At 42.2% G+C, this 57,671-nt stretch carries 48 protein-coding genes (1 of these 48 running past the window's edge); 24 read left to right on the top strand and 24 right to left on the bottom strand.

From position 1 onward, the window contains the following. Window positions 1-76 carry the 3' end of a M16 family metallopeptidase gene (locus ABZD21_RS06575; protein WP_372773826.1) on the top strand. 1,160 nt of this gene lie to the left of the window's left edge, so 76 of the gene's 1,236 nt are visible here — the last part of the coding sequence; its start codon lies beyond the left edge, outside the window; it ends in the stop codon at window positions 74-76. Further along, window positions 73-1,350 carry a M16 family metallopeptidase gene (locus tag ABZD21_RS06570; protein ID WP_372773824.1) on the top strand — a complete coding sequence of 426 codons (1,278 nt, stop codon included), beginning with the start codon at window positions 73-75 and terminating at the stop codon, window positions 1,348-1,350. Before ABZD21_RS06575 ends, ABZD21_RS06570 begins: the two co-directional genes overlap by 4 nt. Before the next feature lie 76 nt (window positions 1,351-1,426). On the opposite strand, the gene ABZD21_RS06565 is transcribed toward ABZD21_RS06570, so the two are convergent. After that, entirely contained in the window at window positions 1,427-2,608 is a 1,182-nt protein-coding gene (locus tag ABZD21_RS06565) for an OmpA family protein (protein ID WP_372773823.1), read from the bottom strand. A gap of 653 nt (window positions 2,609-3,261) precedes the next feature. On the opposite strand from ABZD21_RS06565, the gene ABZD21_RS06560 reads away from it, so the two are divergent. Further along, window positions 3,262-4,722 (top strand): SDR family oxidoreductase, encoded by a 1,461-nt coding sequence (locus tag ABZD21_RS06560; protein WP_372773822.1) that lies wholly within the window; start codon window positions 3,262-3,264, stop codon window positions 4,720-4,722. Window positions 4,723-4,729: 7 nt separating this feature from the next. Here the strand turns inward: ABZD21_RS06560 and ccsA are convergent, their stop codons facing one another. The 12 genes from ccsA to ABZD21_RS06500 all read right to left on the bottom strand — a co-directional run bounded on the left by ccsA (window position 4,730) and on the right by ABZD21_RS06500 (window position 17,696). Beyond that, the gene (gene ccsA / locus ABZD21_RS06555; protein ID WP_372773820.1) at window positions 4,730-7,846 is read right to left on the bottom strand and encodes a cytochrome c biogenesis protein CcsA; all 3,117 of its coding nucleotides are present in this window, start codon (window positions 7,844-7,846) and stop codon (window positions 4,730-4,732) included. A gap of 123 nt (window positions 7,847-7,969) precedes the next feature. Continuing rightward, window positions 7,970-8,461 carry a multiheme c-type cytochrome gene (locus tag ABZD21_RS06550; protein ID WP_372773818.1) on the bottom strand — a complete coding sequence of 164 codons (492 nt, stop codon included), beginning with the start codon at window positions 8,459-8,461 and terminating at the stop codon, window positions 7,970-7,972. 151 nt (window positions 8,462-8,612) lie between these two features. Next, a complete protein-coding gene (locus ABZD21_RS06545) occupies window positions 8,613-10,115 on the bottom strand; it encodes a cytochrome c3 family protein (RefSeq protein ID WP_372773816.1) in 1,503 nt (500 codons plus the stop codon). A 132-nt stretch (window positions 10,116-10,247) separates the two neighbouring features. After that, window positions 10,248-10,901, bottom strand: a complete 654-nt coding sequence (locus ABZD21_RS06540) for a cytochrome b/b6 domain-containing protein (RefSeq protein WP_372773815.1) — start codon at window positions 10,899-10,901, stop codon at window positions 10,248-10,250. A gap of 5 nt (window positions 10,902-10,906) precedes the next feature. Further along, window positions 10,907-11,839, bottom strand: a complete 933-nt coding sequence (locus tag ABZD21_RS06535; protein ID WP_372773813.1) for a cytochrome c3 family protein — start codon at window positions 11,837-11,839, stop codon at window positions 10,907-10,909. A 170-nt stretch (window positions 11,840-12,009) separates the two neighbouring features. Then, window positions 12,010-12,882, bottom strand: a complete 873-nt coding sequence (locus tag ABZD21_RS06530) for a DUF5777 family beta-barrel protein (protein WP_372773812.1) — start codon at window positions 12,880-12,882, stop codon at window positions 12,010-12,012. A gap of 24 nt (window positions 12,883-12,906) precedes the next feature. Beyond that, window positions 12,907-13,302 (bottom strand): hypothetical protein, encoded by a 396-nt coding sequence (locus ABZD21_RS06525; RefSeq protein ID WP_372773810.1) that lies wholly within the window; start codon window positions 13,300-13,302, stop codon window positions 12,907-12,909. A gap of 75 nt (window positions 13,303-13,377) precedes the next feature. Continuing rightward, window positions 13,378-14,439, bottom strand: coding sequence for a hypothetical protein (locus ABZD21_RS06520; RefSeq protein WP_372773809.1), 1,062 nt, complete (start codon window positions 14,437-14,439; stop codon window positions 13,378-13,380). A gap of 138 nt (window positions 14,440-14,577) precedes the next feature. Continuing rightward, on the bottom strand, window positions 14,578-15,180 hold the full coding sequence (locus tag ABZD21_RS06515) for a Crp/Fnr family transcriptional regulator (protein ID WP_372773807.1): 603 nt from the start codon (window positions 15,178-15,180) through the stop codon (window positions 14,578-14,580). A gap of 692 nt (window positions 15,181-15,872) precedes the next feature. Further along, the gene (locus tag ABZD21_RS06510) at window positions 15,873-16,718 is read right to left on the bottom strand and encodes an SPFH domain-containing protein (RefSeq protein WP_372773806.1); all 846 of its coding nucleotides are present in this window, start codon (window positions 16,716-16,718) and stop codon (window positions 15,873-15,875) included. Window positions 16,719-16,820: 102 nt separating this feature from the next. Further along, window positions 16,821-17,036: a hypothetical protein gene (locus ABZD21_RS06505; RefSeq protein WP_372773805.1), complete on the bottom strand. Its 216-nt coding sequence runs from the start codon at window positions 17,034-17,036 to the stop codon at window positions 16,821-16,823. Between the two features lie 66 nt (window positions 17,037-17,102). Next, window positions 17,103-17,696 (bottom strand): RNA polymerase sigma factor, encoded by a 594-nt coding sequence (locus ABZD21_RS06500; protein ID WP_372773804.1) that lies wholly within the window; start codon window positions 17,694-17,696, stop codon window positions 17,103-17,105. Window positions 17,697-17,856: 160 nt separating this feature from the next. On the opposite strand from ABZD21_RS06500, the gene uvrA reads away from it, so the two are divergent. From uvrA to ABZD21_RS06435, 13 genes are all read left to right on the top strand, one after another. Beyond that, window positions 17,857-20,655, top strand: coding sequence for an excinuclease ABC subunit UvrA (gene uvrA / locus ABZD21_RS06495; protein ID WP_372773803.1), 2,799 nt, complete (start codon window positions 17,857-17,859; stop codon window positions 20,653-20,655). A 280-nt stretch (window positions 20,656-20,935) separates the two neighbouring features. After that, on the top strand, window positions 20,936-22,717 hold the full coding sequence (locus tag ABZD21_RS06490) for a hypothetical protein (RefSeq protein WP_372773802.1): 1,782 nt from the start codon (window positions 20,936-20,938) through the stop codon (window positions 22,715-22,717). 256 nt (window positions 22,718-22,973) lie between these two features. Continuing rightward, window positions 22,974-23,699 carry a polyphosphate polymerase domain-containing protein gene (locus ABZD21_RS06485; RefSeq protein WP_372773800.1) on the top strand — a complete coding sequence of 242 codons (726 nt, stop codon included), beginning with the start codon at window positions 22,974-22,976 and terminating at the stop codon, window positions 23,697-23,699. Between the two features lie 12 nt (window positions 23,700-23,711). Continuing rightward, on the top strand, window positions 23,712-24,407 hold the full coding sequence (locus ABZD21_RS06480) for a DUF4956 domain-containing protein (RefSeq protein ID WP_372773799.1): 696 nt from the start codon (window positions 23,712-23,714) through the stop codon (window positions 24,405-24,407). A gap of 27 nt (window positions 24,408-24,434) precedes the next feature. Continuing rightward, complete coding sequence (locus ABZD21_RS06475; protein ID WP_372773798.1) at window positions 24,435-25,097, top strand: DUF2490 domain-containing protein; 663 nt, start codon at window positions 24,435-24,437, stop codon at window positions 25,095-25,097. A gap of 12 nt (window positions 25,098-25,109) precedes the next feature. Beyond that, window positions 25,110-26,501, top strand: coding sequence for a CotH kinase family protein (locus ABZD21_RS06470; protein ID WP_372773797.1), 1,392 nt, complete (start codon window positions 25,110-25,112; stop codon window positions 26,499-26,501). Window positions 26,502-26,657: 156 nt separating this feature from the next. Continuing rightward, window positions 26,658-28,403, top strand: a complete 1,746-nt coding sequence (locus ABZD21_RS06465; RefSeq protein ID WP_372773795.1) for a carbohydrate-binding domain-containing protein — start codon at window positions 26,658-26,660, stop codon at window positions 28,401-28,403. Window positions 28,404-29,019: 616 nt separating this feature from the next. Continuing rightward, entirely contained in the window at window positions 29,020-30,213 is a 1,194-nt protein-coding gene (locus ABZD21_RS06460; RefSeq protein WP_372773794.1) for a DUF1566 domain-containing protein, read from the top strand. 17 nt (window positions 30,214-30,230) lie between these two features. Further along, window positions 30,231-30,632 (top strand): hypothetical protein, encoded by a 402-nt coding sequence (locus ABZD21_RS06455; RefSeq protein ID WP_372773792.1) that lies wholly within the window; start codon window positions 30,231-30,233, stop codon window positions 30,630-30,632. 533 nt (window positions 30,633-31,165) lie between these two features. Continuing rightward, the gene (locus ABZD21_RS06450) at window positions 31,166-31,579 is read left to right on the top strand and encodes a hypothetical protein (RefSeq protein WP_372773790.1); all 414 of its coding nucleotides are present in this window, start codon (window positions 31,166-31,168) and stop codon (window positions 31,577-31,579) included. 262 nt (window positions 31,580-31,841) lie between these two features. Beyond that, complete coding sequence (locus ABZD21_RS06445; RefSeq protein WP_372773788.1) at window positions 31,842-32,420, top strand: TetR/AcrR family transcriptional regulator; 579 nt, start codon at window positions 31,842-31,844, stop codon at window positions 32,418-32,420. Between the two features lie 51 nt (window positions 32,421-32,471). Beyond that, window positions 32,472-33,104, top strand: a complete 633-nt coding sequence (locus tag ABZD21_RS06440; RefSeq protein WP_372773787.1) for a nitroreductase family protein — start codon at window positions 32,472-32,474, stop codon at window positions 33,102-33,104. A 16-nt stretch (window positions 33,105-33,120) separates the two neighbouring features. After that, window positions 33,121-34,116 (top strand): NADP-dependent oxidoreductase, encoded by a 996-nt coding sequence (locus tag ABZD21_RS06435; RefSeq protein ID WP_372773785.1) that lies wholly within the window; start codon window positions 33,121-33,123, stop codon window positions 34,114-34,116. A 219-nt stretch (window positions 34,117-34,335) separates the two neighbouring features. Here the strand turns inward: ABZD21_RS06435 and ABZD21_RS06430 are convergent, their stop codons facing one another. The 7 genes from ABZD21_RS06430 to ABZD21_RS06400 all read right to left on the bottom strand — a co-directional run bounded on the left by ABZD21_RS06430 (window position 34,336) and on the right by ABZD21_RS06400 (window position 41,609). Then, on the bottom strand, window positions 34,336-34,806 hold the full coding sequence (locus tag ABZD21_RS06430; RefSeq protein WP_372773784.1) for a hypothetical protein: 471 nt from the start codon (window positions 34,804-34,806) through the stop codon (window positions 34,336-34,338). A gap of 96 nt (window positions 34,807-34,902) precedes the next feature. Continuing rightward, window positions 34,903-36,726 (bottom strand): V-type ATP synthase subunit I, encoded by a 1,824-nt coding sequence (locus tag ABZD21_RS06425; protein WP_372773782.1) that lies wholly within the window; start codon window positions 36,724-36,726, stop codon window positions 34,903-34,905. Further along, entirely contained in the window at window positions 36,723-37,331 is a 609-nt protein-coding gene (locus ABZD21_RS06420) for a V-type ATP synthase subunit D (RefSeq protein WP_372773781.1), read from the bottom strand. The genes ABZD21_RS06425 and ABZD21_RS06420 overlap by 4 nt, the downstream gene beginning before the upstream one ends. 2 nt (window positions 37,332-37,333) lie before the next feature. After that, window positions 37,334-37,831 (bottom strand): DUF2764 family protein, encoded by a 498-nt coding sequence (locus ABZD21_RS06415; RefSeq protein ID WP_372773780.1) that lies wholly within the window; start codon window positions 37,829-37,831, stop codon window positions 37,334-37,336. Window positions 37,832-37,833: 2 nt separating this feature from the next. Beyond that, window positions 37,834-38,439, bottom strand: coding sequence for a hypothetical protein (locus tag ABZD21_RS06410; RefSeq protein ID WP_372773779.1), 606 nt, complete (start codon window positions 38,437-38,439; stop codon window positions 37,834-37,836). 96 nt (window positions 38,440-38,535) lie between these two features. Continuing rightward, complete coding sequence (locus tag ABZD21_RS06405) at window positions 38,536-39,843, bottom strand: V-type ATP synthase subunit B (RefSeq protein WP_372773778.1); 1,308 nt, start codon at window positions 39,841-39,843, stop codon at window positions 38,536-38,538. Continuing rightward, window positions 39,840-41,609 carry a V-type ATP synthase subunit A gene (locus tag ABZD21_RS06400; protein WP_372773776.1) on the bottom strand — a complete coding sequence of 590 codons (1,770 nt, stop codon included), beginning with the start codon at window positions 41,607-41,609 and terminating at the stop codon, window positions 39,840-39,842. Before ABZD21_RS06400 ends, ABZD21_RS06405 begins: the two co-directional genes overlap by 4 nt. 1,288 nt (window positions 41,610-42,897) lie before the next feature. Between ABZD21_RS06400 and ABZD21_RS06395 the strand changes: the two genes are divergently transcribed. From ABZD21_RS06395 to ABZD21_RS06370, 6 genes are all read left to right on the top strand, one after another. Beyond that, complete coding sequence (locus tag ABZD21_RS06395) at window positions 42,898-43,113, top strand: ferredoxin family protein (protein ID WP_372773775.1); 216 nt, start codon at window positions 42,898-42,900, stop codon at window positions 43,111-43,113. 88 nt (window positions 43,114-43,201) lie between these two features. Next, window positions 43,202-43,840, top strand: a complete 639-nt coding sequence (locus ABZD21_RS06390; protein WP_372773774.1) for a ferric reductase-like transmembrane domain-containing protein — start codon at window positions 43,202-43,204, stop codon at window positions 43,838-43,840. Beyond that, complete coding sequence (locus ABZD21_RS06385) at window positions 43,837-45,693, top strand: FAD-dependent oxidoreductase (protein WP_372773773.1); 1,857 nt, start codon at window positions 43,837-43,839, stop codon at window positions 45,691-45,693. Before ABZD21_RS06390 ends, ABZD21_RS06385 begins: the two co-directional genes overlap by 4 nt. A 73-nt stretch (window positions 45,694-45,766) precedes the next feature. Continuing rightward, window positions 45,767-47,272, top strand: coding sequence for a CotH kinase family protein (locus tag ABZD21_RS06380; protein ID WP_372773772.1), 1,506 nt, complete (start codon window positions 45,767-45,769; stop codon window positions 47,270-47,272). Between the two features lie 42 nt (window positions 47,273-47,314). Beyond that, window positions 47,315-48,454: a sensor histidine kinase gene (locus ABZD21_RS06375; protein WP_372773770.1), complete on the top strand. Its 1,140-nt coding sequence runs from the start codon at window positions 47,315-47,317 to the stop codon at window positions 48,452-48,454. Then, window positions 48,447-49,178: a LytR/AlgR family response regulator transcription factor gene (locus ABZD21_RS06370; protein WP_372773769.1), complete on the top strand. Its 732-nt coding sequence runs from the start codon at window positions 48,447-48,449 to the stop codon at window positions 49,176-49,178. The genes ABZD21_RS06375 and ABZD21_RS06370 overlap by 8 nt, the downstream gene beginning before the upstream one ends. A gap of 132 nt (window positions 49,179-49,310) precedes the next feature. Here the strand turns inward: ABZD21_RS06370 and ABZD21_RS06365 are convergent, their stop codons facing one another. Then, window positions 49,311-50,654: an MATE family efflux transporter gene (locus tag ABZD21_RS06365; protein ID WP_372773768.1), complete on the bottom strand. Its 1,344-nt coding sequence runs from the start codon at window positions 50,652-50,654 to the stop codon at window positions 49,311-49,313. Window positions 50,655-50,860: 206 nt separating this feature from the next. Between ABZD21_RS06365 and ABZD21_RS06360 the strand changes: the two genes are divergently transcribed. Continuing rightward, window positions 50,861-51,409 carry a hypothetical protein gene (locus ABZD21_RS06360; RefSeq protein WP_372773767.1) on the top strand — a complete coding sequence of 183 codons (549 nt, stop codon included), beginning with the start codon at window positions 50,861-50,863 and terminating at the stop codon, window positions 51,407-51,409. An 83-nt stretch (window positions 51,410-51,492) separates the two neighbouring features. Further along, window positions 51,493-52,467 (top strand): type IX secretion system membrane protein PorP/SprF, encoded by a 975-nt coding sequence (locus tag ABZD21_RS06355; RefSeq protein WP_372773765.1) that lies wholly within the window; start codon window positions 51,493-51,495, stop codon window positions 52,465-52,467. Window positions 52,468-52,559: 92 nt separating this feature from the next. Here ABZD21_RS06355 and ABZD21_RS06350 read toward each other — a convergent pair whose 3' ends face one another. From ABZD21_RS06350 to ABZD21_RS06340, 3 genes are all read right to left on the bottom strand, one after another. Further along, entirely contained in the window at window positions 52,560-55,265 is a 2,706-nt protein-coding gene (locus tag ABZD21_RS06350) for a PKD domain-containing protein (protein WP_372773764.1), read from the bottom strand. Window positions 55,266-55,280: 15 nt separating this feature from the next. Further along, the gene (locus tag ABZD21_RS06345) at window positions 55,281-56,267 is read right to left on the bottom strand and encodes a dihydroorotate dehydrogenase-like protein (protein WP_372773763.1); all 987 of its coding nucleotides are present in this window, start codon (window positions 56,265-56,267) and stop codon (window positions 55,281-55,283) included. Window positions 56,268-56,363: 96 nt separating this feature from the next. Beyond that, window positions 56,364-57,035, bottom strand: coding sequence for a YggS family pyridoxal phosphate-dependent enzyme (locus ABZD21_RS06340; protein WP_372773762.1), 672 nt, complete (start codon window positions 57,033-57,035; stop codon window positions 56,364-56,366). Window positions 57,036-57,671: the final 636 nt, after the last annotated feature.

Below are 57,671 nucleotides of genomic sequence, written 5' to 3'. Positions count from 1 at the left end.
CGAAGAGATTCGCCACACTGCTCAGAATATTTTCATCCCGACTAACTGCTCTCAATTAAATTACCTAGCAAAATGACTTTAGACCGCAAAATAGCGCCTCAACTAAACCCAATTGCCAAACCGGACTTCCTTTGCCCTGACAAGTTCTTATTAGACAACCAGATCCCGGTTTATTTGCTGCATGCCGGAACCCAGGAGGTTTGCAAATTGGATATTGTATTCAAATCCGGAATTTGGTATCAACAGAAGCCACTCTTAGCCGCGATTTCAAACGCGATGCTTCAGGAAGGAACAAAAAATTACACGGCATCGCAAATTGCTGAGATTTTCGATTTTCATGGAGCGTACATTCAACTAAATGCCGATTACCACTTTGGGACAATTAGCATTATCAGTCTGGAAAAACACCTAAATAAATTGCTACCGATAGTTGAAGAACTCATTAAAGACTCCATTTTCCCTCGATCAGAATTTGAAAACCTGCTAAAACGGCGTAAGCAACGCTTTTTGCTTGAAATGGAGAAAGTAAAAATTCTATCTCAAAAGAAATTCTCCGAAACACTGTTTGGCGATAATCATCCCTACAATTTAAACCTAAAAGCAGAAGATTTCGACGAAGCTGAACTTGATGATTTCATTACGTTCTACCGTCAGTTTTACCATGCAGGGAATTGCGAGATTCATCTTTCAGGTCGATTTTCCAACGATTTGACAAGGCAGTTAAATCGTCATTTTGGATCTACAGATTGGGGAGGCTCCCCAATTGAGAACCTACAAAAAAAGATTAAATCGTCAACTGAAAAACTTATCCGCATTACGAAACCCGATTCTATTCAGTCGGCCATTCGACTAGGAAGGTTATTGGTTCCAAAGAACCACTCCGACTACTTTGGACTGCAAATTTTAACAACAGTTTTAGGCGGTTACTTCAGCTCGAGGCTAATGCTTAACATTCGGGAAGACAAAGGCTATACGTACGGAATCGGAGCTCACTTTGTTAGTCTGAATGAGGCTGGGTATTTTATTATCGCTACAGAAGTGGATAAAACTTACGAAGAAGCTACTTTATGCGAGATACATAAGGAACTTGAAATATTGAGAAACGAGCTTGTATCTACGCCTGAACTTGAACGAGTAAAACAATACTTGACCAGCGAGCTGTTGAGAGAGTTTGATGGTCCGTTTGCGCTATCTCAGGCATTCAGAAACCTACACGACTTCAATCTCGACAATTCGTTTTACGACGCCTATTACTGGGCAATTCAATCAATATCTGCCGCAGAATTAAAACGATTGGCTCAAGTTTATTTTCAATCTGAAGACCTGTTTACAGTAATAGCTGGTCAATAGTATTCTTTTGTTTTCCCCAATAAAAAAGCCTTGATCTGTAAAGACCAAGGCTTTTTTTTATGATTGAACTTCCTGATTATTTAACCATGAAAGTAACTCTTCTTGCCAATTGACGCGCTTGAGCTGAACTCTTATCAACACTTGCATCTTTTCCTTTACCAACAGCATTCAAACGAGAACCATCAATTCCTGCTTCAGTTAACAGCTTAACAACTGCATCAGCACGTTTTTGAGATAATTTTTGGTTGTAATCGTCAGAACCAAGTTCGTCAGCAAAACCTTGTACATCAACTGTTGCACCAGTATTTTTAGCTAAATATGCTTTCATGAAACTAACAGAGTTAGAAGAAGCACCTTGAACTTTTGTGCTGTTGAAATCGAAGTAAACATTGATGTAACCGTCGTTAACCAATTTTTTAACGAACTCATCATAGCTTTCCGGAGCCTTTGCATTTTTCAACGCATCAACATCTTTCGCAATCACGTCAACTGCACCCTGAGTTTTTTCCAGATCAGATTTAGCAGCTGTATTGTCTTCCAGTTTTCTGATGCGGCCTTCTAAACCTGCAATTTTTGAATCCAATACTTTATATTTTTCATCATCTCTGAAATACCAGTCTGCGTGCGATTTTTCTTTACCCAGGTAAATTGACAAACCAACAGTACCGTTGAAAACCATGCCAAGGTCATTCTTATTTCCTTTGCCACCGTCAAATGCTTCGTTTTGACGAATGTTAGCAACAGTAGTTCCATCGAGATTCAAAGCAATACGTGGAGACAACTTAAATTGAGCTGTCAAACCAGCCAACACGTTACCTACGTAGTCCTTGTCCATTTCAACTCTTTTATAATCCAAATAACCGGCTCCAATACCTCCATGAGCTAATAAACCGACTGTTTGTGTCCAGTTCTGGAAATTCATCATACGACCAACATTCAAAACACCCTGTAAACCTAGACGGTATGAGTTTGTTTCAAAATCCATGAAATCGTCACCTTCAGCGAACTTATTATAGCCGAAATCGACTTTAAAACCAAAGTATTCGCTGATCATATAACGGACACCTAATTCAGTTGCCAAAAATCCAGGTGTTGCAGAGCCATACCCCTCTGTAAAGTTTTGCCATGGTTTGGTCAAACCAATTCCACCTTCAATTGACCATTTATTAAATTTTGCGTCCAGTTCCGAGCTTTCTTGTCCATAAGCCCACACGCTCGCAAAACCAATAAGAGCGATTAGTAAAAACTTCTTTTTCATAAACTAATTTTTAGATATTAATTCGAATTAACTTTTCTATACTTATAAAGTCAGATTGAGTTTCCCCTATCTTCAATTTATTAAATTTTAATTCTTGTTTGGCAAACTTAAATTTCACATCAAAAACAGCCATTAACTATAATATGTTTTGGAAACATACGTTGTGTTAAATTAAACCATTTGCTTGTCGCAACAAAAATAAAAAATGTTCAACAAGTACAATGCATAAAACATCAATTTATCCTCTATTATTAATGTGAGCTTTCTTTAGAAAGACATTGCAATATGCTTTACAAAAGTAAAAATACTGATTCTTTAATAAAAGATTGACCTACCAGACTGTCGATTTTAGCAAAAACTCACAACCCAGATCTGCGGTCAAAGGTTAATTATATTGTTTACAATCAGTTATACAAATAATAAATCTAAGAAAAATCAATAAAACTTTCTATTTTCTCGCAAAAAAAATCCACTCTCTCCTCGCTTTATTATTTTTATCTTAATATTTGACAAATATCACACTTTTTCATCCTATTTATAACCATCAAAAATTCGTTGGAATTGATGAACCTGTTTAGATTCACGCTGCACAAATACCGATATTTCTTTGATCGGTTGCATTGAAGTTGTAATTTACGGTAAAATTAACGAAAATGAACATCCTATTAACCGGAATTACTGGTTATGTTGGTAAAAGGCTACTGCCTCAACTACTTGATCAGGATCATTTTTTATACTGTTGCGTCCGGAATAAGAGTCGCGTTGCGGAGGTGTGGTTAAACCACCCACGAGTTGCAATAATTGAGATCGATTTCTTAAGCCCTCCTCCTGAACTGAATTTCCCGGAAAACATTGATGCAGCCTATTATCTCATCCATTCAATGGCTACCAACTCAGGAGATTTTGAACAAATGGAGCTTAAAGCAGCCAAAAATTTCAGGGAAATAATATCGAGAACTAACATCAAACAACTTATCTATCTTGGTGGGATTTCCAATGACAAACAACTATCGAAACATTTGCGCTCCAGAGCTAATGTAGAGCTTGAATTATGCAAGGGATCATACGCGGTGACCGCCCTGCACGCCGGTATCATTATTGGATCCGGAAGTGCTTCATTCGAGATCATTCGGGACATTGTTGAAAAACTACCAATAATGATTACCCCGAAATGGGTACTAACGCTGACGCAGCCAATTTCTATTCGCGATGTGCTCAAATTTCTTGTTGGTGTATTGCTCAATGAAACGACCTATAATAACTCGTATGATATTAGCGGAAAAGAAATTCTATCCTACAAGGAGATGCTTTTAGGCTATGCCGACGTGCGAAATCTGAAGCGCAAAATTATCACACTTCCAATCATGACACCACGCTTGTCGTCCTATTGGTTATACTTTATCACCTCAACATCATACAAACTCGCGGTTAATCTGGTTGACAGTTTAAAAGTTGAGGTGATCGCTAAACCCAATAAACTGGCAGAATTGCTCCAAATTGAACCAATCAGTTATCGGGAAGCCATTCAAGCTGCCTTTGTTCGCATACGGCAGAATCAGTTTTATTCCAGTTGGAAAGATGCTTTGAGCAGCAGTGAGTTTGATTCAAATTTTGCAGACCACATAAATGTGCCGAAATACGGATGCTATAAGGATGAGAAACGGGTCATCTTTTCGACCGACCCGGAAAGGGTTTTAGATGCCATTTGGAAGATCGGTGGTAAAACTGGCTGGTATTACGGCAATTGGTTGTGGCGGATTCGAGGTTACATCGATAAAATAAATGGCGGGATCGGCCTCAGACGAGGAAGAACTGATCCTGAACAGTTGCAAAACGGCGATGCTTTGGATTTTTGGAGGGTACTCTTGGCTGACCGCAAAAAAATGAGATTATTACTTTTTGCTGAAATGAAGCTTCCGGGAGAAGCTTGGCTTGAATTTAAAATCATACCCTACAAAAATCAGTTTTGCTTGATTCAAACAGCAACATTCAGACCGATCGGTGTTCCGGGAAGATTATATTGGTGGGCATCATGGCCATTTCACCTGTTTATATTCAGAGGGTTAATCAAACGTATTGTGGAGGTCGGGAGCAAAACACCCCCGACTCTTTGATCAAAATCTACTTTACTTCTTCAATATTCACTATTTCCTCTGCCCTACCGAACTTCCGTTCAGAGAAGCCGGCTAATATGGCTAAGATCGCAATCACGACGATAGCAAAATAAACGCCTGAGGGAACCGGTGGTGGATCGCCTTGCCCATAAGAGTGCATTCCCGACAGGTAATAATTTACGCCAAAGAATGTCATCAATACGGAGCTAAAACCAACTAACGAGAGGAAACTTAATACATAGTGGCTGTAAATACCAGGAACCTTTCGAAGATGAAGAATAAAACTATACACCAAGATTGTTACCAAAGCCCAGGTTTCTTTTGGATCCCATCCCCAGTATCGGCCCCACGATTCGTTCGCCCACACACCTCCAATAAAAGCGCCGATCGTTAGTAATACAACACCTACAATTAGAGCCAACTCGATAATTATTGATAGTTCGACAATCGTAAATGAAGTTGCTTTCAAATTCCTACCCGTTCGAACACTCATAAACACAAGATTTAACATGCCTAAAAGCGCAGCAATACCTAAAAATCCGTAACTGGCTGTAATAACGGCAACATGCACAATTAACCAATATGATTTTAGCACTGGTACTAAATTCGTTATTTCAGGATTCAGCCAACTCATTCCGGCAACCATTAAAATTAATCCGGTCAGAATTGATGTTACAGCCAATGTGATTTGTGATTTTTTCAAGAACACAAAGCCCGAGAGCAGGGTTGCCCACCCTATGTACAAAAGTGTCTCGTAGGAGTTACTCCAGGGAGCATGCCCTGAAATATACCATCGTACAGCTAGCCCTGCAGTATAAACGACAAACAACAACGCGACACACCAGTTTCCAATCTGTAAAAGTGAATCGACCTTTCTTGTCGCACTAAAAATCGCTAACAAGTGAAAAATCAACAACACCAATCCAAACAACGCGCAAATTTTAGATAGCAAACCGAAGACATTCAAATTATTATAAAGAATCTCGAGCTTGATTTTACTGACGGGCAAGATTAACTCCGATCCATAATCCTGCTGAAAACCGATTAGTTCATCAAGGGACTGATTTGCCAATGAATAGTTCCCTGAAAGCATGGCCTCTTGAAGTGCCTTGAGATAGATCGTCATCAACCGTTGGTCGGAGGCTAAATTTGCCCGCTCTCCCTGAAAATAATCGGATTCTGTATGCCAGGTTTGATTCTCGTCATTTTTATCCGGGAAGACCCTCAAAAAAGTACCGTTAAAAACCTGATAACAGATATTGACCCGTTCGTCAACACTGATAACTTCTTTATCAAATTTATTTCGACTGTTTGGTTTCTTCTGATAAGCTTCATCTACCAAATCGCGAAGCTTATAAATACCACGACTGGCATCAACCAACTGAGCAAAACTTGCGAAATCGCCTATAATACTCAACTGACTGGCAAGCTCTGAGTTGGCAATCTTTATAATTGGCTCATTTTTCCATGCTTCGGGCATGGCGCTCATTCCCAAAAACACCTCTGTTGCCGATTGCCCCTGATAGGTATTTTTGCGTGTAAGCTTGCGCAACACTTCTGACGCCAGAGTGTTGATTGGCTCTATTCTCCCTTGCCTGTCCTGAACCAATAATTGATCAAATGCTTTAACATGCTCATTATTCATGTTCACATTTGAAACCTGTCCTTCGGAGAGTGCAGGTAGCAATAGTGCCAGTAGCACAAGGAAAGCGGCATTTTTACGCTTTTGTTTTTTAACACGCGAGGCACTGCGTAGTAAAAACTGAAAACGACTCGATTTATTGAAGAACGAAAATATCATTCCGATAGACATTAGCAGATATCCCAAATAGGTGACCTGCGTACCTAAACGATCGAAACTTACCGATAAGACAGTTCCCTTTTCATCCGAGTCGTATGATGATTGGAAGAACCGATAACCACCATAATCCAGAATGTTATTCATGTAGATACGAAAGGGTTTTTGTATGTTTTCTTCGGAGTCGAGCAAGGTAACCTCGCTGGCAAAAGACGAAGGACTCATCGATCCGGGATAACGCTCAAGCTGAAAATCATTCAATTTCAGTTCAAAAGGCAATTCAACAATCTTTGCGCCATAAAAAAGTTTCATTTCCACCCCGTTCAAATTGACCATCGACGACTCATGCACCTGTCCTTTCTTCCCGAAAACAGCAAGCTGCCGACTATCGTCGCCGATCCGAATATTCAGAAGCACAGCATCATTGGCCATCTCCCCATTTTCAAGTTCCTGTGATTTCACCACCTTGCGCCCCCTCGGCAAATAGTTACGAAGCACAAACATATCTGGTCCGAATTGAAACATTTGCTGAGTCGTTAACGGATGTTCTATTTTCGGAATTAAAGGCTCGTCGATTTCACCGGTCATTGTTATTACCTGCAATGTATCGGGAGCAGTCATACTCAAGCTTGGCCCCGAACGCTGAATACGAATCGCATTTTCAGATTTGTCTCCTTCGAACGATAAAGAGAAGTTATTTAACGATGCTGTTTCATTTTGAGAAAGAACCAAATTTCTCCTTACTCCTTGATCAAGCACGATTAACTCGACAACCGGACCTCCTGTTTCGTCAGCCACTACTGACTCAATTCCGTTAGGAATGAAGTCATCAATTTCCAATACCACTTCAAGCCCATCAATAAAAACGGATTTGCTAAAATTAGCGTAGGTATAAGGAGACAAGGAAACGGGCCATTCTTTAGTGATCTCCTCCCCTGCTTTGTCGGTTGCTTCCAGCCGGATATAGGCCTGAGTTGTAACCATTATGTTACTCGAATCACCTTCGCGAATATGCATTGTCCCTTCATAGCTATAAAATCGAGTGATTGCCGCACCAACCAACATGACAATAAAAGCCAGATGAAAGAGTACCATGCTCCACCGCTTCAATTTAAACGCTTTATAATAAAAGAGACCGCCAATAAGGTTAATCCCGGTTAACGCGAGAAAAACCTCGAACCAAATTGCGTCGTAAATCAGTATTTGTGCTGTTTGTGTCCCATAATCATTTTCAATGAATGTAGCGTAGCCAATGGCAATGGCAAATATGACAAACAAACAAGATGTTGTAAGCATAGAAAACAAAACAGCTGATAATTTCTTCATAGTAAATAGCTTAACCGAAATTCACACTTTCGTTGTCTTAAACCGACGAACGGTATAGCAAATAAAAAAACTCCTTTGTTTGGATAAAACAAAGGAATTTTCAGATTTTAGTTTTCAATATAATTACTTCTTCGATGGATCCGGATGCGCAATCCTTTTAGAATATTCTGCGAAATTAAACCCTTTATAGTGTGGGCTTTCTTCATTGTGACACTTCTTACAAACCATCTCGGTAGGCATGATCATCCCTTTGGTCAAGGCTAATTTTTGGTTCTTCATGATACCGGCGGACTTGTAAATACTACCAGGTCCATGACATGATTCGCAAGAAACTCCTTCTTCAACGGTAATGGTTGCGACCAAACTTTTGTCAACACTTGCTGCTGTTGAATGACATTTCAAACACTTTTGATTTTCTTTTTCAGCGCCCTTTAAACTCTCCATTGCTTTCGCATGCGGTCCGGCAGTCCATTTGTTGAATTGTTCGCCAGTTGTGGGCTTATTGTGACATATTTTACATTTTGCGGCACCGATATATTTAAAATCTTGTGCTAAAGCGACCGAACTAACCATGATGGCCAGTCCAAATAAAAGCAACACTCTTTTGGCATTCATAACTTTAATATTTAGTTGATTCATACTGTATTTATTATTTACTCTATATTCATGCCAAACTCGCGATCATGCATGGTATTCAGCCGAATTTAGCAACTTATCTGCTTTTCTCCAACCGTTTCTAAGGATAATTCGGCGATCGCTAAAAAACTCAGTAAAGTGCTGTATGACAGACCGAACAGCTCTCCACCCTCCATGCCTCATCAATATCGACCGGATGTTCAAAATCAAGCGACTCAAACGAGCTCGAATAAACGATATTGCCGGGTGTTCCCTGAGCTAAAATATCATGGCACAAATTACAATCCTTCGAAATTACTTTCCCCGAATCAGACCTGTGGCGATCGTTATGGCAACGAAAACAACCTTCAGCTTCCATATGACCGATGTTGTTCGGATAATATCTCCAGCTCGATCTCATTTCAGGAAAAATGTTGTTCGAATAGTCCCTTTGAATCTGGGCGATAGCTTGTTCAACATCAGCTTTGCGATGGGTAAGCATATCCGGATCAATCATTTCATAATATTCCTTCACCTGAGTTTTTATCGCGTAAAACGCACTATCCTTTGTCGGATATTCCTGATTCAGAGCGATCATCGCCAACAACTTAATACTCGGCAGATCCTTTGAAATTCGTCCTTCAGCGAGCGACTTGTCAATAAAGTTCTGCGGAACCTGGTAGTCGTGCGATGGACGGTTATGGCAATCCAGGCAATCCATTACCCTAACTTCCATAGCATCCAATTCCACTTCTGTATAGCTGTTTTCACTGTCGGTGAATACCACCGATTCTCCTGTTATAGAATTGGTATACCTCACCCAAGGAATGACTTGCCGATCTTCGGAAACTGCTTTGTATTCAATTTTAACCTCTGGGCTAATGTGCTGATGGATGCCCTTCTCTACTCCATTGGCCGTCATTTTGGAACTTGTCTTAAATTGAAGGTGAATAATATTTTCAGTATTAGCATCATCAGCGAGAAAAGCATGCTGAATGCGCATTTTGCGATCGTAAAATTTCTCTGGCCAATGACATTGTTCGCAGGTTTCACGTGCCGGTCGCAAATTTTCGATGGGAGTGGGAATAGGTTTCGGATACTTTTTTGCCAATACGGAATAAACCTGGTACAAACCGGATAATTTGCTTTTGACGTACCAGCTGGCACCCGACCCAACATGACATTCAACGCAAGCGACACGCTCATGCGATGATCCATGGTAAGTTGTGTACTCCGGCTCCATTACCTGATGACAAAGTTTTCCACTAAATTCAACCGATTCGGTATAATGAAAAGCCTCGTAGCTACCAATAGATGAAATAATGAGAAGAAATACAGTTCCAACAATAAATATAATACCAGCATTCCGGACGGCAGGATTATTAAAATCAATGATTGGCCATTTAAGCGGCTCACCCTCTTGTTCTGCTTTGCGGGCGCGCTTACTGTTAATTCGCATTCCTACCGGAATAAGAATTAATCCGAAAACCATAAATGCCGGTAATACAATGTAAATAAACAGGCCAATATAGGATCCACCAAAGCCAAATACGGAGTTCAGCACCATTAAGGATACAATCGAAGCTAAATTAAAAGTGGCCAAAACAGTCCCGGTAATGGAGATCCAGTTTTTTATTGATGATGGCAACTTCATAGGCCTGTTGATTATAAAAATTAGTTCAATAACTCAAACTAAGGTTGAAAACTTAACGAACAAATTCAAATAGGCCATTTTAAACAGATACTTTTTCGTGCGAATCAGCGCCAAAAATCGCCTATTGAAAAATCAGCCCCGATTTGCCTTTTCGTCGTCGGGGGTACCCTTTAGATGATGCCACCCGGTAATGATGCTTTTATAATTGGCAAACGGAGTCTTCCCTATTGTCGCGATATATAAATGAATGATTAGAAAAATAGAGATAAAAAAACCGAGCGCTGAGTGAAAAACTGCTGTGATAAAGATCCCACTCATATTGTAAACTTTCTCAATAATTAACTCTGGAAACAGAAGAGCAAATCCCGTAACAATTACGCCGGGAACCGCCATATACATCGTAATAACATAGGTATATTTTTGCAGCGGATTGAATTTCCTTTTTTCTGATAAAGGATACGGAGCTTCCATACCATGAAACATCCCCCATGCATAATAATAGGCTTGTTTCATTGGTCGTTTCAGGAATGACCTTGGCTTTACAATGTAATAACGACCATTGGACGTAACTAAGTTACCAATAAAATAAACGAAATAATTCAGTGTCACGATAACTCCGCAAACATTATGGATATCAATAGCTTTATCGAAACGTACGACAAACACTGACTCGACACCAGCCTGCAGACTGATTCCGGTAATGATAAGAATCAGAATACCGACAGCATTAATTGCATGCCAAATTCTCAGCCAAAGAGGGTAATAATATATTTTGTTCTCAGTCATCGGATCTATTTTTTTAAGATTCTGAAAATAACATGTACCAAAACACCGCCAAGCACTCCGATCAGTATTACAATACTCAACCACCGCAAGAAAGGCACTTGGTGCGTTCCAATCACGTACGATTCATTGGAAATCAGATTTCCGAACACGCCCTTCTCACCTCTGTTTTGAAGGTTTTCATATTTATACAGCGATGCTTTTAGCTTCGAATTTGCAGAGTGACATTCGACACATTTCTTTACCGCCTGCGATTTGGGTAGGATGTTATGGGAGACCATCAGGCTATCCTGGACTTCTGTGTGACACTCAATACACCTGACATTTTCAAAATGCAGCTGCTGATTTGGCAACCAGCTATGCACTTTTACGAGCTCCGGGTTTCCACGCCCCGAAATCATTTCATACCGCTCCATCGAATTGTGACATGAGAGACACATTTGGTTGCTATACGCCACAATTTCCTTTACACTGCTACTAGTTCTTGCTGTTGCCGTATAGGTGTGCTGGCTGTGACATTTCGCACAGGTAAACAAATCACCGTAGACCCGGGCATGAACACTCTTCTTAAACTCTTCATCAATTCGTTCAAATTGATACGTTGCAAAAGATTCATCCCCGCCATGACAATCCAGGCAGGTATTCATTGGTTCAAGTTTCAGGTTGGATTGGTGGGGATAGGCAGTATAATCAAAAGAATGACAGTCAACGCAATCAAAGACGTTGTGTACTCCCGTTCTCATAGCCAAGGTATCCATAACGTAGTATGGATTCATCAGCCGTTTTTCTTCGCGATCCATCAATTCATTATGAAATGAAAAAGAATGATTGGAGTGACATTTCAGACACTGATGTTCTTGCGGTTCGTCATAATATTGAGCACTTAAATGCTTTAAGTGACCGAAACAGATAACAAGTAGTACAATTAGGCATGTCCTCATCGGAACGTATTTTATAATTTTATGTATTACAGATCTCACCCTCTCATTTGAAATGTACGAGACAGATTCAAAATAACCTGCTGTTTCTTTCCGAAGGAATTGATTCTTAACCAAAATGGTAATATCTCGTTCGTAGATATTACCATTTCGGTTAATCTATATCTTAAAAACTACCACATCCATAAACGTGTGATTGTAAATCCAATAGCAAAATTATCTTTCTCTATCTTACTAAAGTTATTCATCATGTTATTCTGTTGAAGTATGCTGGATGAATTCCCCATATAAATAGAAAACACGTGTGTATAGGTTGAAATTTCGTAGCCAAACGACAACGTTGGCTCAGGGTGCATTTGATCGATGTAAGAAGCTTGCTCCGACAACTTATCAATTTGCAGAGGAGCGTCGAAGGTAGCGATTATTGCCCCCTGTGGCGACACTTTCATGCGGCCGTTTAGGTGTAATCCAACTCGGTCGTGATCGTAGTTTTCTGTCACCAGGTTGGCGTGAGAGAAACTGATTCCGGTTTGAAGGGACAAAGCATCAGTAAATTTCCGCCCAATGATTATTTGGCTGAAGTAAGCCAAACGATCAGAAAAAGTCATTCCTGAATCAACTTGGTCCTTTTCACGGCCATCAATTGCCAAATTACCGTAAAGCGTCACAAAAAAAGGGATCCGATCGTTAGTCGTCTGTTTCAATACATTCCACTTCAAATTAAAATCGGTGTTCATCAACTTCCTCGAAATTCCTGCGCCTATCTGCACATTCTCAACCGGAACGTAATTTAAACCCAACCGAATATCCTCTGCCGGCGCATAAATCCCCCATAAATCAGAACGTCCATTTTGAATTGATCCGAATTTATGCTGAATCACAAATTCAAGCGTTTTTGCCGATGGCATGAAAGAGGTTTGGTTATCAATCAACAAAGCGCTTGCAAACGCGTCCATCACCACTTCGTCTTTTTCCGCTTTCTCCTGCGCCCACAGATTGGTACAAACAAACAGACTTATAATAATGTATAATAACTTCTTTTTCATTTTTCAAGTTCTTTTAGATTATCACTAGTTGTTCTTTGCACCTTCTGTAATCCATGTCAGAACCAGCTGCGCTTGTGCCGAAGTGTACTGATGGTGCGTATGGCTCGTCGAGTTGGGTTCAATAAGGGAATATATCAAACTAGCCGTAGGTGTAGTTACATTGACATACTTTGCATTGCCAATACTAGCGTAGGCGTTTTCGGCTGTCAGGTCGGGCGATTGTCCACCCGATTTGTGGCACGACGTGCAGCTTCCGGCAGAAAAGATCGGTAAAATGTCTTGCGTAAAAAATACGGTTTCCTGCCCATTGCCGCCTCCGTCAATAGGCGGCAACTCTTCGGTTTCAATAAAATTGTATTCACAGGCATTGAACAGCATTCCCAATACGGCTGCAAAAAGGAATAGTTTATATTTTTTCATATTGGTACCTTTTAGCTAAAATTGATTAAAAAAAAGCTTCTGTTTTATGAGAAGCTTTTTCCTATTTCTCTACGATTACTCAAGTGCTTTGATCGAATTCTTCAGCAATGCGTCAATATAATCCGGGTTGTGTACCCCCATGCTTCGATCTTCTTCAACGGTAACATAGTTAAACAAGGCACCGGCAACATCTATCGGTAATACATTGGGATTCGAGTAACTTCCGATTACTGATCCGGTAGCGCTTAACGCTCCTTTGGCGATCAACAATGCTTTCAATTCCGCCTGCATCTCTTCAATTTCAGTCTGGAATCCACCAATATCGAAATTAGTTGCCCCCGTGTGGCAAACTTTACAGGCATCAACCTTAGGCATAAATGAGTGATCTCCATCCTTCATGTGACAATCAGTACATCCGGCTTCGCGGTGAGGGTGTGACTTAGTTCCGGGATAGGAAACGCCACCTGAAACAATCGTTTCATAACCACCAACGCCTTCTAGCAAAGTACCCTGAGGGCCGTGGTGAGGACCGTAACGACTTGAGGTAATCGAATAATTTCCACTTTCATCGCCCTCTGGTGCGCCAGATCTGGGTTGGTGACAATTAACGCAAAGATTTGAATTGGAACCCAAATCGACTAAATATCCATTAGCAGTAACTGCGTCCACAATTACGCCATCGTTTGTTCTCAAGGCATAATCCTGACCATCTGTTTCGAAATCGAAACTAACGTGCCCGCTATGGCAGGTCTCACATCCAATACGGGTCGGTGCCGCCAAACTGGCCATTAGTGTATCTCTTCCAGTAAAAACGACCTCAACAAAGCCTTCATGAGTGTGGCAAACAGCACATGATTTCCGGCTATCACCTCTACCGGCATAGATATAAGTTGGATCGGGTGTATGAGGACTCAAGGCATGAACGGAAGTCTCATATTGCGATTCAACCAAGCTCATATTTTCACTGTTATGGCAAACAATGCAAGTTACATTGCCATCGGCACCGTCGGCACCGTCAGCACCATCCATACCATCCATGCCATCCAAACCGGCAGGACCTTCTTTCACACATGAGGGGATAACAAAAAGCAACAATACTGCAATTGTCAACAATCGGATTATCGTTCTGATCTTCATAGTATTAGATTTTATAACACATCAATAAACTCAGGTTTAATCTTCGTTAGATTCTACTACCTAAATATAGGATTGTGTTTGGGTTACAAAAAACCAGAACAGATGATATAAGGAAGTGTAAAAATTGATATATGTCAATCAGCCATTCTTGCTGATCAGTTGGAGGTCATCTTCTTTCAAAATTTCGATTTCACGTCGGTTATGCCGCACGATTCCGGAAACTTCCAATTCTTTTAAACTTCGAATAAAACTTTCTTTGGTCATCCCTGACATATCGGCCAGTTCCTGCTTGTTCAAATTGCAGTTAAATGGATTGGACTGGTAAATCTGATTTTTGAGGTATAACAATGTGTCGGCAACACGACCGGGCATGTATTTTTGAGTTAAACCAACCAAACTTTCAAGCATCTGAATGTTTTGTCTGTTGTTATATTTCAACAATTCATAGGCAAAGTGACTATTCCGAGCCAAAACCTGGTGCAGACGGTCAGAATCAATAAAACAACACTCAACCCGTGTAATTGCGGTAACTGTAAAATGGCGAATATCATCGCTAACGACTCCTCCGGCTGTAATTAAACTATGGTTGGATAAAATGCGCAAAATTACATTCTTCCCACGCGGACTTTCGGCTACTAATTTCGCCATTCCTTGCCTTATACAAACAAAATGGGTGGTTGAGGTTTTTTGCTTAATGATTGTCTCTCCGGGATTAAAGACGATGTTCTGCTTGCATTGCATAAGGTATTCCAATTCACCAGGTGACAACGATTTAAAGATAACTGCCTCGTCTTCCGGGAAACAATTAACACAGCAATTCTTATTGCAGGTTATACAGTCTTTTCGTTGTGAATCGTCGAACATGGGCTACTACTACTTATGCAACAAATTACATTATTTCATAATTACATACTAAAATTAGGTTATTTTAGGAGAATAAAATCATTTTTCAAGCTCTAAATTACACAACCTGAACTTACACTAAACGTTACACCTGAACCTTAAATACTTAGCTATTTCCCAAACCGCCATTATGCTCCAAAGCATAAGAAAACACGCTCGATAAAATTCGCAAAAACCGTATGATTAACACTATACACAATTCCGAATTTTCACAATTAAGGTACATTGAACATGGGATTACGCTTCACAACAGCCTGTCTCTCTCAAGGTCATCTTCTCCTGTTTTCGATCCAGATTCACCTTTTTGGACACCTTTTCTTCCGGCTTCCCTCAGTGCTCTATTTAAGATCCATTCCAATTGTCCGTTAACACTTCGGAATTCGTCTGATGCCCATTTTTCCAGTGCCTCATAATCACTTTGACTCAAACGTAAAACAAACGACTTTTTACCGGCCATACGATCTTCCTCCTTAAAATTAGCAACGTATCGGAATTCGGAATCGCCCCCCGCAAACACCTTATTTGATAGCCTAATAGATACTTCCCGTGTTTACTACCGGAGTCGCTTCTTTATCGCCGCACAATACAACCATCAGATTGCTTACCATGGTTGCCTTTTTATCTTCATCCAATTCAACAATTCCCTTTTTACTCAACTCGTCCAACGCCATTTCAACCATGCTAACAGCTCCCTCGACAATCTTAAATCGAGCCGCGACAATTGCAGTCGCCTGCTGACGTTTCAACATTGCCTGGGCAATTTCCTGAGCATACGCTAAATAATTAATCCGCGCTTCCATCACCTCGATACCTGCAATTGACAACCGCTCCGTAACTTCCTTTTCAAGCTCATCATTCACCTCTTCACCTCCACTTCTCAGGGTAATTTCGGCATCCTGGTCTTCAAAATTATCATAAGGATAGAGGCCTGCTAATTTCCGAATCGCAGCTTCTGTCTGTATCGTAACAAAATGCTCAAAGTCATTCACATCGAAGGCTGCTTTGAAGGTTTCAGCCACCCGCCAAACCAATACAACTCCAATCATGATCGGATTCCCGATTTTATCATTCACCTTAATCGGTTCGCTGTCGATGTTTCTGGCACGCAACGAGATTCTCTTCTTCACAAAAAATGGATTTGTCCAAAAGAATCCATTCTTACGAATCGTTCCTTTGTACTCTCCAAACAAAATCAAAACCGAACTCTCGTTTGGATTTACAATAAGAAAGCCGGGAAGTAAAAAGAAAAACACAACCATTCCAATAGCGGATAGTAAGATCAAACCTCGCGTAATTCCAAAAATCACCATGAGGATTATAAAGATTTCAAGCGCAACTGCAAAATACCCCGAAATTCCAGAATAATGCTTTTCCATGATATTGTATTTATTGATTTATATTGATATCATTTTAATATCATCAAGGTAAAATAAAAAAGCATCTCTTTCAAGATGCTCTTCAATATAAAATTTCAACTACTAATTTAAATTCAATTCGATATAACCGATCGATTTCGTCTTCAACGTATCGTAAATTTCGGCGAACTGCCAGATCGCGTTGAGGCTCGACCGCTTCGGTTCATTAACCAAGTCGGTAAATTCAGTGTCTTTCTCTGTCGCGTAATTTAACTCCGACTCGAAAAGATCATCTTCCGATTTCAACAAAAATTCTAACCATGTAAATGTTTTATCCATAAGCATCAGATTAATGTTTAATTCATCTAAATAACGCTTAGGATAAGCCAATATTGCTTCCGGAATCTAAATTTTTGTTAAAAGCAAATTATTCTTTTCGATAATCTTACGAAGGTTTATTAGCGCATAACGCATACGTCCAAGAGCAGTATTGATACTGACATCGGTACGCTCGGCAATTTCCTTGAAGCTCAATCCCAGGTAGTGCCTCATAATAATCACCTGACGCTGGTCGTCGGGTAATTCGTCAATTAGCCGGCGAATATCTGCGGTGATCTGCTCGAAAACGAGCTTCTCTTCGATATTCTCGTCCGAAAATTTGGCCGAATTAAACAAATCGAAATCTGAATCCTCATTGGAAAAGGTATTCAACAAGCGTTCCTTTCGGAAATGATCGATAATGAGGTTGTGCGAGATCCTTAACACCCAGGAGATAAATTTCCCGTTTTCCGTATACTTGCCGGTTTTCAACGAACGGATAACCTTAATAAAGGTATCCTGAAAAATATCTTCAGCCAACGCCTGATTTTTTACAATCAAGAAGATGTAAGTATACACACGGCTCTTGTGGCGCTGAATAAGTATTTCAATTGCGGATTGGTCACCCTTAATGAACTTTAAAACGAGCGCATTGTCATTCTCTACAGTAGTGCTGAACATTACTTTCTATTTTAATACTTGGTTAATACAAAGTAAAATTCATCAATAGGCAATCCGTTTAAAAGGTGAGTTAAAGTATTTCTTAAATTTGCACTCGGTAAAATTCTTTGTTTTTTGTTAAAAAAGCAAATTATTTGTAAACAAAAATTAAGCTATCAGAATGACAGACAGCAAAAAGGCGCAAAATATACACATAAAAGGAGCTCGTGTCCACAACCTAAAAAATGTAGAGCTACAAATTCCGAGAAACAAATTCATAGTGGTCACGGGCCTGTCAGGCTCTGGAAAATCATCATTAGCTTTTGACACGTTGTATGCCGAAGGGCAACGCCGCTACGTTGAAAGTTTGTCATCCTATGCGCGGCAGTTTTTAGGGCGCATTAATAAACCTGAGGTTGATTTTATAAAAGGCATACCTCCGGCTATTGCAATTGAGCAGAAAGTCAATTCCAGAAATCCCCGTTCGACTGTAGGAACCTCAACCGAAATATACGACTACCTGAAGTTACTGTATGCCCGAATCGGCAAGACCATCTCACCCGTTTCAAACACCGAGGTTAAACGGCATCAAGTTGGAGATGTGGTTGACTTTATGTGTTCATTTGCGGAAGAAACACGGATGTTGGTTTGCGCTCCGCTCCGACCGAAGAATGGTCGTTCCATAATGGAAGAAGCTGAATTACTGCTTCAACAGGGATTTTCGCGTATTGAAACAGCGAATGGAATTGAACGGATTGATGAGCTATTAAAAAAAGAAAAAAGCTCCGTTTGTTCGGATGACTGCAACCTCGTAATCGACCGTTTGCAGGCAAGTCGTGACGATGACAATGTAAGCCGAATGGCCGATTCAGCTCAAACAGCCTTTTTTGAAGGACACGGTGAGTGTATCGTGAAAGTGTACACCGAAAATGGCACTTTAGAGCAACACTTTTCGAATTTGTTTGAGGCCGATGGAATTGAATTTGAAGAGCCCACAGAACACATGTTCAGCTTCAACAACCCGATAGGAGCCTGTCCTGCCTGCGAAGGGTACGGCAAAGTAATTGGCATTGATGAAGATTTAGTCATTCCAAACAAAGCGCTATCGATTTATCAGGAAGCAGTTGCATGCTGGAAAGGTGAAAGCATGAAAGCCTATAAGGAAGCACTCATTCAGGCGGCTGACAAATTCAACTTCCCCATCCACAAACCCTACTACGAATTATCTCAGGAACAACAGGAGTTGTTATGGAAGGGCAACAAATATTTCGAAGGTCTGAATGACTTTTTCAAGATGCTGGAAAGCAACAGTTATAAAATACAGTATCGCGTTATGCTGGCCCGTTATCGCGGAAAAACAACCTGTCCGGAATGCAAAGGCACCAGGCTGAAAAAAACAGCAAGCTATGTTAAGGTGTCCGGAACTGCCATTCAGGATCTGGTTTTGATTCCGGTAAATGAGTTACAGGAGTTTTTTAAGAACATTCAACTAAGCGAACATGAACGGAACGTTGCCAAACGTATTCTAATTGAAATTACCAGTCGTTTAAATTTCCTGTGCGATGTCGGACTAGGCTACCTCACTCTAAACCGCTTGTCGTCTACTCTGTCAGGAGGCGAATCGCAGCGAATAAATCTGGCGACTTCACTTGGCTCCAGCCTCGTTGGCTCACTATATATTTTAGATGAGCCAAGCATTGGTCTTCATCCCAAAGACACCGAACGGTTGATCGATGTTTTACAAAAGCTGAAAAAAATTGGGAATACCGTTTTGGTTGTTGAACATGACGAAGAAATAATCCGTGCAGCAGACCAAATCATCGACATTGGCCCAATGGCTGGCACACACGGTGGCGAACTGGTTTTTCAGGGAGATCACAAAGCTTTACTTGAAGCTAAAAACAGTTTGACTGCTGATTACTTAACCGGACGCAAACGAATTGAAACCCCAAAAATCAGGCGAAAGTGGAACGATTTTATTGAAGTAATTGGTGCTCGGGAAAACAACCTTCAGAATATTACCGTCAAGTTCCCACTCAACACAATGACAGCAGTTACCGGAGTGAGCGGATCCGGAAAATCAACTCTGGTAAGTAAGATCCTCTATCCAGGGTTAGCCAAAATATTCGGAACAGTTTCCGACAAAACAGGACAGCACGACGCGATTAAAGGTGATTTCAAACGGCTCACCGGCATCGAGTTTGTGGATCAGAATCCAATCGGAAAATCATCACGATCGAACCCTGTTACCTACCTCAAGGCCTACGATGAAATCCGAAAATTATATTCGGAACTTCAAGCCTCGAAGTACCAAGGTTTCAAGCCGGCTCACTTCTCGTTTAATGTTGATGGCGGGCGCTGTGAAGAATGCCAGGGTGAAGGCGAGATAAATGTCGAAATGCAGTTTATGGCCGACGTTCATCTGGTTTGCGAAAGTTGCAACGGTAAACGTTTTAAAGATGAGATTTTGGAAGTACAATACCGGGGCAAAAACATTTTCGATGTATTGGAGATGACCATTAACGAAGCCATCGAATTTTTCGCTGCCGGTAAAGGCTCCACGGAAAAGAAGATTGCGCATAAGTTACAACCACTTCAGGATGTTGGGCTGGGATATGTAAAACTTGGACAAAGCTCCTCAACCCTATCCGGAGGTGAAAGTCAACGGGTTAAGCTAGCAGCTTTTCTGGCGAAGGAAAAGGATAGCCCTACCCTTTTTATTTTCGACGAACCCACTACCGGTCTACATTTCCATGACATCAATATTTTGCTGGTGTCTTTTAATGCACTAATTGCCAGAGGGCACAGCATCATCATTATCGAACACAATTTGGATGTGATTAAATCAGCCGATTGGGTGATCGATTTGGGACCTGAAGGAGGTAAAAACGGAGGAAAAATCGTATTCGAAGGAACACCGGAACAACTGGCAAAAGCATCCAATTCATTCACCGGACAAGCATTGATTGAGAAACTCTAGATCGATCGTAAAAAAAGAAACAGAGCAATCATCTGTGTGTCTGAATGTATTTGTGATGTGAATTGGGTTGTCCCGCGAAAAGAGGGGCCAAAACGTCTTGTCCCGACTATTTCGAACCGATAGACCCTATCTAGCCCAGTCCTTTCAGCCAATTTAGACCAATTAAAAGCAGTGTTCCTTAAAATTTCGATATCTTTGTTCACTATTAAGTTGATATTCTATAAAAGCTTGAAACCTTATTTCACAACGCTTTATCCACTTGATTCTAAAATTGAAACGAATGAATTTGAAAGCACACTCTTTTCATATCCCGGTTATGGGACTGGGATATACGATTGACACTCCGGTAAAGGTCGCTCATTTGGGCATCTCATCTGTAGTTTCTATTGTTGATGACTTCCTGATGGAAAAAATGCGGGAGTTTTACAGTAAAAAATTCGACCTGCCATTTAACGAGATTTCAACCAAGGCAGAAGACTTTCGCGCCAAACGCATCACAGCATACCTGAATCTGGTTGACAAACTGGTTAGCGATAAATACGATGAGCTGGTGAATAACTTCCACCAAAAAAGTAGCGAACTGGAAAAATACTTCGACTTACTACCTGATGCAAAAAGCATTAAGGAAAAGTTTAACCAGATGGTGCAAAGCAAAAGTATGCCCGATGTAAAAGCCTGGTTGCAGAGAAACCTCACGAAAGGTGCAATCGATGTGAACATCATGACCAAACTGGACAAGGTGAATTACAGTGGTGGCGAAGCACTTCCATCGGAGTATAACGATGCTCATGCGGCTTTGCGCGGCTTTGCCAACAGCACACTAAACTCATCGGTGGTATTGTCAGCCGGCATGAATCCACGCCTATACAGCTATATCGAGAATTTCGAGGACTTTTATCCAAACGCTGAAGGTGAGTTTAAAAAGAAAGTAACCCTAAAAGTTAGCGATTACCGTTCAGCACTCATTCAAGGACGATTTCTGGCTAAAAAAGGAATTTGGGTGTCGGAATACCGGATTGAATCGGGCCTTAACTGTGGTGGTCACGCTTTTGCAACACAGGGCTATTTGCTGGGACCTATTCTCGAAGAATTTCGGGACAAACGTCAGGAACTGGCAACGGCTGTTTTCGATGTTTTGCAAAAAGGCTTGGAGGAGAAAGGCAAAAGCCAACTGGAAAAGGCTCCCGAATTGAAAATTACAGCTCAAGGTGGTGTTGGCACAAACGAAGAACACAACTTCCTGCTCGAAGAATATCAACTGGATGCGATTGGCTGGGGAAGCCCATTCATGCTCGTTCCCGAAGCCTGCCATATCGACAAATACAGTTTGGAGCTCCTGCGTAACTCGGGCGAAAATGAATTCTACCTAAGTGACGCTTCACCGCTGGGAGTTCATTTCAATAATGTACGTGGAACCAGCCAGCAAAAAGCCATCGAGCACATTCGGAAAGAAGGTAAAGTTGGATTCCCATGTACAAAACGATTTCTGGTTTTCAACACCGAATTCACCGAACAACCAATTTGTACTGCATCTCGCCGGTACCAGGCAACTAAAATTGCCGAAATTGAAGCGATGGATATCGATGAAAACTGCAAGAAGCTGCAAATAGACAAATTAGCCGAAAAAGAATGTTTGTGTGAAGGCTTGAGCAACTCGACTTATCTGGCCAATGAAGTCACTCCCGACAGCCCTCGCCGCGGTGTAAGTATTTGCCCGGGCCCCAACTTGGCATATTTCACTAAAATTGCCAGTTTAAAAGAAATGGTTGATCACATTTACGGGAAAATAAACCTATTGCAGGATGCAAAACGTCCAAACCTGTTCGTGAAAGAACTGCGTATGTATGTTGACTATCTTGAAAATAAGATTGAAGAAGTTCGCCATGCTAAAGACGAGAAGCAAGCAGCCTATTACCGCACGTTCCGTAAAAACATGCAAGATGGTATTAGTTACTACAAGGAGCTTTTCACCAAATACGATCACAAACTTCACGAAATGAAAAAGGATGTGATGGTTGAACTAGAAAACGTCAACAAAAAAATCGAGGCATTTAACATATAATAAGAGCCTTCAACTATTGAAAAGAGTAGATCACCATGATGATCTACTCTTTTTTTTGTATGGTTTTTAATTAAATATTAACTGAATTGTCACATTTTCATTGAAAGAAATCCCCGATTGGTTGAATTATTTTTCCTGTTTTGCCTTTAGAAACTATCTTCACACAAAAATCCAGTAGGACAATCTAATATCATGAGAAATGCATAACGTCATTGTCAAGAAATCAAATTTATTTGAGCCCATTCAATTGGAGGACATGAAAGATGTCAAATTGATGGATCGTACCGACACTAAATATTGGTTCCATGTTAGCCAGTTAGCTGATTTGCTGGAAGAAATACGTGACGATTATTTCGTATTGGAAATCGACGGACAAAAGCTACTGCCTTATTCAACAACATACTTCGACACCCAGAACAATGGGATGTATACGCAACATCACAATGGTAAGCTAAACCGATACAAAGTGCGACGTCGAAGCTATGTCTCATCAGGAATAAGCTTTCTTGAGGTGAAACAGAAAACCAACAAAGGCAGAACTATAAAGGAACGAATCCGGACAGAATATGACAATCCACATTTCACCACGCGTGAAAATGAATTCCTGATAAAACAAATCCCTCACGATCCGAATGAACTTAGTCCGGTGCTATCGAATCGTTTTACACGATTGACACTCGTTAGCAAAAACTATAACGAGCGTTGTACCATTGATCTAAATCTGGAATTCGAGAGTAAAAACAAAACCTGCCGGTTGGACAAGATCGCCATCGTAGAAATTAAATCGGAAGGCAATAGCAATGGCTCACCAATAGCAAGTGCTTTATTCGAAAAGCGAATTAGAATCGGAGGATTCAGTAAATATTGTATCGGCCGTGTAGTTACTGACGCCCAAATAAAGCGCAACGCGTTTAAGGGAAAAATCAGAAGACTTGAAAAAGCAACTCAAAAGAATCTTAATCTATACCACCAAAATTCATAATTTATGCAGTTAATGTCCATTTTAACAAATGCAGTTGATAGTTTAAATATCGCCAGTCCGATTATCGCGCCAGTTACAGACTGGGAGGAAAACCTCCGATTTCTCGGAATAAAACTCATCAATACCGCCGATTTCAACGAACTTCTGGTTCGCTTAGTCCTAAATACGATATTGATTTTTGCGGTGGTGCATTTTATGTACGGCAAATACAGCAAACGCAAAGACTTCTACTTTAGCTTTTTAGCGATTGGCGTTATCGTTTTTCTACTTTGCTTTCTGTTGAACAATGTGAAACTGGAACTTGGTTTTGCTCTTGGTCTTTTTGCCATATTTGGCATTATCCGATATCGAACGGATGCCATTCCGATTAAGGAAATGACTTACCTGTTTATTGTTATCGGAATATCGGTTATCAATGCTCTGGCCAATAAAAAAGTAAGCTATGCTGAATTAGTGTTTACCAACTCGGTCATCATTTTTGGTCTGTGGATTCTCGAAAAACGCTTGCAACTAAAACAGGAAGGATCAATCCAATTAATCTATGAACGGATTGAAAACATTAATGAGAAAAACAAGGACAAGCTTCTAGAAGACCTGAAACTACGCACCGGCATCAATATTAAACGGTATGAGATTCAAAAAATTGACTTTTTGAAGGATGTCGCCTACATCGTTCTTTACTTCAACATTAACGGGAAAGAACAATAACAATCGAACCACAAACATCAATCTCGAATGAAAACAACAATTTCAACAGCTAAAGCTCTCTTCTTTACGTTAATCATTCTGCTAATCGGTCAGGCGTCTGCAACTGCACAAGACGTAGAAAACGAAGTACAAACCCGTGTTTCAGCAGAGGTTAGTTTCGAACCGGTAAAGAAGTTGAAGCTAAGTATTGCACCTGAAATTCGCCTCTACAACGATTTTTCGGCCGACAAATACCTTTTTGAAGGTGAAGCAACATACAAGCTCGTTAAATTCCTTTCGGTAGGTGCTGCCTATCGCATTGAAGCCAACTTGCGCGATGAAAAAGACACCGAATATTTAAACCGTTTTTCTTTAAGTGCAACGGTTAAAAAAGAGTTCGATCGGTTTGAGCCATCAATTCGTATTCGTTACACCAACGATAGTGACGATGAAAACACCAACGAAAAATTTCTGCGATACAAAGCTTCGGTAAGCTATAATATCAGTAAAAGCAAAATTACGCCGTCAGTTGGTATCGAAGCATTCCAACAACTCGATGGCGACGGACTATACAAAATGCGCTACATGGTTGGTGCTGACTATAAACTATTTAAAAACAACTACCTGGGCGTAGATTACAAACTCGATTACTTTAAAACCGACTATTTAAACCGACATATTTTTAGCCTTGGGTATAAAGTTAAATTCTAACCATTTTTTATCATGAAACTATACTATCTAACACTATTCGCTTTTTTACTGCTTGCCTTTTCAGCTTGCAGAGAAGACAATTTAGAGACTACTGAACCGGACGACGGGGATGACACTGAAGTTGTTGAAGTTGTTGATACCGCTGACTATAGCGACTGGACAGAAGCTACGCATGGCTCCGATACAGAACCGAACTACTCAATAGTTTTCAACCAATCGGAAGTATTGCGCATTGACATTAAAATTAGCAGCAGCAACTGGTCTTCAATGCAGTCTAATTTGTCGTCGGTTATAAAATCCAGCACCAGCAGTGGCGCCGATTTATCTTCTGATCCGAACTTTTATGAGTGCTCTGTAACTTTCAACGATACTGAATGGTACCATGTTGGCGTACGGTACAAAGGAAATTCGAGCCTTAAATCCACTTATAATTCCGGAATTAAAAAATATTCATTCAAACTCGATTTTGATGAATTTGAAGACGAATACCCGGCCATTAAAAATCAACGCTTTTATGGATTCAAACAGTTGAATCTGAACAATAACTACCTTGATTATTCATTGATGCGCGAAAAAGTGGGTGCCGATCTTTTCCGTCAATTTGGATTGGCAGCATCGCAAACTGCTTTTTGTGTGGTATATGTAAATAATGGAAGCACCACTCAATATTATGGTGTTTACGCATTGGTTGAAGAGGTTGACGACACAGTTATTGATACACAATTTGCCAATAGCACCGGCAACCTGTATAAACCCGATGGCGACGCGGCTTCATTTGCCAGTGGAACCTACGATACCGACGAATTCTATTTAAAAACAAACGAAGACTCGGCCAATTATTCCGATGTAAAATCGCTTTATACGATCATAAACAGTTCTGAAAGAACCAGCGACGTTGAAGCATGGAAAACTAACCTGGAAAGCGTGTTTAATGTTGATGGCTTTTTGAAATGGCTGGCAGCAAATACTGTCATTCAGAATTGGGATACCTATGGAAACATGACCCATAATTATTATCTATACAGCAATCCTGACGATGGATTGCTTACCTGGATTCCTTGGGACAACAACGAAGCATTCCAAAGCGGGAAACAAAGTGGAGCCTTACCCTTTAGCATGAGTAGTGTAAGTAGTAGCTGGCCATTAATTAAATATCTGATTGCCCAGCCGGAATACGAAGCAATATACGAAGGCTACTTGCAACAGTTTATCGACGAAGTATTTATACCGGCCGACATGATTAGCACCTATTCTACTTATTACGATTTACTAAAAGAATATGCCTATGCAGAGGAGTCGGGGTACACATTTATTTACAGCGATTCATATTTCGACTCGGGAGTTTCAACTTTAAAAAGCCATGTTACCTCACGAAATAGCGCTGTAACAAGTTATCTGAAATAATTCATCCGATCCAAAAGGTACTAAAAAGATAAATTACGGAACGCTGACGTTTGATTTTAATTCTTATTGATATAGCACTAAACCTCTTCTACCGAAAGTTTAGTGCTATTTATTTAGTAACCTGCTTGTTAACAAGAACAGAAATAAATAAACACCATGAAGACAACAAAACAATTAATCTTTTTGCTAGGCGCAATTACTTGTTTCTTTTTGCTCTCCTGCGAAAGGGACTCTGACCTGATTTCCGAAACGGATACAGAGGTAGAAACTGATGACGATTCGGATAATATTGGGGATCACGACGAATCGACCGACTACATTTGGGACAGCACGGATATTGTTACAATTACCTTAAACGGAAGTTCGATAAGTGTAAACGGCGATGGTGCAACGGCCAGCGGAAGCAAAGTGACGATTACTGCTGCAGGAACATACAGCGTTTCCGGAACATTGACTGACGGCCAAATTGTAGTTGACACCGACGACGAAACGATTGTGCGCTTGATTTTAAATGGCGTAGATATTAGTTGTTCTTCCAATGCACCGATTTATATTGAGGATGCTGAAAAAGCAATGATCGTTTTAGCCGATGACACGGAAAACAAAGTTGCCGATGGTTCGTCGTACAGTTCCGACGAAGAAGATGCCAATGCGGCTATTTTCAGTAAAATCGATCTGACATTGTATGGCGACGGAACGCTGGTGGTTACCGGAAATTACAACGATGGGATCACGAGCAAAGACGGGATGATAATTTCCGGCGGAAACATAAGCGTAACGGCTGTTGACGATGGCATCAGAGGAAAGGATTATCTGATTATTAACAATGGAAATATAACGGTAGACTGCGGTGGCAACGGCTTAAAATCAGACAATGCCGACGATGAAGGGCGCGGATACATTACCATCAATGACGGAACAATCGATATTACAGCCGTCGGCGATGCTATTGATGCCGAAAAGGAGGTGATGGTCGTAACCGGCAATTTGGATCTTACTTCGGGTGGCGGCAACAATGCCTACCTTAGCTCTGATGCTTCAGCTAAAGGAATAAAATCGGGCACAAGCAGTCAGTTTATTGGTGGTACCATTACTGTTAATTCAGCCGACGATGCCATCCATTCTGACGGCGACATTGAAATTTCGGGCGGTACGTTTTACCTGGCATCCGGCGACGATGGAATCCATGCCGAAGCGGATCTCACGATCAGCTCGGGTGATATTTACATTACTGACGCGTACGAAGGGCTGGAAAGTGCTCTGGGTAGCATTACAATAACCGATGGGTATATCAACATCATTGCCAGCGACGACGGAATAAATGTTTCAGCCGGAGGTACCACAAGCGGTGGTGGAACTGGGCGTAAAAGCGCAAGCGTAACAAGTGATTACGCGCTCATTATTTCGGGCGGTTATATTGTTATTGATTGTGAAGGCGACGGACTCGACTCAAACGACCTATTGGATATTTCAGGCGGAACACAGCTGGTCAACAGCGATTCAACAACTGAAAACAGCTCGTTAGACTACGATGGAACGTGCGTAGTTAGTGGCGGCTTTTTAGTTGGTGTTGGTAGTTCCCGTATGTCGATGGCTCCTGGATCTTCTTCAAGTCAGTACTCCTTTCTCATCGATTTTAGCTCCTCCTTGTCTGCCGGAAAAATCATCCGCATTCAGGATAGCGAGGGAAACGAAATTTTAACCTACGAACCGCACAAGACGTTTCAGTCCCTTGTTTTTTCGTCGTCGAAACTAACGAAAGGTACAACCTACGAAGTGTACATTGGCGGAAGTTCAAGCGGCATCGCAACCGACGGACTGTACTCCTCAGGAACCTACACAGGCGGCACAAAGTATAGCCAGTTTACGATTTCAAGCATGGTGACTTCGATAGACCTGTAGCAACTGAAAACATGTTTTCAACTAAAATCCAACACCCAATCGGGGAGACTGAAGTCTCCCCTTTTTTGTAGAGAAAAGCTTCTCTGACCAACTGAAAAAAGTGATTGGCAAAAAGAAAGCCAGCACTTCGAAAACAAAGCCCCTTCATCTCCGATCCATCACGATGTACTTCATAAATCCATCTGAGCCACATAGAGATTAATATGAACAAATTTCGAATCAGCCACTCCGGATCTTCTGTCAAACGATTCGTTGATAAAATAGCCCAATTCGTTGAATCTTTTTCTGCAACAATGCTATTTCCCTTTTCTTTGAGATATCAATTTACACAAATCGATGTTTTTCATTGATTTAATAGGTATAGTTAGATCGTTAGTGAATTGGGAGACAGAGGTCTCCCTTTTTTTTTGCAAAAATTCTGAGTTCAGATCCACAGAAAAAGGACGAAAGCTGCGGTAAAAAGCAATAAAATTCCTCTATAAACATCTACTTCCCACAGACTTGCGAGTCTCACAACATGAAATTATTGATTGATAAAATTCACTAATTCGTTGATTCCTTTTCACTTTCGCAGTCCTTCAGCATTACTTTGCTTCACATTACAAACTATCTCGCGATGAAAAACGACAAAACAAAACCAATATCGTTCGTTCTTGAAGCAATGACGATATTAGTGCTTGGAAGCCTGTTTGCAGCATGTCATGATAACGATGAAAACTCTGGAGACAAGGCTGCTGAGTCGCCCCAGGTGGAAAACTATATTCAAGTTGCCACCGGCCAAACAACTCTATACGATGCTGACGGTGAAGTAATCGCGTCATTAAACATCGGCGACCCGCTATATGGGCAAGATGCCAACTATTTGAGCGGTAAAACAATGAGCTACACGAACAATGGTGACGGAACCATTACCGACAATAACACCGGCTTAATGTGGCAAGGAGTACCCTCTTCCGAAGATTACACCTGGCAGGAAGCTGTTGATTACTGCAATGAGTTAGAACTTGGTGGTTATGACGACTGGCGCATGCCAAGCTGTAAAGAATTGTATTCAATCAGCGATTTTAGTTCTGGTTGGCCCTATTTGAATACCAATTATTTTACGTTGGCCAGCGGAAAGGTCTCTAAAAACGAGCAATTTTGGTCGAGCAACTATTATGTCGGGGTTACAGTAGAAGGTGGTTCAAATGCTGCCTTTGGTGTAAACCACGTTACCGGCCATATAAAAGCCTACTCAGCCAAATCTTCGGGACCAGTTGGCGGTAAATACGTACGTGCAGTGCGTGGCGATGACTACGGGGTGAATGATTATACCAACAATGGAGACAGAACCATTACCGACAACGCTTCGGGACTAATGTGGGCACAAGACGACAGCGGCGAAGGAATGGATTGGCAGGACGCGTTGGCTTATGCTGAAGGATCGGAGTATGCCGGATATACCGATTGGCGTTTGCCCAACGTAAAAGAGCTTCAGGGGATTGTTGACTATGGCTATTCTCCGTCGGCAACCGACGCGTCAAAAGTTGGTCCGGCAATCAATCCGCTGTTCAATTGTACTCCAATTGTAAACGAAGCCGGGAACGATGATTACGGCTACTATTGGACCGGTACATCGGCGAACTTTAAAAGCGGGCAGCCATACTACTATGCCTGGTATGTGGCGTTTGGAATGGCAGTTGATAGTGATGGTGACGATTTCCACGGCGCGGGCGGTGTTCGATTCGATACTAAATACGAGGGAGGTCCGTTAGGCGAAGGAGGCGAACGCTACTACAACTATGTCCGCTTAGTACGCGATGCAGAATAAAACAATCCGGAATTAAAATGAATCGACAAGTAAATATATTGGGGATTATAGCAACAATCCTCTTATTCGTAAATTTCGTGCAGGCACAGCCAGTCGTGCCACAAGCGCCTCCGCCCTATCCAGATACAAAACAACTCAATAAAATAGTTGCCGATTTATCGGAACAACTCTCGTTAAGCAACGAACAAGAAACACAGATTTTCAATTTGTTCATTGCTCATTTCGAAAAGGTGAAAGCCAGACTAAAATCCGGACGACTCTCCCCAAAAGAGATGGATGCCCTCGAATCCAAATTCGAAAAAGAAGTAACCAGCCGATTATCAAAGAAACAGCAAAAGCTATTTACAGCTTACCAAAAGAGAATAAGACAGCAAACAGAGCCCCAGCCATCAGCGAATCAATGGACAAGATTTTACTAGGATCATAAAAGTGCAACGAAAAAAAAAACTCGTTCCCTTTGTTCCCATGAAACAACCCGATTGCTCCAACCACAAACACTTGCGAAAATGATTTTTTGCGCCATGTGAGTTACATCAGACAATTAAACGACAAATGATTTACTGATGTAAGCAGCACGCGTAATGGTTCCAGATTTCATTGATAAAATCGCCACATTGGTTGATTCTATTTTCAAACTATTCTAATTCATCGGTACTTCGGAGTGTAGTTTTATGCAGCGAGACCATAGCTCGACTGCATTTTCTTCATAGTTTTTTATTTCACACAAAACTCAAAGAGAGGAGGCAAAAGTCTCCTCTTTTCTATTGACCGAGCCTAGTCTAAAAGATCAAACCCATTTGGCCCGCTGTTCACGAATCAATCTGATCTAGCATTCGTTGAGGAAATCCTAAGTTTGGTTGATTCTATTTTCGTACTGCAACAATTGCCCGTTTCTTTGAACTAGAACATTAAGACAACGTGATTAATTTTCACACTTAAAAAAAACAAATTCATGAAACAATTATTTAAAAGAAGCTTAGGTATTGCAATTACCTTTATCGCATTGTTTGCAAGTAGTTCTGCATTTGCTCAACCTCAAGGTGGCGGCGGCGGCGGTGGTGGTCAACAAGGCCCTCCTTCTGCACCAACAGCAAAAGAAATTACAAAAATGGTTGAGGAAGTCAGCAAAGAGCTTTCGTTAACTGAAGAACAAAAAACAAAAGTGTCCGCCTTGTATACTGATCATTTCAAAGTAGTAAAAGCAAAATTAGAAGCTGGAAGACCAGAGCGGTCAGAAATGGAAGCATTGGAAAAAAGTTTTGAGACAAACGTAAACAAAGTTCTAACTCCGGCCCAACAAAAGCTTTATGCTGCCTACCTGAAAAAAAATAAGCAAAACAGAGGGGGAGGCCAACGTCCAAGCTAAAACACGGATTAAAGCAAAGTTTGGGCAACCGGAATATAAAGATGCTTCCGAAACATTCGGTCGCTAATTTAAAACCAGCTTATTTGTTTCAAACATTTATAACTAGTTTATCTTAAAAAAGTCAAGGGAAAGATGGCATCCATCTTTCCCTTTTCAATGTTAAACTATCGCGAAAAACATCTTCCACTTTCAATATTAATGAACGTTCATTCTTTTTTTTTATATCTTTGTACCCTTATTAAAGTTAAAAAAAGAACCTATTATGGCGAAACTTCAAAAAAGCATCGACAAGCGTACTGCTCTTTTAAGAGCCACACTATGCTTAATAAACAACGGTGGGATACAAGAGGCGTCGATGGCGAAAGTAGCCAAACAAGCAAACGTTTCGCCAGCAACAATCTACTTGTATTTTGAAAACAAACAAGACCTTGTAAACCAATTGTACATCGAGGTAAAAACCGATTTTACATCGAAAGTATTCCAGGGATACGATGCCGAAGCTCCTGTTAAAAAGAGCTTCGAGCAGATTTGGTTCAACATGTCTGCCTATAAATCAAAGCAAAAAGAAGAAGCATCGTTTCTATCTCAATGCGACAATACGCCATTAATCGATGAGGAGACACTACAGGAAGGACTCAAACTTTTAAAACCGCTATTCGACCTTTGGTTGCGTGGACAAAATGAAGGAATTATAAAAAATATTTCCCCCTTTCTACTTTATGCCTACACCATTTATCCAATGGCATTCTTAACGAATATGCAGAAAAGAGAGCTCTACCAGCTGAATAATGAAGTATTGCAAACAGCCTATCAGGCAGCTTGGGATGCGATTAAAGTTTAAATCTTTTTTTTGACCAAACAAAAGAATGAACATTCATTAATATATATTAAAATGGAATTAATACAAAAATTAAAATGGCGCTATGCAGCGAAAGCCATGAATGGCACCAGGGTGCCACAACATAAAATTGACGCAATTATCGAAGCCGCATCACTGGCCCCCACGTCGAGCGGGTTACAACCCTTTGAAATAATCGTGGTCACCAATCAGGAAATAAAGGAAAGAATCAGAAAAATAGCTTGGAATCAATCGGTCGTAACCGATTCATCACACATACTGGTTTTTGCTGCCTGGGACAATTACACCCCCGAGCGCATCAATAAAATGTTCGATCTAACGAATACGGTTCGTGGATTTAAAAATGAAGGATGGGAAAACTACCGGCAAACACTATTACACAGCTATCCGCAACGCGATGCCGAAGTAAACTTCAATCATGCTGCACGACAAGCATACATCGCGTTTTCGCAAGCCATTGTTGCAGCTGCATTCGAGGAGGTAGACAGCACTCCAATGGAAGGTTTCGACCCGGATGCACTAGATGAAATTCTGAATTTAAGAGAAAAAGGACTTCGTAGTTGCGTTATGCTTCCGCTTGGTTACCGCGATACGGAAAAAGACTGGCTGGTGAATCTCACAAAAGTCAGAAAAAGCAAAGATGAATTGGTAACCCTCATTGAATAATTAAAAGATCACAAAAATGAATCATACAATCGTACTAAATAAAAGACCGGTCGGAAAACCTCAATTAACCGACTTTTCAATTGTAACCGAAGAAACACCAACAATAAACACAGGTGAAATACTGCTCAAAACAAGCTATGTTTCGGTCGATCCTTATCTGCGGGGACGTATGAGCGATTCAAAGTCGTACATCGCTCCTTTTGAGCTGCAAAAACCAGTAAGCTCCGGAATCATTGCCGAAGTAGTCGAATCGAACCACTCAAAATTCAGCAAAGGTGATTTTGTTTCCGGTTTATTGCAATGGAAAGAATATCAGAAATCAACCGGCGAAGGATTAATAAAAATAGACGCGAAAAAAGCGCCACAATCAGCCTATTTGGGTATTCTTGGAATGACCGGATTAACAGCCTATTTAGGCTTGTCGGAGATCGGAAATCCTCAAAAAGGTGAAACAGTAGTTGTTTCCGGTGCAGCCGGTGCTGTTGGAAGTGTCGTCGGTCAGATTGCGAAAATCAGAGGTTGCCGGGTGGTTGGTGTTGCCGGAACCGATGAAAAGGTTGAAATGCTAACCCGTGATTTCGGTTTCGATGAGGCCATAAACTACAATACAACAGAGAACATGACTGAGGCAATCGCGACTGCCTGTCCCGATGGTGTTGATATTTATTTCGACAATGTTGGTGGCGACATTTCAGATGCGGCACTGCTCAACATCAACAAATTCGCCCGCATTATTATTTGTGGAGCTATTTCTGTATACAACGAAACCACGCTCCCCAAAAGCATTAGTGTTCAACCATTCCTTGTTAAAAACAGCGCCCTTATGCAAGGGTTCATTGTCAGCAATTATGCCGCCAAATTCCCTGAAGCAATGCAACAATTGGCAACTTGGCTGGCTGAAGGTAAACTGACTTATGTCGAAACAGTCGTCGAAGGATTCACCCAGATTCCACAGGCTTTTATCGATCTGTTCGATGGCAAAAACAAAGGCAAGATGGTCGTAAAAATATAATCTTGATGCACCAAAGAGCATAAAAATGTTCCAATTAAAAGCGGCTGCCCAAAAAGTAATATTGGCCAGCCGCTTTTTTATCCGCTCAAACATCTTCCAAACTTTATTGGATCAAGCAGAAAATTTTGTCGCCAGGGTGAAAAGTAACGAGGCCACCCCTTTCAGGACAGCCTCGCAATATGATTTTGTGCTATTTAAGCTTTTTCGCAACCAACCGGATTAGGCTCCGGGAATGCCTCCCATACCGAATACCATGGCAAGCAGCGCTACGGTTTCGATAATCCCCATAGCTGCAATGTACATACCGGCACCCTGCTTATCATCTACAGCCAGGTTTGAACAGGCCGCAGCGCCAACTTTACCCTGCATAATAGCAGAAGCAGCAATGGCAATCCCTACAAAAAACGACCAGATCATTTGGTTCGTGTAACTATCGGGATTTAGGTTTGCACCACTCATCGCGTTCATAAAAATCATCCCGTAGATCACCTGGCTCAAGGGCATCCCCACCATCGCCAAAGCTAAAGAAGGAAGCTTCTTTTTATCTTTGATTGATTGTTTCCATAGGCCTAATGCTCCCATTCCGGCAATACCGGTTCCGATGGCCGATCCCACACCGGCGATTCCCAAAGCAATGGCGTGGCCGCCAAAGCCGGCAACTGTAGTTGCTAAAATTGTTGTTAAAGTCATTGTATTAAAATTTTAGTGCTTGTTATCTGATATTATTTTTTTTTCTCCAAAGGCCTTCTCTGTTTCAAAACCGAAACGTGCCCTTTATGGTTTGCTTTATTTATTTAACCTGAAGGGCTTGTACTCATTTCCTGAAAATTCAACTCCCGCATGTCCGGCATATTCCAGCATATTCAAACGTACACCGTGCACCAGAACAGCCATAGCTGCCAAAATCATGTTCAATCCATGTCCAAAAATCAGAATCAGCGCTGCACCAATGCCGGAAGCAACCGTTGAAACACCATCGCCAATAGCCATTTGATTGAAACTGGCAGCCATCAACACGGTTGACAAACCAACAGCATATAAACGGATATACGAAATGATGTCTGAAAAGCCATTAATAATGCTCAAAGGCAAATTTCCGAGAGAGGATAGCATCCCTTTCAGGAAACTGGCTCCCGGGTTGGAGAACAAGGCGACTAACGCGGCACCGCCGATAAAAAGCCAAACCATAAATTCAGGAGCTGCTATGCCCAGTACCATCTGAGAAACGATGAGGTATAATCCCCAAATGATGGCTACCCAGCCCAGTTGGGCAATGGCGCGAACACTGTTACTATACTTCCATGCAACCTGCAAATGCCCTACCGTGAGGTGAATAGCACCAATCAGAAACATGAACTTCTGCGTAAATACACTATCCCCGCCAAAACTGGCCAGTTGGCTAATCCGCAAGCGGGCCAGGAACGGAATCTCTGCAATAGCTTCGGCTCCGAAGTAGGTGCCGGTAAGCACCCCCCAAAACAGGATCGACACAGAAAGAGTATACATCAAACTGAATTCTATTTGCTTCACAAACTTCTGGCTTCGGTGCACCAGGAAGGTAATCAGCAAGAACACCAGTCCATAGGCGGCATCACCAACCAATATTCCGGTAAAAAAAGTAAAGAAGATCATGAATACCTTCGATACATCCAGCTCTTTGTAACCCGGCACAAGGCCCATGAAGTCCATGACCGGCTGTACACGTTCGGCCCAACGCGAAGTGCGCACCAAGGTAGGCACTTCATCAGCCTCTTCCTCCGTTGGTTCGCTAATTACATATCCCCATTGGTGTTGTTCGGCCGCCTCTGTAAACTTTTCCACCAGGTTTTCAGGTATGAAACCTTTCCAGCAACGGATTCGACTATCGAAAGCCACTCCGCCATACTGAATGTTTCGAACATCGAACCGCCTTTTCCGCTCGGCAAGCGCCTCCACCAGCAAGTTGGCATGAACACTCAAACGAGCCAGAAGTTTATTATTTTCAGCTAATTCCCGATTGGTATCGGCCAACTGAACCTTTACTTCTTCGAGTTTCCGTTCAGGCAAATTAATCTCGTGGAAATCAAGCTTTTCATCAGCATTTTCCGACACCAGAACCACTTGGTTCAACTCATTCAGTTTGCCAACCACCTGAATATTTTCGCGACCGGAGATTCGCATCAACTCCTTATCATTCACCAGATAAAGCCTCAACCAAACTCCTTTTTGATTCAGTTGGCTGAGGTCGTTAAACGAAACATTGCCCCAATTGGCAAACCATTCCAAATCATAGGTCAGGTCAGTTTTGGAACGCTCCAGCTGCTGACGGCAATTTTCAGCCTCCAACACCTTCTCCAGCAATCGAATATCGCCTCGTTCCATTGTCGAAAAGTCGTCTGCATCACCTGATTCCGCTGTTGCATTCAGGCCGGGTTGATAGGTATTCAATATCGTGATGGCATTTTCCAGCTGTTTGATACGTGCATCAACACGCTCAATAGACTCATCTTTAGCCGGTTGAAAGGGCGAAACATGAACTACACCCAACTTGCCAAGCACCGTTAGGTCGGCATCCACATCAACGGCCGATTCGGACATCAACAGGATCAGTTTCTTCATTTTCGTAATCATAGGCCAACCTCCTTTTGTTTACTTGTTTTCACCACTTTTGCAGTTGCAATGGTAAGCCGCTCATCGTCCTGAAGCTTTTGCCCGATTTTCCGTATCGCGGTTTTCGCATTTGGAATCCTACGGTTTTCAAAAAGCTTGATTCGCGCACGAACATCCAGCAATTCTTCCTCGAGCAGCACAATTTGCTCTTTAAGGCATTCTATTTCTGCAAGCAATTGCAATTGCTCCTGCATTAGCTCTATAGCATTATCCACCCACAATGGTGTACCATCAGCAATTGGTTGAACATTAAAATCAACGCTTTCAAACTGCTGAACACGAACTCCTGCAACATCAATCGGTTTGGTAATTACCTCGTTTACCGATATGAAATCGGCCATGGTCACCCAAGAGTCGCTCATAACAGCCACCCAAGGTTCTGCTGTTTTTCGGTTCTTTTCAATTTGTTCCCTGATTTGTTCAATGCGCTCGGAAATGGTATTGATGGTTGCCATCAACGATTTCTCCATCGCTTCAAACAAGGGTAACATCCGCTCCGAGACCTTCAGAATTTTCTTCTGCCGGGCCCGTTCGGTTTTTGTGTATTTAATTTTTACTCCTGCCATGGTCACTTCTTTGTTGACGGATTTACAACCGATGCCAAAACCTGCGCTCCTTGTTGTGCATTAAATGAATGCAAACGGATAAGAATTTGGAGTTTCAGTTTATAAACAATCACTTCGGTCATGGTAAACGTTTTACCAGCTTCGATGGTATCCAATTCTTCCCACTCGTATTGCAGAATCTTTTTCTCGCGCTCCAGCGGGTTTCCGGCGAGCGTCCCCAGAGGCAAGCGCTCGAGTCGCGGTTGCCTGTTCAGAGTGCGGGCATGCCGAACCTCAGCCAGGTCGTTACTTATTTCGCGAAATAAGGTTGACAATCCCCGGACACGAGAAGAGACAAGTTTTTCATCCATTTCCTGCAAATCGGCCGATTCCAGCATGTTATAATGAGCTGATGAAAGCTGACTTTTTGCATCATGGTAAAACTCGCTCATGGAAATTGGCGGCACCTGCCCAAAGGTCAACGATGGCAAACCGGTCATCAGATAAACCAGATTCGACATAGCTAAGCCTCCTTATTTTCGGTGATCCGTCGGATTAAATCTTTATTGATGAGCGAGAACAATCCATCTTCCACATCCTTGGCGCTGAGCACAAACTGAACACCTTTGTTTTCAGTTGATTTTACCTCAATTTTTGCCTGACTGGATGCCAGCGGTTTCAATTCAATTTGCTCAGAAAGAGCTTGTTTCAGCAAAAAGGCTTCCATATGCTTTTGCAGTTCGGGAGAAATATGAACCGTTTTATTCCCTGAAACAGATGAAAGAACCGCTTTGGTTAACTCTTCCAGATATTGTTTTTGGGTAAACAGGCTTTCGCATTGGGTTCCGAAAATTGATTTCAAATTATCAATCATCGCTATTTTGGTCGCTTCAACCATATCCCGGGCAGCCTGAGTAATGGCAATATTCGCATTCTTTTCAAGTTGAGCTGCGCCCAAGCGCGCTTCTTCAAGAATTTGGTTCTTTTTACGTTCGGCTTCAGCAATTATGTCATCAGCCTTTTTCTGAGCATCACTCACCAAACGTTGTTTTTCAGTTTCTCCGGCATTAATACCTTGCTCTCTAAGCTTAGCAATAATGCCTTCGAGATTTTCCTTATTGTTTGTCATATGCTGTATTTTTCAATTTTGGGTTCTGCAAATCCGCATCAGGCCAATCCTTCATTTGTAGTTTCAGATGGCTATGCATTCGTTGCATAATGCCTGCTAGTTAGTCCAATATTCTTCGATCAACTTTCTACTTAAGCCGGTTTCTGTAGGCTCAAAATGCCTTTTCAGAATGGCCCAACATTTATTTAGGGCAGCTTCCAGCTCAATGGATTCGCCAAATGGCTCTTCCAGATTCGAGATGAAATCCTCGCGGTAGCGAAGCAGCTTTTGCGAGAAAGCATCGTTTGCGGCGCCAACTTCGGCAGCTTCATGTGCTTTTTCGGCGTCGGCCAGCAGAGAAGCCATAGCCGTCATGATGGCACGGTGGTCGTTTCGTGTTTTTCCGTTCACCTGCTGTTTCAAACGAGAGAGGGAACGAGCCAACTTTAGTTTTCCGTTTTCCAGGAAAAATTGGCCCTCCGTGATATACCCCGTATTGTCGGGAACAGGATCTTCCAATGATTCGAGAGTTGTTGCCCCGATGATGGTGATTGAACCGGCACCTTCAATATCGGCTGCTACCTCGTAACGACGGGCCAATTCAGAATACAACGATCCGGGATAACCTTGAAGTGACGGAATTTGATCCTGGTAGTTGGCTACGTTACGAAGGATATTCGACCAGTTGGTCATATCGGTGAGCAGCACCAGTACATCTTTACCCTGATCGGCAAATTCGCGTGCCACACTTAATGCCACATCGGGCAACATCAGTCCTTTAATTTGCGAATCGCCTGCCAGGTGGGTGAACATGATGGTTTTATCAATGTTCCCTGACTGCGAAAGCTGTTCTTTGAAGTAATGGTATTCGTCGAATTTCAATCCGATACCAGCAAAGATGATGATATCGGCTTGTGCACCCTGGGCAATTTGCGAGAGCAAACGGTTGTAAGGTTCTGTTGGGCCGGCGAAAATTGGTATTTTTTGCGACTTCACCAGCGTGTTGAACACATCAATCATCGGGATACCAGTCCATAACGGCTGCTTGGGAACCAAACGTACCGTAGGGTTCAGCGTATCCAAACGGGTTGACACTTGTTTTTCGAAGATGATGTTTGGCCCGCCATCGGCGACATTCCCTACCCCATCAAAACTGCGGCCGAGCATTTTGTATGAGAAACCTGCAGAAAAGGGGATTTCGTGCATTCGAATTCGGGTTTGCGTACTCAATCCCTGAGTACCGTTGAATACCTGAAAACGGGTTGAATCTTCGCTAATATTAATAGCTTTGGCGAAGGAAAGACTTTGGTTCGTGTCTGCATTCAACAGCTCTACGACGTGATTCAAAGCAACGCCCGGGTTTCCTTCTACCGAAATCAGCGCCTTTCCTACTTCACTAATTCTGTTTATCTCTTTGCGGATCATGCTAACTCCTCCTCTTGCTTAATAAACTGTTCAATTTTTTTCGACAGGCCAGCGATCTGCTCTTCTTGGCGGGCATTACTGTTCCAGTCCTTCCACCATTGCCGTAATTCGTCGAATTTGGTTTTCACCAGATCTTTCAATTCTTCATCGTCCATCCCGTTCTTTGAAAATTCGATCGGGCTGTGAATTAGTTTCTGAACCGCTTCGTTGATCACTGACAATCGCTCGGGGCGTGTACAGGCATCGATTTCGTGAAAAGCATCCTGCTGCATGACACAAAAGTCGATGGTAAGTCCTTTTTGGTATTGGACATATTTTTCAACCGGTACTTTTTTCAACCCAATGGTACTGATGGTTTGGTCGATACCATTCGCTTCGTTCAGGGTTTGCAGCATTTTATTTCGATCGGTCCACGAAATAAAACTATCGTAAACCGATGTGGTATACGCCAAAGGGTCGATGGCCGGATATTTTTTGGCATCGGCACGATCTTGCGACAAGCCCCAAAAACCACCGGTAGCATCCATGGTTGCCTGAGTTACCGGCTCCTGGAAGTTACCCCCTGCCGGAGAAACTGTCCCGATAAAAGTAAGCGAACCACCTGTGCCCGAATCGGCACCGGCGCGTTGGTACATCCCTTTAATCTGATCGGGAATGTCCATCGGAAATGCTTCGGGTCCGGGAATATCACCCTGACGGCCACTACGTTCGCGAAGCGCCTGCGCCCATCGAGAGGTTGAATCGGCCAGCAAAATTACATTGTAGCCCTGGTAGCGATAATACTCACCCACAGTCAGCGCGATAAACACACTGGCCTCACGGGCGGCCACCGGCATAGAGCTGGTGTTCCCGAAAATACACATGCGGTTCATCAGTGAATCGCCTGTCGCAGGATCTTCGAGCTCAGCAAAATCTTTAAACACCTCAACCGCCTCTCCGGCACGCTCGCCGCAAGCAGCCATGATGATGATATCGGCTAAAGCATATTTACACAAGCAGTGCTGCAATACGGTTTTCCCGGCACCAAAAGGCCCGGGGTTTCCAACAGTACCACCGTAGCCCACCGGTGCAAGCAGATCGATAATGCGTACTCCCGTTGAAATGGTTTTGCTGGGAATGGCACGTGATTTAAATGGAATAGGAGATTTTACCGGTTGACGGAAAACCAGTTTCAATTCGTGCTTTAGTTGAAGTTCGTCGGTTACCACAGCCACTACCTGGGTGATATTTACCGAACTTTTGCCGATGATGCTTTCAACTTTGCAGGTTCCAAAATTAAAAGGAACCAATATTTTATGATCCAAACGTCCTTCAGGAACAGAACCAATGGCGTCGCCACCTTTAACCAGGTCGCCCACCTTTACGGATGGAGTGAACTCCCAGAGCATCTCTTCGTCCAGTGCAGGCGCTTTACTCCCGGGCACCAGGTAAGCATTCTGCTCTCCCAGCTTATACAAGGGATTTTGAAGTCCGTCCCAAATACTTGTTAACAAGCCCGGGCCAAGCAAAACCGACAAGGGGGTTCCCTTAAATTCCACTAAATCTCCAATTTGCGCTCCGGTAAGATCTTCAAACACCTGCATTTCCACAATCCCTGCATCTGCATTCTTGGGATCGGGAAAAATTTGGAGCACCTCTGCCTGAAGCAGTTTGCCATCCACCGTGATTTCGGCGGTCTCCCCCATGATCACATCATCAAAGAATCGCGCTTTTACGAGCGAATCCTGAATGGACACGAGAGTTCCAGTCCTCTTCTTATTGTTCATTATATCTGTATTTTTAAATATTTCTTTATCGGAAATCTATCAGATCGCTGATTGTCTTTCAGAAAAAAACCATCCAACAAATACTCCCATTCCCCGTCAAAATTTCCTATCAATTAAAAACCGGCCTTGAAATTGAAAAACATTTCGCAAATTCCATCATAAAATTGACTGAAACATTAAATTTTAATCTTGAAATGATGTTTCCTAACGCTGAAACACATCATTTTGGAGAATATTTCTACTAATGCGAATTCAATTCGGGATCTGCAAAATCTGGGATCATGCCCAATTCCGGAATTTCTGAATTCCCTAAAAGACACACATCAGCAATAGAATTCCCTGCTACGCCAGCCAGTGAACAAAAGATCATTTCCAATCGTCTTCGGCATAAAACCAGCCTGAAAAGTTTGATCGTAATTTCATTGAAATGACGAACTGATCCTTGTGATCAGGCTTGCCAGGTGAAATCAACCTTCAGCAGATGATAATGTTCATTATTTTTTGAGTTAGCCATGAAACGCATTCATCATTAAATGAAAATCGGACCTGGAGACTTTCTCTTAGCTTGATTATCATTTTTCAGATATCGTCTACTTATTTTCCTTCAGATACAATGGCGCACAAACGAAATCAAAACCATAAATATAGACACTTTAGGCAAAGGTTGCTTTTGGTGCACCAATTTTAAAAAGAACTTATGGTCGTATGAGTGGATTCATCCGGCTATCTAGGGGGAGACGCTATAAATCCTTCCAACAAGGAAATCTGCACCCGAACCACCGGTCAACGCCGAAGGGAATGAAATTGCATACAAAGGCAAAATGGTCGCGAAATAGAATCCCTATCCACAATCGGAGCACAAAAACGTTCCAATTAAAGGGGAAACTGACATCAGTTTCCTTTTTTTTGTTCGCGTCATCAGCCAACTGGTTGAGACAAAGCCGTAGTTTGTTGATTCCTTTTTTCCAGCCGGAAAAAATCGCTTTATTTTAACAAGAAATCGCAAAGCATCAACAATGAAAGCACGATCCAATCAGTTTGAGCGCATTCATTTTGATACGTCCCGTGCCGCAGTCACGGAAAAAGCGATTCACCATCCAATGTTGTTACCAAGGCTCACAAGTCAACATCAAATTCGCCATTGGTAATTGTGTGAGATGTGTAAGAAATACAATCAATAAAATAGCTGTGTTTGAGGAATAAAGCGGATTCCCACGAGAGCACCCCAATTCTTTTTTCTTACCGGGGTTCGTTTTTTATTCTTCATTCATTTAAAACAATAAATAAAATGCCAATAAAAAGTATTGATGGATGTATCGGTTGCGGAACATGCGTTGCAACTTGTCCAACCGATGTTATTCGGCTAAATCCGAAAAACAAAAAAGCAGAGATTATGTATCCGGCCGATTGCCAGATTTGCCATCTATGCCGAATGTACTGTCCGGTGGATGCAATTACTATTTCGCCCGAGAAGTCGATACCGGTCATTGTTTCCTGGGGATAACTTTTATCGCTACGCTGAACTTATTTCAGCACCGGTAAAAATCAAATTAAAAAATTAAGAATGAAATTCATAAAGACCATTCAACAAAATGGAAAATAAAATACGAATATACAATCGAGTTGGAGCTATTCTGCTGTTCATCGGACTGCCAGTCCTTTTATGGGCTTTGGACGATGTTCCAAGACGCAGTGATCTGAAAGAAGCAATTTCAGTTGTTACATTAGTCGCCTATTCGTTGATGTTGGCACAGTTTTATCTGGCACGCAGCAACAAAATAATTCTGAACGAACACAAGATGAGTCGTGTTGTAAAATGGCACAAAGTACTTGGATATAGTTTTGTCACCGTGCTTCTTCTTCACCCTTTCCTAATTGTGGTTCCACGCTATTTCGAATCCGGAATCACTCCCGAAGAAGCATTTATTCAACTGATTACATCCTTTGATAATCCGGGAGTTCTGTTGGGCCTTATTGCATGGAGTTTGATGCTGACAATCGGGATCACATCGCTGTTCCGTGATCAACTGCCAATGTCTTACAAAACGTGGCGAGTGGTTCATGGTATTCTGTCCATCGTATTTATTGTCACCGCAACCTGGCACGCCATCGATCTGGGGCGACACACCGACAAAGCCATGATGACTTTTATGCTCGTAATGGCAGGTGGCGGAATTCTTCTTTTGTTGCGTACCTATTTTTCTAAATCAACTAAAAAAGTTGCACAATGACATTATCTAACGTAAAAAACGATATTTCACGTCGCCGTTTTTTGGGAATGGCGACCGGTGCTGCAGGATTGGCTATGCTGAGTACTTCCGGGCTTTCCGGATGGGCATCAAACGTAACAAAAATAGACCCCGCCAAGCTAACAAACAGCGAGCATGAAACCGATGTTTTGGTTATTGGTGGCGGAATGGCCGGGCTTTTTGCAGCTGTTAAAGCTCACGATGCCGGAGCCAAAGTTTTGATGGTATCAAAAGGCCGGCTAGGTTCATCGGGGCAAACCCCTTTTGCCAAAGGAATTTTTGCATACGACGCGAATAATGAAGAAGTGAGCATCGATGAGTTTGTCGAGAAAGTATCAGCGTCGGCTTTAGGTTCCAATAATCAAGCTTATACCCGCCAAATGGCTGAACATTCGTTGGCTCGGGTGAACGAACTTCGGGAGTGGGGATTTTTTGATTCGCCACTATATAACAACTCATTCAGCAAACCGATTTCAGAGCGAAATATCCCATTAATTGAACGGTTAACCATTACCCATTTGATTAAAGAGAATGGTAAAATTGTAGGGGCTGCAGGTTTTAGCATCGACGAGCAAAAAGTGCATTTCTTTAAAGCAAAAAGCGTGATTTTATGCACCGGAGCGGGAGGTTTTAAACCCAACGGGTTCCCGATTTGTGACCTAACGCACGATGGAACAATAATGGCTTATAACATTGGAGCAAAGGTTACTGGCAAAGAGTGGAACGATGGGCATCCGGGACAATCAACAAATGCAGCTGCCTGCTATGATGGCTGGCACGGAATGTTTGATCGCAAACCCGGTTTAACAGGCGTCGAAATTCACCACGATTTGGGTGTCGACCTAAACTATATCGTTTATAAAACAGGCAACCCGGTTCAATCGATGGGGCCGGGATCGGAAAAAAATTCGAGTGTTGAAGGCGGCCCTTACCGGCCAAATATCGGACAACAGCGTAGTGCTAAACAAGGCGAAGAACGTTCGGAGGGCCGGCCACCCAGAGACGGAAGAGAAGGTGACGAAGGCCGCCCTCCCAGAGATGGCAGAGACGGCGAAGAAGGAAGACCTCCCAGAGAAAAAGGTGACAGACCCGGTGGAAAAGGGTCAGACGAAGGTGGAGCCCCTCCGGGAATGGGAGGATCGGTTGTTGGTGGATCTTCGGCCGGGATGGCGATCCATAAATCGGAAGGCCTGGTGCCAATAAACGAGAAATGCGAATCAACCATCCCCGGACTTTACGCTGCCGGCGACGCTTTAGGCTCGTATATGGCCGGTGCAATTTATACACAGATTGGATCATCGCTAGCTGGATCGGCGGTACAGGGAGCTGTTGCCGGTGAAGCGGCTGCTGAATATTCATCAAAAGTTGCAGCCTCTGGCATTTCGCAGGAAAAAATGGATCAAATTCGGGAAGAAATCTTAGCTCCTCTCAACAGAGAAGCAGGATACAGTCCGGCATGGATCACCCAAACGCTACAAGGAATTATGATTCCCAACTTCATTCTCTACATCAAAAAAGAAAATCTGATGCAGGCGGCTCTGGCTTATATCGAAGAATTACGCGACTACCATATGCCATTTTTAAAAGCTGCCGACATGCACGAATTGCGCCTGGCACACGAAACACGCAATATGATTATTAGTGCCGAAATGAAGTTAAAAGCTTCGCTTATGCGCACCGAAAGTCGTTGTAGCCATTACCGTTTAGACTATCCGGATTTAGACAACGAAAACTGGTTGGCCTGGATTAATATTTTTAAAGGTGAAGATGGGACGATGCAATTCGAAAAACAGCCTTTTGGCAGCTGGCCAACAAGCGACAGCAGTTTAATTTAATTAAGTTCAGTTAATCACTTTATCCGGATCTATGGAAATATTTCTACGTACTGCATTACTCGTATTATTATCAATGACCCTTGCATTTTGTACGGGCAAAAAACAAACCGATTCCGACACTTCGAGAAACCTAAATCAAGGAAAATCGTCGGTTGTTAATTACGCAACCGTTTTCCCTGATGATAAAGTCAATCGCATTGATATAAAAATCGACGAAAAGCAATGGGCTCAAATGGTCGACGATCTGAAGTCCAATATTGGCTCTTCAGAGCAGATGCCTCCGCGGCCCGAAAACAATTTAGAAAACGACGAGGGAATTCCGCTGCACAACAATGCTGAAAACAGGCCTCAACGCCGGGCTCACGCCGGACCGCCTCCTGAGGGTGGTGGACATAGAATGCCGCAAGAAATGGGAAACGACAGCATTCGTTCACAAAACAGAGGACGCAGAATGGGCCCGCCCCGCGGAGGAATGCTTGATGAATCAACTTTTAACCCCAAATGGTCGTATTGCGATGTTTTATTCAACAAGGAACAGTGGCAAAAAGTAGGTATTCGTTTCAAAGGAAACTCAAGTCTCCATTCTACCTATCAGTCTGGCATCGGGAAACTTTCGTTAAAACTCGATTTTGAGCACTTTGAGGATCAATTTCCTGAATCTAAAAATCAGCGTTTCTACGGATTTCAGCAACTCAACCTTAAAAACAATTACCAGGACAGATCTTTCATGCGTGAAAAAGTAGCATCCGATTTGTTTGCCGAGTTTGGCCTGGTCACTCCAAAATCCTCCTTTTGTGAACTGTATGTTGACTACGGCGAAGGTCCTCAGTATTTCGGACTTTACACCTTGGTTGAAGAGGTTGATGACACCGTAATTGAAACCGGTTTTTTGAGCGAAAACGGAAACCTGTACAAACCTGAAGGGGCTGCGGCTACTTTTGCGAAAGATAGTTTCAAGGCATCTGAGATGAATAAGAAGAACAACCGAAAATCAAAAGATATTTCTGATGTGCAAAAGTTGAATAAAGTGCTCAACAGCTCGTTGCGAACTGAAAACAACCAAGCCTGGAAGAACCGACTAAATAAAATTTTTGATGTTCCGGTTTTTCTGAAATGGTTGGCCGCCAATACGATTATTCAAAACTGGGACACCTATGGGAACATGTATCACAACTATTATCTCTACAATAATCCTTCAACCAATAAACTGGTGTGGATTCCCTGGGACAATAATGAAGCCCTTCAACCCGGGAAAATGGGTGGAGCCCCTTCCCTTTCGTTAATGGAAATTGACGAGGGCTGGCCGCTTATTCGCTACATTTTGGATGACGAAGAGTGGAATGCTGAATACCTACGGAATGTTCAAGATTTTTCGGATAACATTTTTACTCCGGAAAAAATGACCGAAATCTATACAAACTACCAGAATCTGATTACCAATTCGGTAATAGGTAACCGGGGAGAAAGGCCAAACTACACGTTTTTAAGAAGCGATTCGGATTTTGGCGAGGAAGTTTCGCGACTGAAGCAACATGTAGTAGACCGAAAAACAGCCGTTCAGGAATTTCTGAGTAAATAAAAATATGTAGGTTTGAGTTTAATTTCTTTTTCAACGTCAAAAATGAACCAATCCATAAAATTAAAAAGAGGGGAATCCATTACCTATATCGTCTTATGGGCTGTTATTCTATTGGTCCCCGTGTTTATTTCAAATACGGATTACGGGTTCAACTGGTCCAAAGTGGTGCACGAATGGATTCGTTTTCTGCCCTTTCTGATTATATTTCTGGTTCACAACTACTTCATATTTCCTCGTTTTTTTATCCCTAAAAAACGAATTTTGTATTTCTCCATCACGTTGGTTTTAGTTTTATTGCCTGCTTTCTTTACCGATTTTATTGGCGAATTTTTCAGCCAGTTCGCTGCCGACTCGTTTGATCTTACGCCTCGAGGAAACATGCCACCAGTAAGAAACGGAATGCCCCCAATGGGCAACAGAATGCCCCCATTTCCTGACGAGATGCCCATGAGGCCGGATCAACCTGCTCAACAACCTTTTCACCGTTTAATTATCGACAATGCGCTAGTGTCTATTTTAGTAGTTGGTTTTAATGCGGCGATTAAAGTAACGGTGATCTGGCAAGCCGAAGAGCAAAAAAGCAAAGAGCTGGAAAAGGAAAAATTGCAAACTGAACTCGCTTTTCTCAAGAACCAGGTGAGCCCTCACTTCTTCATGAATACACTCAATAACATTCACGCCCTAATCGATATAAATGCTGAAGATGCAAAAGAATCGGTCATTAAACTGTCGAAACTAATGCGCTATTTACTTTACGATTCAGAAGCGGGAAAAACAACACTGGCTAAAGAAATTGAGTTCGTAAAAAGCTATGTCGATCTGATGAAACTTCGCTTCACATCGAAGGTTTCGATTCGAATGTCGTTCCCTGAAAAGGTAGCCAATATTACTATACCGCCGATGCTCTTCACGTCCTTGCTCGAGAATGCGTTTAAACACGGAATCAGCTACCAAAAGGAATCGTTTGTTGATATTGTCATGAGAACAGATCAAAACGATTTGTTCTTCTCGGTGAAAAACAGTAAAAAAGAAGCCGGTAACGGATTAAACGAAGTTGGTGGAATTGGGTTGGAAAATCTAAAAAAACGATTGGATTTAATTTACCCGAATCGATATTTACTGGAACAAAAAGAAAATAAAGATACCTTTGAAATCCATATAAAACTCCCAATAAATGGATAAAATACGATGCATCGCTATTGATGATGAACCACTTGCTCTAATGCAAGTTGTTAGCTATATCAGCAAATTGCCGTATCTGGAACTCGTTGCTCAATGCTCTAACGCTATCGAAGCGCTTGAGGTCATTAACCAGCAACCAGTTGATCTAATGTTTGTTGACATTAACATGCCCGACCTCAACGGATTGGAATTTGTAAAGTCGCTAACTCAGAAACCATTGTTGGTTTTCACAACCGCTTATGGCGAATATGCGCTTGAAGGGTTTAAAGTTGATGCCCTCGACTACCTGCTGAAACCGTTTTCATTTGCCGATTTCTCGAAGGCAGCCGGAAAAGCAAAAATCCAATTTGAGTTCATGAATCAAGCTCAGCAAAAACAATCAACAACCGACGATAGTAACAATTATCTTTTTATAAAATCGGAGTATAAATTATTGCGGGTCAATATCGATGATATCCTTTATATAGAGGGAATGAAAGAATATGTTCGGATTCATTTAAACGATCAAAAACCGGTGATGACATTACTTAGCATGAAATCATTGGAAGCCAGACTGCCGGAAACCAAATTCATGCGGGTGCATCGATCGTACATTGTTAATCTTGAGAAAGTAACTGCAGTTGAGCGGCTTACCATTATTTTTGGCGATAAGGTTCGGATTCCGGTTTCGGATAATTGCAAAGAAAAATTCCAACACTTTCTGGATAAAAATTTCATGTGCTAACCTGGTGCTTTTCCACCAGCATCCGAAAACTCCAATCCTAGTTCACTCATCAACAAAAGCGTTTTGTCGACGGATCGGGAAAAACAGCGATTGTTGTTCTGCTCCGGATTTCGTTCGGTTCATTTTTACTTATTAATTGGTGTTGCGCAGTCGCACCCACTCGCGCCGTAAGAAGAAAACCACGATCATAGCAGAGCAGGCATCAGAAATTGGCATCGCCACCCAGATTCCGTTTAACTCGAAAAAATCAGGCAACACGTACAAGAGAGGGATTAGTACAATTACCTGTCGAAGCAAGGTTAACAAGGTCGCAATTTTTGCTTTGCCAATGGATTGAAAGAAGTTGCCCGCGACAACCTGAAAGCCAACAATCGGCAAAGCCAACAACCCCAACCTCAATCCTTGTTTTCCAATTTCAAGCAAGGCCGGATCCTCGGCATTGAAAAACTGCACAATGACCTTCGGAAACCCCTGTACCAATCCAAAAGCCAGAACCGAGATAACTGTAGCTGAAATCATCGCTATGCGCAGTGCCTCCCGCACACGGTTCGAATCGCGTGCACCGTAATTAAACCCGATAATGGGCTGCGAAGCCATGTTGATAGCCACAACAGACATAATAATCATTGTAGCAACAGAGTTTACAATTCCCATCGCCCCTACGGCCAAATCTCCCCCAAAACTAATCAGCTTGGTGTTTATTAAACCTTGAACAACAGAGTTCGCAATCTGCATAAAAAACGGAGCCATACCAATCACCAATATTTCTTTGATCACCGACGGTTCCAACTTCAAATATTTACGCTTGATTTTTACGACCGACTTATTGCTTTGAAAATGCAGTAAAACCCATCCGGCCAAAACCATCATCGAAATTACGGTCGCATAGGCAGCGCCTTTTACGCCCAATCCCAAGCCAAATATAAATATGGGGTCGAGCACAATATTTGTTCCGGCGCTAATCAGCATGGAATACATCGCGATGCGGGCGTTTCCTTCGGAACGGATGACATTGTTTAATGAAAAACCAACCACCTGAAAAATGACACCCAACAAGATGATATCCAGGTAATCGTTTGCATATGCTATTGTTTCGGGAGTGGCACCAAACAAATCTAACATCGGTCCTTTAATCAGAAATCCGATCACGGTAATCAGCACCGATACCACAATCATCAAAACGAGACTGTTCCCCAAAACCCGTTCGGCTTTGTCCTTATCCTTTCGCCCCATATTTATCGACACCAATACACTGGCACCAATGCCTATCAGCATGCCAAAGGCAATCATAACAAGCATCACCGGGAAAATAACAGAAACGCCGCTCAAAGCCATCGCGCCAACTCCCTGACCGATGAAGATCCGGTCGACGATATTGTACAAAGCATTTACAAATACGCCAATAAAGGCTGGAATGAAATACTTCAACATTAACCGGCCAACATGTTGTTCTCCTAATTCTCTCGATTTATCCATGAAACTGCAAGGCTTTGACAATGAAGTAGAATGAGTCTGATTTTTCACTTTCGAGAAAAAAGTGTTCCGGAAAACACGCTCTCTGCAAACTAATCAGAAACAAAAATGTTCGGCGCAAAAGTAAACATTCACTCCGATAAATCCTGAAATTCAAACTTCTTATTCTAAATTTGCACGACGATACATACTTGAACAAATTTGGAAAGATGGCAGCAGAAACTGGAAAGAAACTCAATACTGAAACAATAGAAAACCTTCAATCGGGGAACTCCGAACTGGTCAATGATACCCTGGACAACTTAAGTGAAGCGGGCAACTCAGCATACATCCCCCTTTTGATTGAGTTACTACATTCAACCCAAAATAACGAGATTAAAAAACGTGTGGCTAAACTCTTAGCCGAACTCAAACACAGCGATGCAATTCCAATGATCGTTGATGCGATCAAAAATCAGACTTACGAGGATGAATTGCAATATCTTGTCTCGGCGTGTTGGGAAAACGGATTGGACTTTAGTGATCATCTTTCCTTGTTTATTGATCTGATGATTGAACAGGATTTTATGATCGCATTTGAATCGCACACGGTGATTACCAACATGACCGGTAAAATATCCTCCGCTATTCGCGAACAAGAAACCAGAAAGATCGAGGCTGCTCTGAACGATGTTGGAGATGAAAAACGAGACTTGCTTCTGGAAATTATCGAATTCCTTCCGCTATTGGAAGCAGGAATAGAACCACACTCCTATTAATATTTCTCGCGCAAAAGGCTAGGATTTAAGGTAATATCAGTTAATTTTAGGGTCTTCATTTAATTGAACCGAAAAAGATTTTCGTGAAAAAGGCCCTACTATTTCTGAGTTTGGTGTTGATTGTTTGTGCAGCGACTGCTCAGGATGCTGAATATTCGCAATTCTATGCCAACCCAATTTATCTGAATCCGGCTTTCACCGGCACTTCCGATCAGGCTCGGTTCGCCATCAATTACCGAAATCAATGGCCACAGCAAGGTTCAACCTTTGTCAACTACGCTGTATCATTCGACCGCTATTTTCCGAAACTTAACGGAGGAATTGGCGCACAAATTCACAATAACCGCGAATTAAACAGCATTGTTGAAAAAACAAATCTGAGCCTGTTTTACTCGCATCATATCAAGCTGAATCCGCGTTTCTTTTTCGATTTGGGACTTGAAGCAGGGATGACCTACAAACAGTTGGACTATGACCGCCTGATCTTTCCGGACATGATTAACCAACTTACCGGCGAACGTTATGTTGGCACCCAGGAGATTCCGGAAAACGCCAATTTGTTTTATCCCGATTTCAGCATTGGTGTGATGGGACAGTATGATTCGTTTTACGGTGGTATTAGTGTTGACCACTTAAACCAACCGGATGAATCGGTTTTTATTGGCGATAACCGCGGAAAGCTCCCCATAAAGTTAACCGTTCATTTTGGAGCAAAAAACTACCGTTGGCATCGGGGACTATTATCGCGTCGGTTCACCGTTTCTCCGAATGTGATCTTTCAGCATCAAGGGGCATTTAGCCAGCTGAACATGGGGCTATATATACTCGAGAAAGCAATATCTGCCGGTATTTGGTATCGACAAACCTCAGGCATCCAACCCGAATCCATGATTTTCATGATCGGTGTTATGCGCCCTAATTTTAAAATCGGATATAGCTACGACATTGGCCTATCGAAGCTGACCAATTATTCCAACGGAGCCCATGAAATTTCATTGATTTTCTTTACCGGAGAAAAACATTCCGACCGCGACGCGTTATTAATTCCGTCGCTCTAATAAAGAGCGAGAGATAACACTGATATCACGAAATAACACGGATCGTAATCAAAGTTGATTATTTGGCGCAGCTCAAAAACCAGATACTGTTGCTAAAAAACTAACGTAACAGTCCCACTCTGTTTCCGGAAATGGTCAAAAACATCGCGATAGTTCAGCACCCACACATAAGTTCCTTCGGGAGCAAATTCACCGTTTTTCATTTTTCCATCCCAACCAGTTGCTTTATCGATTGATTCAAATACCTGTTCGCCCCAGCGGTTGTAAATCAACATGTGGTATCCCTCTGTCTGAACCGCCTCGCTTGTAAGTAAAAAGATGTGATTCTCGGGATTGGTGCTATTCGGACTAATCGCGTTCGGCGGGAAAAGATCGTCCGGTGCAACCAATACTCGATGGCTCACGGTATCCGTACACCCAAATTCACTTTCGGCTAACAATAAAACATCGAACCACCCCAACCCTTCGTAACGGTTTTTAGGATTTTCTTCGTACGAAAACTGCCCATCGCCAAAATCCCATTCATAGTTTAGGGCTCCTTCACTTAAGTTAGTGAACTGAAAAACCGGATCGGAAATCAGACTCTCCGCCTTGTCAAAATCGAACGCTGCCACCGGATCCGAATAAACGTCAATGGCCTGTTCCATCAGTACAGTATCGCTACAGCCGGTGATGGAGGAAACACCGATGGCCGAAATCTGATATTGTGCTCCTTGCTCAGAATATTCTTCGGCTACTTGCTCACCGGTTTGTGTGCTTAGCCCCGTATCCCAGGTGTAACTCAACTGATCGATCGGATCCAGCGCGGTTGCTGTTAGATTTGCAGTAAATGGCGAGCAGCCCCGAGCAATGTCGGCCGCCAAATCAAACCAGGGTTGCCGCTTGAAGGAGAATGTCTTTTTTGCGCTTGTACATCCTTTATCAGAAATCACCTGTAAACCAATTGAAGCTTGTGGTTTGTTTTTCAAACTAATCCGTAGCGGACCGATTTTGTTGCCCGGATTGTATACAATTTCTTCCGGATCGAGAGCTGACAAATCCCACAGATAAGTATCGGCATCGGTGCCACTCCCGGTATAATTCACATCAAATTCGTGCGGATAGCATCGCTTCGGATCGATGTCGGTATAAACAGTTTTGATCGGATAAACCGTTATAAAATCGTCAAACGTTCCGGTATTCGTACATCCGTCGACACAAAATACGGTAAGGGTTACATCATAAGCTCCGGCATAATCATAAACATGTTGGATGCTTGGATCGGGAGTACTCAGTCCGAGTCCATCTCCAAACTCCCAGGTGTAGGTTTCGATCTCTTCGGTTGCTGTGGCTGAAAAATTAACAGTTAGAGGCCGGCACCCCTCGGTTACATCGGCTGTTAGCTCAATATTGGGTGTTACCCGAACCTGAGTTGTTTCCAATACACTCTGACAACCAGACTCACTAATCTGCAGCCCAAGTTTACGCTGATTGGTTTGCAAAAACCCTAGCTGGATTGTTAAATCGGTGAGCCCTTTGCCCCCAGCATAGAGCGTATCTGCGAAATACCAACTAAAATCGGCAGTCGAAGGTGCATCTCCTTCATAATTCACCGCCAAACTGTACCCGGAACACTGTGACGAGTCGATATTGATTGCCGTGGAATAAACGGGAGTGACATTCACGTTAAATAGTTTCGTGTCAACACAACCATCGTAGTCAACACGGGCTTGGTAAACTGTACTGTCATACGGAGAAGCCTTTGGGTTTGAGATGAAAGCATCACTCAAACCTGCTGTTGGCAACCAAGAGTAGCTCCCTTCAGACGATTGATTTAGTGAAATGGTATCGTAGCGACAAATTGTTTGGTCGGCAACAGCACTAAAAACGACTTTACGAATTTTGATGTCAAAAGACGTCGACAACTCTAAATCCGGATCATCGCTCCTCCCGCCATACTCGACAATATAACCTTTTGGATAATATTCATCCGCAGAAATACTACCTCCCGCGTTTGGCAAGTCGTTCCACGTTTTTGGTTCGTTTGTTTTGCTTTGATTGATATGTGCATAATCTTCATCGCCTTGATTATTAGGTTCATCACTGCGCCAATTCGCGTATTGTCCGGAAACTGCTGCCCCTCCCACCGCTCCTTTCCAAAAAAGTGTGCCGGCTTCGGGGCCTGTTACCCATTTCCAATATCCTTCTCGTTCTTCATCAGAAGCACCAATCCATCCAACTCCATCAATTTTAGTCCAGATAAACTCGTTTTCTTCCTTCATGGTAATGGTTACCAAATACCCCCTCATGCCATGGTAGATCTTGTCGTCGGACTCAGCGGCTGCTTTGGCTTCGTTCCAGGATATTCCGGGTTGCTTGTAGTAACGGTAAAAGTGTCCTGTTTCCGGCAGAAAATCGGCATCAATCAAGCTGATGGCAATTTGTCGTGTGGTGGAATTCGGTATTGGCATTGGATTGAAATACCAGATATTTTCAATCGCGTCCTGATATTCTCCGGCAGTAGCTGCTCCTCGTAATTCGAGGGTTCCGGTAGCCGACAACCATTGGGCACTTAGCGAGGCGCTAAGTTTTTTACATTCCAAACGTTCAGCCCCCGATATATAGTTGGCAATTGAAACCTTCAACCCATCGTAAATGGAATCACCTTCGACCTTTACCATGGGGCCAAAAGCCAATGAATCTTTGCAGAAGGTGATGGAAGATGCACCCGCCAATTCAAGACTTAGCGTTCCGCTTTGGGCAAAAGAAAAGCCGGATGTTAAAACTGCAATTAAAAAAATTAACATCCGACTTCTCATATAGTTATGCTTTGTTTATTTTTTATTCGAAAAGTACTTCATGAATTGCGCCCGTTCATACAGTCCCGGATCTTCAATTTTCGCGTATGACAATCGACCTCTAAATTCTTCAATGGTTTTAAAGTTCCATTTTTCCATGAACTTTTCCAAATCTTTAACCATTCCGGCAATCACCTGAGTCCCGTTGATGTATACTGAAGAACACACTTGTGTTACCTGGGCTCCAGCCAAAAGTTGTTTAATTACTGCATCTCCATCGTGAATCCCGGTCGAAGCGGCGATTTCAAGTTTTGGAAGGGCAGCGCTTACCAGACCAACCCAACGTAATGAACGGCGAATATCCGTCGGAGAACTAAACACTTCAGATACAGTTAGTTCCAGTTTTTCAATATTGATATCGGGTTCGTAAAACCGGTTAAACATGGTGACAGCTTTCGCTCCATTCGCCATCAACCGCTCAGCCAAAGCAATCAGGTTTGTGAAATAAAAACCAATTTTCACTGAAACCGGAATAGAAACCGCGCTCTTTACTTTTTTCAACACATCGATATACAGTTGTTCAATTTCCTGTGTCGATTCGTTGCGACCTGTTGGGACGTAATAAATGTTCAACTCCAAAGCATCGGCTCCGGCTTGTTCGAACTCTTTGGCAAAACTGGTCCACTCGGCAGCCGATACGCAATTAATACTGGCTATTACAGGAATAGAGACTTCCTGCTTTACCCGACGAATTAATTCCAAGTGTTCGGAAACCGTATTTTGTCGCGTATAATTGCGGATATAGTCTTCTGCCTCCGGATAGGTATTTTGCGGATCTTTCGAAATCAGATGACCAACCTCACCGTAAATCTGCTCTTCAAAAAGCGATTTCAAAACCACTGCCCCGGCACCGGCCTTCTCTAAATCTTTAATTTTTTCTACACTGTTCGTTAGGCCCGAACTTGCCACAACAATCGGATTCTTCAGCTTCAAACCCAAATATGTCGTATCTAACTTTTTCATATACTATTGGTTTATTTATCTTTTTTGATTTTTGTTTTTCATCGAACAGCGTCTCATCTCAGCCATAGATTGGATCAACCTCAGAGCACTAACAAACTAACTGTACTTTCGTTCACCGAACAGGAGGCTTCCCACGCGAATCATGGTACTTCCCTCTTCAATCGCCAATTGGTAGTCGCCCGACATACCCATGGAAATTTCAGAAAAAGAATCATCGTCTCCAAAGAATTCGACTTTAATTTGATTAAATATGTTTTTAAGCTGCCTGAATTCCCTTCTGATTTGCGCCTCATCGTCGGTGTATGTCGCCATCCCCATCACCCCCCGAATGGCCACCGATTTCATGCCTGAAAATTCAACCGAACTTAAAATCGTCCGGGCTTCCGAAAGATCCAGACCAAACTTAGTTTCTTCTTCCGCCACATGAAACTGCAGCAAACAAGAAATTATTCGATTGTTCTTTTCCCCTTCTTTGTCGATTGTTTTCAGCAGTTTTTGCGAATCGACCCCATGAATTAAATCCACGAAAGGAGCAATATATTTGACCTTATTGGTTTGCAGATGTCCGATAAAGTGCCATTCAATGTCTTTAGGCAAATCTTCATATTTTCGAACCAACTCCTGAACCTTATTCTCACCAAATGCACGCTGCCCGGCTTCGTAGGCCTCCAGAATGTTATCGTTTGGCTTAGTTTTCGAAACCGCCACGAGTTGAACCCCTTCGGGCAACTCGCTTTTCAACTTCACTATATTTTCAGCTATTTCCATCACTATTCCCCTGAATATCAATCTAAATAAAACAATGCTGCTAACGAACTAAACTCCCCTAAGAGACAAACCAATCCAGACTCGTGTTTTTCTGCCTGACAGACGATTGGCCGGAGTTTCCCCGTGCAAAATGCATTGCACTACAAAACTACAAAAGCAGGCGAAAAACAAATCTATTTTTTATAGTTTTTTGAGGAGGCTAAACCTGACGTATGCACCTGGCTCGCTGAATGCCGAAAGGATGATAAGAATACGCGCATCGAAGGACGAATTTCGGCAACAATAGTGAACCTAAAATCTGAACCCAAAATTTAATTTGCGGATAAAACTTATTAGCTGTATTGAACTCAAACCGATTGCAAACCGAGCACGTCACAATCCGCGCCAATTAAATACCAGACAATTACAAACCCTCTGCATCAAAATTTCGTATCCCCAACAGATATAAAAAATTCGCGGTATGGGACTATCAATGCCCATCAGAAATGGCATTGGCCTCAATTTTACTTCATGTCGCAGTTTTTTACGCACTGGCCTGATGGGCAACGCCCCGCAACGAAACTACACCGCAAGGACGTAGTTTTTATTCCACCCTGCACAATAACAAAACGATTAAATCACGATCTAAAACTTAGG

Origin of the sequence: Mangrovibacterium sp. (assembly GCF_041596335.1) — a bacterium.
Lineage (GTDB): Bacteria > Bacteroidota > Bacteroidia > Bacteroidales > Prolixibacteraceae > Mangrovibacterium.
Note: the sequence above shows the minus strand (reverse complement) of the source record. Positions and strands in the feature narration are given on the sequence as shown.

Excerpts from the sequence above, each read along its gene's own strand:
- ABZD21_RS06450 (WP_372773790.1), top strand. The coding sequence starts at position 31,166 with ATGAAACAATTATTTAAAAGAAGCTTAGGTATTGCAATTACCTTTATC.
- ABZD21_RS06440 (WP_372773787.1), top strand. The coding sequence starts at position 32,472 with ATGGAATTAATACAAAAATTAAAATGGCGCTATGCAGCGAAAGCCATG.
- ABZD21_RS06545 (WP_372773816.1), bottom strand. The coding sequence starts at position 10,115 with ATGAAGTTGCCATCATCAATAAAAAACTGGATCTCCATTACCGGGACT.
- uvrA (WP_372773803.1), top strand. The coding sequence starts at position 17,857 with ATGACAGACAGCAAAAAGGCGCAAAATATACACATAAAAGGAGCTCGT.
- ABZD21_RS06445 (WP_372773788.1), top strand. The coding sequence starts at position 31,842 with ATGGCGAAACTTCAAAAAAGCATCGACAAGCGTACTGCTCTTTTAAGA.
- ABZD21_RS06505 (WP_372773805.1), bottom strand. The coding sequence starts at position 17,036 with ATGGATAAAACATTTACATGGTTAGAATTTTTGTTGAAATCGGAAGAT.
- ABZD21_RS06515 (WP_372773807.1), bottom strand. The coding sequence starts at position 15,180 with ATGCAATGCAAGCAGAACATCGTCTTTAATCCCGGAGAGACAATCATT.
- ABZD21_RS06475 (WP_372773798.1), top strand. The coding sequence starts at position 24,435 with ATGAAAACAACAATTTCAACAGCTAAAGCTCTCTTCTTTACGTTAATC.
- ABZD21_RS06395 (WP_372773775.1), top strand. The coding sequence starts at position 42,898 with ATGCCAATAAAAAGTATTGATGGATGTATCGGTTGCGGAACATGCGTT.
- ABZD21_RS06465 (WP_372773795.1), top strand. The coding sequence starts at position 26,658 with ATGAAGACAACAAAACAATTAATCTTTTTGCTAGGCGCAATTACTTGT.
- ABZD21_RS06460 (WP_372773794.1), top strand. The coding sequence starts at position 29,020 with ATGAAAAACGACAAAACAAAACCAATATCGTTCGTTCTTGAAGCAATG.
- ABZD21_RS06425 (WP_372773782.1), bottom strand. The coding sequence starts at position 36,726 with ATGATTACGAAAATGAAGAAACTGATCCTGTTGATGTCCGAATCGGCC.
- ABZD21_RS06420 (WP_372773781.1), bottom strand. The coding sequence starts at position 37,331 with ATGGCAGGAGTAAAAATTAAATACACAAAAACCGAACGGGCCCGGCAG.
- ABZD21_RS06370 (WP_372773769.1), top strand. The coding sequence starts at position 48,447 with ATGGATAAAATACGATGCATCGCTATTGATGATGAACCACTTGCTCTA.
- ABZD21_RS06455 (WP_372773792.1), top strand. The coding sequence starts at position 30,231 with ATGAATCGACAAGTAAATATATTGGGGATTATAGCAACAATCCTCTTA.
- ABZD21_RS06560 (WP_372773822.1), top strand. The coding sequence starts at position 3,262 with ATGAACATCCTATTAACCGGAATTACTGGTTATGTTGGTAAAAGGCTA.
- ABZD21_RS06510 (WP_372773806.1), bottom strand. The coding sequence starts at position 16,718 with ATGGAAAAGCATTATTCTGGAATTTCGGGGTATTTTGCAGTTGCGCTT.
- ABZD21_RS06365 (WP_372773768.1), bottom strand. The coding sequence starts at position 50,654 with ATGGATAAATCGAGAGAATTAGGAGAACAACATGTTGGCCGGTTAATG.
- ABZD21_RS06470 (WP_372773797.1), top strand. The coding sequence starts at position 25,110 with ATGAAACTATACTATCTAACACTATTCGCTTTTTTACTGCTTGCCTTT.
- ABZD21_RS06340 (WP_372773762.1), bottom strand. The coding sequence starts at position 57,035 with ATGGAAATAGCTGAAAATATAGTGAAGTTGAAAAGCGAGTTGCCCGAA.
- ABZD21_RS06345 (WP_372773763.1), bottom strand. The coding sequence starts at position 56,267 with ATGAAAAAGTTAGATACGACATATTTGGGTTTGAAGCTGAAGAATCCG.
- ccsA (WP_372773820.1), bottom strand. The coding sequence starts at position 7,846 with ATGAAGAAATTATCAGCTGTTTTGTTTTCTATGCTTACAACATCTTGT.
- ABZD21_RS06435 (WP_372773785.1), top strand. The coding sequence starts at position 33,121 with ATGAATCATACAATCGTACTAAATAAAAGACCGGTCGGAAAACCTCAA.
- ABZD21_RS06570 (WP_372773824.1), top strand. The coding sequence starts at position 73 with ATGACTTTAGACCGCAAAATAGCGCCTCAACTAAACCCAATTGCCAAA.
- ABZD21_RS06405 (WP_372773778.1), bottom strand. The coding sequence starts at position 39,843 with ATGATCCGCAAAGAGATAAACAGAATTAGTGAAGTAGGAAAGGCGCTG.
- ABZD21_RS06350 (WP_372773764.1), bottom strand. The coding sequence starts at position 55,265 with ATGAGAAGTCGGATGTTAATTTTTTTAATTGCAGTTTTAACATCCGGC.
- ABZD21_RS06550 (WP_372773818.1), bottom strand. The coding sequence starts at position 8,461 with ATGAATGCCAAAAGAGTGTTGCTTTTATTTGGACTGGCCATCATGGTT.
- ABZD21_RS06480 (WP_372773799.1), top strand. The coding sequence starts at position 23,712 with ATGTCCATTTTAACAAATGCAGTTGATAGTTTAAATATCGCCAGTCCG.
- ABZD21_RS06410 (WP_372773779.1), bottom strand. The coding sequence starts at position 38,439 with ATGACAAACAATAAGGAAAATCTCGAAGGCATTATTGCTAAGCTTAGA.
- ABZD21_RS06540 (WP_372773815.1), bottom strand. The coding sequence starts at position 10,901 with ATGACTGAGAACAAAATATATTATTACCCTCTTTGGCTGAGAATTTGG.
- ABZD21_RS06525 (WP_372773810.1), bottom strand. The coding sequence starts at position 13,302 with ATGAAAAAATATAAACTATTCCTTTTTGCAGCCGTATTGGGAATGCTG.
- ABZD21_RS06535 (WP_372773813.1), bottom strand. The coding sequence starts at position 11,839 with ATGAGGACATGCCTAATTGTACTACTTGTTATCTGTTTCGGTCACTTA.
- ABZD21_RS06380 (WP_372773772.1), top strand. The coding sequence starts at position 45,767 with ATGACCCTTGCATTTTGTACGGGCAAAAAACAAACCGATTCCGACACT.
- ABZD21_RS06400 (WP_372773776.1), bottom strand. The coding sequence starts at position 41,609 with ATGAACAATAAGAAGAGGACTGGAACTCTCGTGTCCATTCAGGATTCG.
- ABZD21_RS06520 (WP_372773809.1), bottom strand. The coding sequence starts at position 14,439 with ATGAAGATCAGAACGATAATCCGATTGTTGACAATTGCAGTATTGTTG.
- ABZD21_RS06385 (WP_372773773.1), top strand. The coding sequence starts at position 43,837 with ATGACATTATCTAACGTAAAAAACGATATTTCACGTCGCCGTTTTTTG.
- ABZD21_RS06430 (WP_372773784.1), bottom strand. The coding sequence starts at position 34,806 with ATGACTTTAACAACAATTTTAGCAACTACAGTTGCCGGCTTTGGCGGC.
- ABZD21_RS06485 (WP_372773800.1), top strand. The coding sequence starts at position 22,974 with ATGAAAGATGTCAAATTGATGGATCGTACCGACACTAAATATTGGTTC.
- ABZD21_RS06500 (WP_372773804.1), bottom strand. The coding sequence starts at position 17,696 with ATGTTCAGCACTACTGTAGAGAATGACAATGCGCTCGTTTTAAAGTTC.
- ABZD21_RS06375 (WP_372773770.1), top strand. The coding sequence starts at position 47,315 with ATGAACCAATCCATAAAATTAAAAAGAGGGGAATCCATTACCTATATC.
- ABZD21_RS06415 (WP_372773780.1), bottom strand. The coding sequence starts at position 37,831 with ATGTCGAATCTGGTTTATCTGATGACCGGTTTGCCATCGTTGACCTTT.
- ABZD21_RS06530 (WP_372773812.1), bottom strand. The coding sequence starts at position 12,882 with ATGAAAAAGAAGTTATTATACATTATTATAAGTCTGTTTGTTTGTACC.
- ABZD21_RS06360 (WP_372773767.1), top strand. The coding sequence starts at position 50,861 with ATGGCAGCAGAAACTGGAAAGAAACTCAATACTGAAACAATAGAAAAC.
- ABZD21_RS06565 (WP_372773823.1), bottom strand. The coding sequence starts at position 2,608 with ATGAAAAAGAAGTTTTTACTAATCGCTCTTATTGGTTTTGCGAGCGTG.
- ABZD21_RS06390 (WP_372773774.1), top strand. The coding sequence starts at position 43,202 with ATGGAAAATAAAATACGAATATACAATCGAGTTGGAGCTATTCTGCTG.
- ABZD21_RS06490 (WP_372773802.1), top strand. The coding sequence starts at position 20,936 with ATGAATTTGAAAGCACACTCTTTTCATATCCCGGTTATGGGACTGGGA.